Here is a 40577-nt window from a genome sequence, read left to right on the forward strand (position 1 = left end):
GCCATGCCTACACTTTTTTCAAACGTGACCTTGCCATTCTCAATGATGCCAACAACCGCACCAGGCGTATGATTATTATCGTATTCAGCCAATAACTGAGTTACACGAACTTCAGGCTTCTTTGCGACGGGTTCAAGACTCAATAACTCTAAAGTAAATGGCGTTTGAGATTCTTCCTCCACTAAGGAAATTTCAATCACGTAAACACCAGCTTGCTTAGTATCAAACGAAAAATATTCTGGCCCTATTTGGGTGGTATCAACATGAAACAAATCATCGCCAGACGGACCGCTCACATTTATTTTTAGGTTTGCGTCGACCTGATCAACTTGACCAAAAACGAAGTGATCTTCACTCGCATTGAGCGTAAAAGTAAATTTTTGTTCGTTTTCCAAACTGCCCTTAAAGCCCTGAGTCAAAGACAACGGATTGGCGCTAGTCATTGAAGCTAGTTTATATTCAGAGTGATTGATGAGGCGGTTTGAAGTGCAGGAGGAAATAAAAATGACAACTAATGGCAGTACTAGATATGTAAATTTATGCATTTGTTTGATCCGTCAAATTAATTCAATTTTAGTTTAGGACATATAAGCTCATATTTAGTTTAGGACATAAAAATGATTCTGCAAATTGAGTGGTTTGGCGATGATGACGTAGGGACGTTATCGCCTTTGCTTAGAGCTGCTCGCCTAAGAGTGCGGTATTCTTGCGAGGGCAATAATCTGCTTCTATTACTGCACAACGCCGTTTATTCTAGAGGATGTTTCAGGGGGTATTTGCCTACGCAAATATGACCGGGAGAGCAAATATGACCGGGAGAGCAGCTATGACCAGGATACAAATATGACCAGGATACAAATATGCCCGGAAGGGCAAATATGACCGAGAGACAAATACACCACCGCTATTGCAAATTATCTATTTCACCCAAAACCAGCTCACCGCGGTTTTCAATGTAATCATCTAAACTTGTATCCATTTGAATGGAGTGAACTTGCCATGTTTTATCTGCTTTATAGAATTCCATGTGCAGCAACACAGGCTGTCGTTTGAATCGGAGTAGATACCAGCGTGTAATAAAAACGTCTTCAATACCTTGCTGTAATAACAGGTCGCTTCCGAAGAATTCGCCCATTATTTTAAAGTTTCCAGAAAATTGGCTGTCTGTTTGCTGTAAATCAGACTTACTTAAATAATCAGCAACAGAACTTTTCGAAAGAGCGGTAGTAACAATGTTATCTAATTCACCTTTATCAAATAAAGCCAATATAGGTGCTGCTAACTTATCAATTTTTTCGTTATTGTTTGCTGACGCAGTGCCAAAGAATAAAACGAGTACGAGAATGAGTGAGGTTTTCAATTTATCTTCCTTATATTTTAGATTCGATTTTAATAAAAATTATTAATTCAGTTCGAACGCATGTCTTCCATTACAACCAACAGCAAGGTCGCTATAGGCCCTAATAACAATGATATGAGAAACCAATTTAACCCTGCACGGCCTTTACCTTGAGCTAAACCAGCATTAATTAAGGCTAAGGTTCCCCAACCTACGAAGTAGGAGCCAGATTCTGCAACATATTCCATTTTTGTTTTTCCTTTTTTATATTATGAATGATTGATGGTAAACGCGCTTGAGTTTGCCGAAATATCCAAGGTCATTCCATCGAAGGATGGAACCCCCAAAATCTAATAGTAAATTCAAAACACCCTTTATATAACTCAGAGTCAAAACAGTACCTAAATACGGTGTTTCTATTGTGTTTTCCATGCTTTTTAGGAGATTCCATCCTGCGATGGAATGACGCATGTTATTATTGAGTTTGCCGAAACATCCTAGGTCATTCCATCGAAGGATGGAACCCCCAAAATCTAATAGTAAATTCAAAACATCCTTTATATAACTCAGAGTCAAAACAGTACCTAAACACGTTGTTTTTATTGCGTTTTCCATGCTTTTTAGGAGATTCCATCCTGCGATGGAATGACGTATGTAATTATTCCGTTTGCCAAAACATCCCAGGTCATTCCATCGAAGGATGAAATGACGCGTGTTATTTACTCCACTTCTCCGTCAAATGCCCTACAAAATTACAAGGCTTGTAAGTACTGTTAATTTGCTTCTCTATAATGTTACTCCAAGCCGTTTTGCAGGCGCCGGTTGAGCCTGGTACACAAAAGATCACTGTGTTGTTCGCTAAACCTGCTAGTGCGCGAGATTGGATCGTCGACACCCCAATTTCTTGCAAAGATATTGCCCTAAACACTTCGCCGAAGCCTTCAACATGCTTATCAAACAATACTGACATCGCTTCGGGCGTAGAGTCTCTGCCTGAAAAGCCAGTGCCGCCGGTTGTAATAATTGCATGTATGTCTTCGTTGGCAATCCAATCAGACGCAATAGCGCGAATTTGATAGACATCATCAATCACAATTTTCTTATCCGCTAAGTTATGACCTGCACTTGTGACAGCTTCCACTAGGTATTGCCCTGAAGTATCGCTTGCTTCATCTCGCGTATCGGAGATAGTCAAAACCGCAATGTTTAAATAGGTTTGTTCGCTCATTCTTTTATTCGATATACTATTTGCTATGTAATATGTATAGCCTAAATGCCAGCGTCACTTTCTACAACGATTTATTCTTAAAGAAGGCGCCTCTTTCTCAACAGCAGTGGTGTCAACAATAATGATGTCAACAAAAGTGGTGTTCACAAAAGCGACTTCAACGAAAGGAAACTGAAGCAACGATGTCGACTAAAGCAGCATCAAAAAGAGCAGTTTGCGACAACTGCCATTACCCTTTGAAAACCTGCGTCTGCTCTGCGTTGGGTAAGGTACACAACAATACAAGAATATTAATTCTTCAAGATAAAAATGAGCTTAAGAATGCGAAGAATACCGCACGATTAGCGGCCTTGAGCTTAAGCAATGTAGATATTATCCAAAGTGATGATGAGCAAAAAATGGCAGTCTTGCGCAAGCTTTGTACCACCGAGCCTGCGTCTATTGCCTTAATTTTCCCTTCAGGCGACAGCTTAGGATTTGAAACCGAGTATCCAAACTATATAGCCAACAGAGACAGTCCTCAGCATGAGGTGCGCACTCTATTGTTTATTGATGGCACCTGGCGCAAAGCTAAACGGATTTACTTGAGTAATGAGTATTTACAAGGCATTCCAAGCTTTCACTTTGAGCATGCATTGCATGGCAATTACCGCATTCGCAAAACTAGTGTCGATAATGGTCTTTCAACCATAGAAGCTGTTGCTTATGCCTTAGGCAACATTGAGGATATTTCTATCGAACCTTTAGTTGACGTGTTTGAGAAAATGCAGTCATTTTGGCCTCACCCATAGCCACGAAGTCCTAGCTTAGTAGCTATTATAACTACTTATAGGGTAATCCTCTGCTTTGGAAACCTCTTCAAACTTACTGACCATTTCTTGATACATCATGGGCCATTTTAATTTCAAGCGATGCAGGCGACGATAATGCATATCTTGCAGTGGTGTAGAACTTAACAATTGCTCGAGCAACATATTTTTCTGCTCAATATTCACATCACTCTGACTTAAAATGTGATCGAGTAATAATGCAAGCGCATCGCGACCATGTTCAAAGCCATGGCTTGGATAGTTGAACTCCATCAACTCAGCAGCTTTGCTATATTCGAACCTCGACACCGCTTTATAGATGCGACTTAGAGTGCCATCGTTTGACTTCATATGCCGCCTTAATTCTGCATTCGCTGCTGTATCCGCCTTCTCAAAAAAACAGGTAGTGAACGCTGATACATACTTATCAACAAACAATTCCAACTGAATGATTTTTTCCACGCTAAGACTCCCCATGACCTCGCACAGAGCAATGGATAAATGATGTTGCTGATGAGGGCCTAATTCCGCAGTGGTGGACTGAATACTTTCTGCGCTACCATTTTCTTGTATTGCAGACAAGGCTGATTCAACAAACGCTTTATCTGCTTCTGGTAATTTAGTCATCGCATTTTTGTAGTATAAATCGACCATCACAGGCGATATGACTTTCAATCGTGCTATCGCCTCTTGATGGGGCAAGCCTTCTTGAATTACTTCATCTACTTCACTGGCCTCGGCGAATGCAGGTATCAACTGGCTTTGCTGCTTTTTAAGTTTGATGCACCTATCACCTGTTTCAATATTAACAGCTTTCAAATCGACGATACGGTTTGCTAATTCTGGCATTTCATAACGCGCTGTATTAGGTAGCTCAGATTCATCGGCGTACTTTGACTTTGACAGCATTCTGGCAACGATATTATTCTTTCGAAGTTGTTCAACGACGTCTTCAACAACGTTGAGATAAGGAAAACCGAGTAATCTACGCTTGCCGAGTTGGTCGCGAACAAATACCAATGGTCGCTGATAATTTGAGAACAATTGCAGTATGCTTATCTGTTCCTGACTCAGTTGATTTTCTGTTTCCGGGGACTGTAGGCGAAGTAGTGCTTTGGCTAAGTATCTATTGTTAGGTGGAATCGCCAACACTGGTTGATTAAACTTGTTCGCCTGCAGGAGGTGCTCAAGCAAAACTATTCTGTCGTTCATTGCAGCACTTAGAAGGGGTGTCGATACCGACCTTTGGTGATTAGCGACTGCTAAGCTTTTATCACGTGAATTATTCATCATATTAATGATAAGTTCATCAGGCAGCTTTTGCTCAATTGCAACAACAATGGCTGAAGCGTCCAATGAGATATTTTCTGCAATCCACTGGCTAAACTCAAGATCTGGATAATGTGAAATATAAGCTGAAACGAGTGAGTCGATGGTGGAAGTGCTTCTGATGATAGTAGCCCTTGAACCCAATTTATGCGGTTTGTCAGTGCCATTTCTCAAGCCTCTAAAGTCACTGTTATTGAGCTTTTCCCAGAATGCTTGTAATCCAGCTTTGTCAGTCGACTTTAAAAGTGAATGTAGTTCAAGAAACATCGATTTTATTGGGTGCTCAGGCGACATACTTTTCAATTCATTTCCCGTAAATGCGGGTAATTTCTCTGCCGAAGACTGAATATAAAAGTAATCCATCGCTGTAGCTGCGTCGTGAAAATTGATAAGCCCGGCATCGACCAAATACTTCAGAACGCGCTGGAGTTCACTGGTACTAAACTTATTTCGGTTGAGTAAATCGTTTAGTTTTGCTCTAGCTACTTTTTCTTCTTCATACAATGAGCGCGCTTCAGCTAAACATAATTCGTGCTCGCGACTGATATCGGAAATTGCCGACAGATCTTCCTGCGATAAGGATGTATCGGCCGATGAAACATTGGTTGGCTTTATTGGAATTGAAGTATCAATTAACTCATCTGTACTTGCAATTGTGCTAGTTGAGGCTCCTATTGGGCGGACCTTATCTTGCCCATCGTACAAACTGATTAATGCAAAAGTGACGATGGCAATAACAGCAATAGAAAAAAGCAAAACAGTGAGATTGGTTTTCAGTTTTCCCATAAAAAAGTGTGTTTATACCATTTTTACTTTGTAGCAATTGCCTGATTGGATATTTCCATAGACCTTCATTAACAATCCTTGTAAGTTTTCGCAGTTTTGCAGTGATTTAAGCTTGGGTTCGCATTATAACTTAGGGTTTTGCTCAGACCAAACGGCTAACTCATTGCCACTAGGCTCTTTGAAGTGAAAGCGTCTGCCGCCTGGGAAGTCAAAGATATCTTTACAAACCTTACCACCAGCAGCGGTTACTTTTTGCATGGTCGATTCTAAATCACGAGAGTAGAGTACAAGCAACGCTGCTCCGTCCTCTACTCTCGTATTCATGTCAGCCTTGTAAAACCCACCGTCGAGGCCCTGATTACTGAAGGACGCATAGTCCTCGCCGTACCAAATAAAATCCCAAGCGAAAGCGGCATGGAAGAAGCCGCAAGTCGCTTTTAGATCATGGGCTGCGAACTCGACATAGTTGAGTTTCTCATGATTGACGTTGTCAGTGGAATTGCTCAAGCCATTGGTTGCCAAGCTGAGCACCAACCTTTAGCTGCAACCAGTTTGCCGCCAAACAATTTACATGGACGCCAATCGTTACCTTCGCCACCGTTAACATATAGGCAATTTGCGCAATTTTTACCTTCTATTTTTGACTCATGAACGTATTTAAGTGCAATTACTGTCGGGTCATCCATACTCACCTTTTCTGCAGCATTAGCACGCAATGCAACGCCGCCAATAGTTAAACCAATGAGTGTTGAGCCAGATAATTTTAAAAAGTCACGACGGTTAACATTGTTCATTTTGAATATCCTAATTTAAAGACGAAAATAATAATGATTCTCTTTTACACTAGCCTGAAAAAAAGAAAGCTCGCCGAATAGGCGAGCTCATAAGACCAGAGAGGTTGTGTGTACCTCTATGTATACTTATACACAAAGGAAGTGGATCTATCTAGTAAAATAAAAATGAATGACTGAGTTATTGTCCTAAATCAAAGCCAAAAAGACAGTCGTCTAAAGTTTCCTTACAGCAATGTTAGTCAACTTTTCATTAGTCTTAGCATAGCCAAATCGAGCTAAACGATTCGTAGAATGGTAAGAGTCTAAACCAGACACTGCGATTGATTCTGCTCCTTCAATATCTACATAACCATCGTTGCCAACCCACCGCGGTTCAATAATGACTTCCACGACCTGCCCAATCACCAATTCTGTTTGATTTATTGCCAATAATTGAATGTCCTGCACCTGCATGCCCAATTTAATGTGCGCTTCCAACACGTAGGGTGCGTTCACTTGTTCAGTGCGTTGCGGCGTTAATCCGATTTGTTCAAACTCACTGAGCTCACTATCGTATCGTGCAGAAGTTTGATGTGCCATTTCGATGATGGACGCGCAAATATGGTTAATGGTGTATTCGCCAGTATCTTTGATGTTTTGCAAGGTGTCACGGGGAACTGAATGCGGGCGCATGATCATTCCCAACAAGGGAGGGTGTGCACCAACGTGAAAAACCGAACTCACGACAGCTAAATTATCAATCCCTGTCTCGCCCGCTTTGGATTTTGGGGAACGTGTTCCAATCAAATTACCGCTCTTGAAGCCTGACAGAGAGTTGATGAAATTCGCTCTAAAGCGCTCAGGCATCTGCTCAATATCACTAGCATTGAAATGCTTAGGCATGTCTTGTTTCGGATTAGTGTTCATTTTAATCATCATCTCGTTTTGCAATTATCTCGATACCAAAGCCATTATCGATAACGCTCAGTTCAATAGGCGAACAACAAATCTGGCAATCGACTATTTGCTCTTGGCCAAGATCGTTGGCCTCGTCAATTTCCAAATCGTTGTATGCCATACAGTAGGGACATTCAAATTTTGCAGCACTGCTCAAACTCATTTATTTGCCTTTAATCAAAAGATTACGAGAAGGTCCGAATTTTATATATGTTTGTACGAGCCGAATGCAAAGTTGGACGTACTAATTCCAAAAAAATAATGCCGAAAATATTGCTACGAAAAATAAGTTTGAGAAATATTATCAGACGCCATTGCCACAAAGAGACTGCCAATAAGAGATAAGCAATAAAAAATACCAATAAGCGAATGATAATAAAAATATTCAACATGCGCCTTCTTAGTAACTAAGCATAACAAAACACTGTATATGCAACCAGTTATTTAGTATGCTTAATTAAGAGAGTAAGCAAAGCTACTTTTCTTTTAGATAACAGACTTAGGCTAGCTACCAATAATATTCATGCAAAAAAAGGGCAAAACACTTTGCGCGATTTACCAACATTCTATTATTTGAGCCATTTTCATGAGTTTTTAAAATTCGTGACTGGTCCTTGTGAAAGCTTGTTAGACGATGAAGATAAACAGTTCATTCAAAACTTTATGTCACTGTCGAAGCCTCAGCAATGTTTGTTAGTTCGCTTTATCAATCGTAAATCCGATTTTGTAAAGCCGACAGTATATGAGTATGAGGAAATTGAAGACATTCCAAGTAATTTTGATTACTTATATTACAGCGGCTGGTTTTCGGAACTTAATGTTCAGAGTATTCCTGCGTTTATCGAGCAAGTAACGAAAGACGAAATCATTCAAATAATGGACGAGCTGAATGCTGCTTACTTAAAAGAAGCCCCCGTATTTTCTTACAAAAAATCTCAGCCTAAAGCCAAACTTCTCAATATGCTCATGTCAGGCGCTAGTTGCAAACAAATCGCCAGTACTAAACTTGCGAAGTCATACTGGCAAAGCACGTTTGAATCACACACAACCTATTTCCTGTATTTATATTTTGGCAATCTGAAAGCGAAATTGAATCAGTTTTCCATGCGTGATCTCGGCGTGATGCGCACTCGCAAAGAGCAGGCTCAGGTGATGGCGAGGTTTAGCGATATTGATAGCGCTAAGTCTGCATTTTCGTTGCACTCTTTGCTCAATGATATTCGTTTGCAGCTACCCTTATTTGATGATGTGTCGGAATTATCAAAGCAAGAGAGACAGAATTTTATCCTATCTCAATTAGAAAAAATGCCAGATCCACTTGGTCATAAAGCCGAAGAGCTGCATGCAAAACTTCAATATTTGTTGGCCAGTGAATTACTCAAACACGATGCAGTTCATGCCACTACGCTACTAAAAACCATTAATACTGATAAAGCCCAAGAAAAATGGGCGCGTGAGGCCTATAAACTAGGTCTGATAGAGGAAGTCGAAGCAGAGTTAGAGCGTATAATCGAAGTGCCACTTTCAGAAGATCTGTTAGCGTTCGCAGAGGATTTTTTAGCTCGGAAGTACCATAAAAAACGCACCAGTGTACTTACCGACATGTTACGAGAAAATAGCCAAACCGTACTAATAGATGAAATGCATAAGGGGGCAGTTGAAAAAGGCGTTGTGGCGTATTACGAACAGCGGAACTGCCAAGCGTTTCGCACCGAGAACGAACTTTGGCGTGCGCTGTTTGGTTTGTACTTTTGGCACGAAATATTTGAATTGGAAGGCTTAGGTTTAACTAACGAATTCGATCATGTACCCGTTTCGCTTCGCTCCAATCAATTTTATGAACTGGCAGCGGAGCAGATTGACGGTCGACTAGGGAGTACGACAAGTAAAGCCAAGTTGATCCAACAGCTCTCTATCAATGCAGCGAAGTACTATGGTCACAGCAACATTGTGTTTCGTTGGCGCAAAAACATATTGGAACGCCTCACTCTATTGATTCAACATAGCGAGCTTGAGGCAATCTTATCTTTGCTAAAAGCGATGTGCCAAGACTGGAAAAATCTAAGTGATGGCTTTCCCGATCTCATGCTCATAGAAGACACCAAACTGCGCTTCGAAGAAGTAAAATCTGAAGGCGATCAATTGCGTCGCAACCAGCTTCTCAGTATTCAAAAACTACAAAGTTTAGGCTTTGATGTGCGCATCACCAATGTGCATTGGACCATAGACCCAATGCAGCCTTATGCCGTCATCGATATCGAAACCACCGGTGGACGTGCTCAGCATCATCGTATTACCGAAGTGGGCATAGTGAAGATGGTTGGCGGCGTTGTCGTCGCAGAATGGCAATCTTTGGTTAACCCACAACGACGCATCCCACAGAACATTACTTCTTTAACTGGGATCGACAATGACATGGTCGCCGATGCGCCTCTGTTTGCGGAAGTCGCCGATGACATCGATGAGTTCACTCAAGGCTGCGTATTCGTCGCTCACAACGTCAATTTTGATTATGGTTTTATTAAAGAAGAATTTAATCGCTTAGAACGCCAGTACCGCAGACCAAAGCTATGCACCGTTCAACAAATGCGAAAACACTTTAAAGGCTTACCTTCATACTCACTCGCAAATTTAACAAGACATTTTAATATCGACATGCAACGCCATCACCGCGCAATGTCCGACGCTATCGCCGCCGCTGAGTTGTTGAATATGGTGAATGAGAAACGCTTGGAATATAAACCTTAAACCTAACTCGTCATCCACCGCTTATCTTCCCTGCGAATACGATGGGGTGTTAATCCAAAAAGGCTTAAAACCAGTAAATACTTTCATGAATACTCTTTTTAAACGAAAAATGAATCAATTTAATGAAGAAGAAACCTCGCGCATTATCGAGATGGCGTGGGAGGATCGTACGCCTTTCGAAGCGATTGAGCGTTTGTTTGGTGTGACTGAACCCGAGGTAATCGAGTTAATGCGCAGGAGCATTAAGCGCAAAACCTTTAATAACTGGCGAGCGAGAGTGTCAGGGCGAAAAACAAAACACCTGAAGTTGCGCAGTCCTGATGTGAGTCGAGGTTATTGTTCAACGCAGTATAAGCCGGTTCGTAAGCGTTGAGATAAGCTCTGAATGAGTTTTTAAACTCTACAGCCAAATATCCACATCTTGACCACCTAGGATCGCCATGATATCTATCCAGTTCTGATTAATACGGTAGTAGATAACATCAGCGCGATGGGGAAATCTTCTATAGCCTTGCCTGAAGTGATCAACCGATTGATAAGATAAGGGAGATGCTGCTATCTTTTCGAAGGCCTCAAAGAAACTGTTGAAATATTCATCCGCGAACCGTTCTCCAAATTCTTTAAAACCGTATACGTATATCCGTCGGAGGTCTTCTTTAGCCTCTGCAGTTAGACGATAGTTAGTCACTCTCTCTGATGCCCTGTTTAAACTCCTTTAGCATTTCTTCAGATGATTGGTAAACAAAACCACTTTCTTCTGCTCGGTCAAATTTTTGATTAATATATTCTGAGCGTCTTGCGCGTCTGACCAAATCATTGATTAATTCACTTTTATTAGCGTAATCGCCAGCACTAGTAACTTGAAGCTTTAACCACTCATCATTTTTTTCAGTTAAGGTAACACTTTGTCGAGGCATATTTTTACTCCAAGCCGTTTGGTGCAATATTACACCAACCAATCTAGGTCTTTCAACTGGACCTCAGACTTCATGTTGTGCGTCACATAAACAAATTTGTCTATTGCGCTTCCTGTAATTCCCTTAAGGCTTTGCTTCGTTGCTCTACCAATGCTTGGACTTTTGGCATTAAATTTTGAGCGGCACGCTGAGCAACCTGCATAGACTCCTGCATAACCACTGGCATTGTTCTTAATACAGATTGGCCTGCAGGTGAGCGATAAAAGGCAAGGATCTCTTCAATTTCTTGTTCAGTGAAGTTCTGACGATAAATTCTCTTAAATTCTTCTCTCATTATTTCAAAGCTTAGTTCGGCCTTGAACAAGTCGCTAAGTTTAGCTAGGTAATCCTTATGAACTGCAGATTCTTCAGCTGACATGTCTTGGCCTTTAAGCATGTCTGTTTGCATATCTCGCATTTGAGTAAACATGAGATCCATTGTCTCATCCAGTTTCATGATATCTAAAAGCTCATCGAGCTTGTCTTTTTCAGTCGTAACAACTTGCGCGTTTGCAGTTAAAGAAAAAAGCAGTATTAAAGTAAGTAGTAAAATTTTCATGAATCAACATCCTTATTATGTATCTTAACTATAGCAACATGCTATAGAGACATCGTAATCGATAAAGAGGTCAAACAGCAAATTTACTAACCGCTGCCTGACTCCTCAAATGTGTAAGATTTACACTGAAGTGCAATATTTTCTGTTTTTTGTTGCGGGTAGTGAGTCGCCGCAATGCTTATCACTAAGGTATTTTAGTGACCCTTAATTTTTTCAAGTTGCTCATGGCCTACTGTTTTTATCTTTTTGGCTTGGTGGTTTTGTAATTTTTCTCGTACGTTTTTCTGCTCTTGCTTGGAGCATTCAACACATAACAATACGCCACCTTTTTCGAGCTCATCGATGATGGCCTGTTGCTCCGTGTCCGGCATGGCAACACCTAACACTGCACCTAAGATCCCGCCGCCAGCTGCGCCAAAGCCACCAGCTGTAAACGCGGCAACGACTGGGCCGGACGCTAATAGTCCTAAGCCACCTGTGGCAACGCTACCAACGGCTGCTAGTCCACCTACTACTAAACCTAGTGAGCCGCCTGCTGCTGCACCTATACCCGCAGCTTCGGGCGTTTTGGTGTTTGAAGTGATTTCAAACGAGTCCTTATCAATCTTGTCTGATGTGATCATACTCAAGTGCTGAGCATTTACACCACTACGCTCTAAATCCTGAATACATGAACTGGCTTGTTTGGCCTGACTAAAAAGTCCAATTAATGTGGTTTTCATCTTTGTACCTCCAATTTGGATTAATGGAACATTGCTCAATTGAGCAGATACCGTTGAAAATGCAATACACATGCCAAGCCATTTGTGAGTAAATCAAAACTGGCGATACAGTCAGTCGCAAATCACGTCTATATTTTGCCATACTTAACTGCGCACTATTCAAGAATGTAAATTTGTACCAAAACGCAAACTCATTGACCTACGTATCGATACGCGATACGATTCGCATATGAGAAGGACTATTCGTTGTGATAAAATCATTCAAACATAAAGGTTTGGAGTCGTTTTTTAAAACTGGTAACACCAAGGGCGTCAACCAAGATCACGTAAAAAAGCTCAGAAACTTATTGGCAAAACTTGACTCTGCGACTGAGATTGACGACATGATGTATCCTGGGTCTAAGTTACATCCACTGAAAGGTAAGCTCATAGGAAATCACGCAGTGGCGGTAAGTGGTAATTGGCGAGTTACTTTTAAGTTTAAAAACGGCAATGCGGAAGTAATTGATTACCTTGATTATCATTAGAGGAGAATAATTATGCAAATGTTTAATCCGCCTCACCCAGGCGAGACACTAAAAGAACTTTATCTTGAGCCGCTAGAGTTAAGCATTAAAAATACTGCTGAAAAGTTGAGTATGACAAGAACCGCGCTAAGCGAAATCGTAAACGGGCGCCGTAGTATTAGTCCTAAGGTTGCTATAAAATTAGCCAAAGCATTTGGTGGAAGTGCTCAGTCTTGGATAAACCAGCAAGCGAACTATGATTTGTGGCAAGCTCAACAAGAGTACAAAGCTGATGACGTTGAGAAAATTTATCATGCCGCTTGAGCTTCTATAACGACATCTTAAAAGCACCCAGAAAATGTGATGTCAGCCACCATAAAGTGTGTTGACGACACCTAATCTTTTATCTACGACTCTCAATATCATCAAAAATGCCACGCCTAAACTGCGCGGTCACATCAAAGTACCAAGTCGATTCTTGCTTGCTTTGAGGATCCTCTACTTTGATAGCTTCGATAGGACGTTGTTCGAAATAGACAATCGATTGACCCGTTGCCATCATTCCATTCAGTTGAACAAATGCGTACAGATCATTGGTGCTGGTGATGTAAAAAGCTGTTGCTGGTGTTTGGCCATCACCAGAGCGCCAAATCGCCCCCATAAAGCCATCTAACATAGCGTTGTGATAATCTGCTTGGGTATTCTGTCCAAGCTCGGTATAACAGACCATAGCGCCATAGTGACCTGTCAGGCTGGTGTAGTTTTCCTCAAGTATGCGAGCTGTTGCTTGCAAGCATGCTTCCCAATTGCTCTGTTCCATGCTTTCAAAGGCAATTAGTTTCTGCGCTTGCTCCACATTGGCATAAGGTCGGTACTTAGTGGTGAGAGGATAAACACGAATAATGGTGTCAAAGTCACGTTCTGTTGCGTCGCCTTGTTCTAACTGCGCTACCAAAGCTTGGTAGTCAGCATCGGCTTTGGCGTAATTAAGTATTTGCTGTTTAGCTTTGCGCTGTTGCTCTTTGGCGAGCTCGGCATTTCGTTCTTCTATCGATGATTGACGAGTGTCACTGACTGAAGGGCTTGTACCCGCTCTATTAGCCATTGAACCACAGCCTGCCAAAATTGAAATGCCTACGAACAAAATAGCAATGTTGAAATGTTTCAAAACGTCACTCACCAGTTGGCTCCTTTTTAAACGCAAGTCATTTCCTAAATGATATCAATATGATTCTGGGCGGTACTTTTTATGAAAGGTTTTTAAGTACAAGCGCTCTACTTTTTCTCTTGCCCAAGGCGTTCTGCGTAGAAATTTTAAGCTGCTTTTAACAGAAGGATCCGATTTGAAGCATTTAATATTGATGCGATAGGCTAAACCATCCCAGCCATATTTTTCATGCAACTGCTCAACAATCATCTGCAATTTAACGCCATGGAGTGGATTATTTGCTTGAGTCACTTTAGGCTGAGGCGCAATATTTTGCATGCCGCTGTCTTGATTATCGCTAGTGTGATTATCTTCTAGGTCTTTAATATCAGCGCTTTCGGGTGAGTTGGCTGGAGTACTGTTCGCTTCAGATGGTGTGGAAAAGGTTGAAGCTTCACCGGCTTCAACCTTTGATTTTTGGTCACTTTCTTTATTGCTCATTTCTGCTCACAACCTAGCGTTAATTAAAAAGGTAAGAAATTGAACGCGTATTCTAACTCAGTTGTGGTGACATTTTGAGCCCCGAAGTTAATTAGTCTAATTCGACCTATTAATTTCTCGACCAATTCAGGCGCTTCCAGCTCACTATTCACTAGTTTTACTGATGATAAAGAACCATCTGGCTCAATAATCAATCGCACCGTTAATTTACCTTCAATTGACGGATCTTGACGTAAAGCTCTGCGATACAGTGAATACACAGCGCCTTTGTTTGCATCAAGGGTTTGCCTGATGCTGTCTAAGTCTCGACTACCAATCACTTCTTGGGTCTCTTCGATGCGTTGTTGGGTTGCTATTGAAGCATCACCCATCTCAGCAGCTACGAACTCTGTATTTCTGCGGCCTTCCAACTCACCCGCTGCACCCACATCTGAACTCAAACTGCCCAGTTGAATACCGCCACTGGTCTTATTGGTTTCTCTTCCCAAAATTTTACGTTGAGAAGTGTCGGTCTGGCCACCACCTTGCGTTTGCTGAGTATTAGCTAAGTTATTTAAATTAGCCGCTTCTCGCATGCTCGCAAGCTGATCTTGTAAGGCTAGCACACCTTTACTTTTCGCCGTTTCGCGCGCTTTCTTGGTTTTCTCTTCCAAAGTCGGCTCTTTCGGCTTGGGCTTAGGTTTTGGCTTAGGCTCAGGTTTTGGTTCTGGCTTAGGTTCAGGCTTAGGTTCAGGCTTTGGTTCTTCCTTCGGTTTTTCTGGCTCTGGCTCTGGAATCGGCTCTGGCTCAATCACTTTCGGCGGCGGAGGTGGCTCCTTCGCTTTAATTACCTTGGCCAATTGTGGGGGCAATTTCTCACGCTCCGCTCTTGGTACTTCCGGTAATTCAGTCATTTGCACATAAACCGCTACAGCAAGCGTGAATACCAACACCACAATAGTAATAATGGTGAAAGTCGAGTTTTCTTTATCACTGCTTTCCCAAGGAAGCTGTGAATGAAAATAAGGTGAAGACATGTTTGAAGTACTCATGTGCCGTCACCTTCAACACTCGCTTCTGCATCGGCTGGAGCAATGTTGCTATTCGCTTCTAATTGGTTTTCCACAGCTAAGGCTATATTGGTATATCCCGCCTCGGCACTGGTTTGCATGATTTTCTTCAAGATTTGATACGGCACCGATTTATCACCCATGATGGTGATCGACAAACCCGGATCTTCATCTTCAGCATTAGCTTCATCAGCCTCCACCGGCGTTCTAACAGAACGCGAAGCTTGATACAGCAACTCTTCTTTTAGTGCTGCAATCGTATATTCCTGTTGCTCGTAAAGGTCTGCCGTTTTCGCTATTGGCTTACCTTGCAACAAAATATCGTTTCCATTAATCATCAGCAACAAGGTTTCTTTTGCGGGTGTTTTCACAGTCGATTTCGGCAATTCAACCGAGTCGTCACGCTGCAACACTTGCACATCTGATGCGTTCAACATCAAGAAGAAAACCAAGATGGTAAAAATATCCATCAAAGACACAAGGCTTAACTTAGTTGTGCCGCGCTTGTGGTTTCGATTCATACGTTTTGCTCGGGATGACATCTTCATTGTGCACCCTCCGCGCTTTTCAATTCATATCTGGCTGGCGCTTCTGCTAGCGAGACTTCTGGGAAAAGTTCAGCATCAACAACTGATGTCGCAATCACGTCTTTGTATGAACGGGTCGCATCAATCAAGCTGATAATAGTTTGATAATCGGTGTTATCGGGCAGCATTAAGATAATGTCTTTTTTATCCACTGCCTTGGCTAATAGTGTTGCTTTCACTAACTTCAAGGTTTCTTGCAAGCCTTTGAAGTCGTGTTGCAAAACGGCTTCTGCGCCATTCGAAACAAGTGGGTCACCGTCTTCAACCTCAGCAGGTACTTTGGCAATGGTTTTTACCAAGTAACCTTGTGGGAAGAAGATATTTAATGAGTCATCGGAAACTAAAACTTCCAAGCGCTGATCCTCTACAGGTTCATCCGCGCTGAGTGCTTCAATACCGGGAAGCCTAAGCTCCACAACAGTAATTCTTGAAAACACCATCATCATTAACAAAACAGGCACCAACACAATCATCAGGTTCATGAAAGAGGTGATGTCTAATTCAGCGTCTTCTTTCTTGGCGTTACGCCCATGGCGTCGTCCAATCATGAGAATGCTTCCTACTGATCTGACTGACGCGATTTAGGACCCAAATTCTCTTTGGCAATGAGGGTGTTCAAACATTTAACGCCTGCCATTTCCATGCTATCCACGATTTCAGCTGTTTTAGTATTTAATAGTGAGTGCAATAGTAATAATGGAATAGCAGCAATCAGGCCGAATGCTGTGGTGTTCATGGCAACTGAAATACTCTGTGATAACAAGCTAGCCTTTTCAGAAGGGTCTGCGTTAGCTACTGCAGAGAATGCCGCGATCAAACCGATAATCGTACCGAGAAGACCTAGTAGAGTAGAAATATTCGCTAACATGCCTAAGTACTGAGTGCGTTTTTCAAGGCGAGGGATCGTTTCCATCAAACCTTCTTCCATCGCATATTCGATATCTTCACGACGCGGGCTTACACCTAAACGAGTAATACCTGCACCGATAACGCGCGCAATAGGAGCGGCGCTATTTTGTGTAATTTGGATGATTTTATCGAAATTCTGACTTGCTAATAATGGCTCAATTTCACGAAAGGCTTTTTTGTTAGTGCGTCTTGCCGATCCTAAAAACCAATAACGTTCAAGTGCAATTGCTAAGCCGATAGCCAATACAATTGAGATAGGGAACATAAATGAGCCCCCTTCTTGGAAAAAGCGAACGATGGTATCCATGATATCCTCTCTAATATAGTGATCATTTGTTTATCAAGTCTCAATAGTTCGGGATGAACACTACGGTTGAGCACTTGCTGCATTAGTACATGCTAAGGTTGCTGACAGTCTATTCGAATACGTTTTAATGTTATGTATTGTGAACCATCAACCTGTTGCTGTATTTATACCCAATCAGCGACTTGGCGTCTCGCCAGAATCACTAGATTAGCCATTACTAATTCCTTCTAGAAGTTTTATTTTCTTCAAAAAACTGTTACGTTCCAAAGGTTTAAGCTTTGTTTTGATAGGTGCCCAGCGCTGTTCATTGCGATCAATTCGCTGATGCAGGGGAAGCTGCCAAGGTACAATTGACAATACCTTTGGTTGCTCTTTATTTCCGCGAATGGTTTCCTCAAGTCGCAAAACATCATCATTATTATTCGTTGATTCTGATTGAACGACTGCGGGTAACTCACTTGGCTTGTCATTCGTTTCGGTTTCTTGCGCCATCAACGCAGAAGTCGTTCCGACAAAAAGGATACTGAAAGAAAGGCTTTTGCAAAGAAGGCTATTGAAAGAAAGGCTTCTGAATAAAAGTTCACGTAGTTGATTACCCATTCGCTTTCTCCCGTTGCAATCTCTTTATTTGGCGTTCGATGTCCAATATCCACTGCCGCGCTAATTTCTGTTCTTTAAGTAAGGATTTGGCCGGCGATTCAACACTTTTTATTTGAAAGTCGAGCAAAGCCTTGTAGATTTTGTAATCCTCTAAAGCGGCCGTTTTATCACCTACATACAAGTCGAATAGTATGCCGCGGTTTCGATAGCTATCTGCATTACCGGGCCAGGCTTCGATAGCTTGAGTATAGTGAGATTTAGCTAAGTCAAACTTACCCTTATCACGATAAATGAGACCTAAGCGGTTATGCGCTTGATAGTTGCTAGCAACAATTTTTAGGGCTGTTTGATAATTACTTATCGCCTTATCATTCTCTTTGCTTGCACGGTAGATGTCACCGCGCAAAACCCATACTGCGGAGTTGGGTGAGGCAATGAAATCAGGATCGTTGATGACGCGTTGTACCGCTTCTAAAGCTTTATCTGGCGCTTCGTTAGTTAGCTCATCTAATGCCGTTTGCACATCCCTTAGCTGGCTTGAATTGAGTTTAGTTTGCTGTTGTTTATCTAGTTTAAAAGCATTCAAGGTGCCCATTAAGTTTTGTGCTTTAGCAGCCAATGCCTGTTCTTCTAACTGCTCTGGCGTTAATGGCTCTGGGGTTGGTTCACCTTCATTGGTATCTGCACTCTCAACACCATCGCTTGCTTCAGCCGATGACGTTTTAGTAGTTTCTGCATCTTCAGTCTTAGCCTTATCATCGCCTGAAAAGCTTGGCAGTGATGGCAAGCTCGAACACGCGCTTAAGGTGCTTGAAAGCACTAGCACTAAGGCAAGTAGACGAAGTTTACTGTTATTCAAAATCATCAGCTCTCAACTCCTGAATTTGCTCTGGCTTGCGGTATCTTACTGGCAATAAATTCTCTAGCTTTTTCAAACTCTCCTTCACCCATTCATCATATAAACCACCGTGCGCGCGTTTGGCATTGTTTTCATGCAAGGTAATAGAGGTTTCTTCGAACGGGAATGCTTGCTCTTCTAGTAACATTTCATATTGATCAAGCTCTAAGGCTGACAAACCGTTTGGACGACTTGAATCCATTAGATCTTTGGCTAGAACCGAGTACAAATTTGCAAGTGAGTAATTGGCTTGTGTCGTAAATTCTGCAATGCCATAAGCCATCACGCCATCATATCGAGCAATCGCATTCTTAAGCGCATTTTGCTTGCGCTGTAAGCTCTTGTTCAGTGGTAATGTTAACTTTATTTTTTGATAGGCATAGTCTGCATCTTTGGCGAAAACCATTGAAGCCATCGCAGCTAAGTAGCGAGTGCGAGCTGAACGCTCATTACCGGCTTTTCTGTCTGCTTCAATCAGTTTGTTCAGCCAAAAACGGCGCTTAGATTCTTCACCACTTTGTTCATAGAATTCCGTCATCTTAAGTCGCGCTTCGTTTGCATCGGCAACAGGATTTGGATAACGGTGTGCGTATGTTCGATATGCATCTAATGAAGTTTCTCGATCGCCCGCTTTTAAGTAATACTCAGCGGCTACATACAAAGATTCTCTACCTAAGCGTGAATCGGGATCGGCTTGATGCTGTGCCATGAGTAATTTGGCTGCAGGCACCCACTGTTCAGACTTTTCATAAGCCACTAACAACTTACCTGGAATAGTCGATACCAGCTCGTTTTTAGGGAAGCGAGTTTGGAAGTCGAGTAATAGAGGAAGCGCTTGTGTATAGCTTTTCAGTGCAAGTAGGTACGTAGCTGCATCGTACTGCGCCGCCGCTCGGAACGTGGAGTTTGGCGTTTGTTGCATTATTCGCTGCAGCAATGCCACACTGTCTTGCAAGGCTAAACGCTGGGTTTCACTTAGTTGTGCGAAGTCTCGGCCTTCAGGCAGAGGCGCCGCTAAGGTTTGTTTTACCTGTGCTGAAGTCAGTATTTGCTCTGATTGCTGGAAGAAGGTAGCTGCTAGTCGGTTGCTTAGCTCCTTCACACGCTCATCGTCGGCTGGCAGAATCGATAACAAGGTTTCGTAACCTGCCTGTGCAATTTTGTAGTTTTCCATGGCGAAATGACCATGCGCCAATACCAAGCGTGCTGATATTAAGCTTTCACTTTCAATGTTGTGAACGGCAATGTGTTTATCTGCCAAAGTCGCTTCCGGTAAATTCGCTTTCGCGTATGCCATTCCGCTGTTTTTGTCGCTCGCCAACAACCAATCAGCCCAGCGCATTGCGTCTAAGTATTGCTGTTGTTCAAACAGTTTTTGCATCAAGGATTGTGCGATATTCACCGTGCGCGGATCATCAGCAAATGAGTCAACAAACAGGTCTTGGCTGATCATCTTGCGTGCTTCAAGTTTTTGCTTAAATTCAATATCGCGTGATACTGCATTTTCACTTAGCTTTTCAAACAATAACAATGCAGCATAAGCGGCTTCACTCGCCAAAGGATTCGGTGAATCTTGATACGCGTATATTTCAAAACTTTCGATAGCTGAGTTGAGTTTGTTCGCTGAACTTAAGGCTTCGGCCATGTAGAAACGCATTTGCGGCACTTCATCATCGGGTGAGAAAGTGCGAATGAACTGATCGTAATATCCCGCAGCGGCAATAAATGCGGATTGTTTAATGTCTTTCAAATCGTTAGCTGAGGCATTGCTCCACGCGGTATTTTGAGCTTCCGACGTGGCACTGCCAACAAATGAACCTTCTGCGCTTTCACCCTCTGTCGCCTGTGTTTTAGAAGCCAACATGCTCTCAAGGGTTTGGGCAATGCTATGCTCGCTTTGCGCCAATTCCTTAAGATATTGTCGTAAATAACTATTCGTTTGACGACCGATAATACTGTTCAAGCCTGAAAAGTGAGGCCCATCAACACCATAAGCCGCAACGAAGCCACGCTTTGCTTCTAGCACTAAAGTCGGGAAGTTACCGAGGATATAGGCATCGATGTGTCTAACGTAAAACTCGACTGCGCGCTCATGTAAAGGGTAGGTGTTAGCGAACACCAATAAGGTATCCGCGCTGTCTTTAAAGCGGCTGTCGTTTAAGTGTTGCTGTGCAAGCTCTTCATAGATGAGGTTTTCATAAGCTCGCTCTCCATTTGTAAGGAAGAAGTCTTTAATTGCTTCACCGTTACCCTGATAAGAGAACAGCAATGCCATAATTCGCAATGTGTCATTTACTAGTTTTTGCTGACCTAAAGGTAAACTATCAATTTTGATATGAGTTTGCGTGTAGCTATTTTGCTCAAGCGCTTCATCTAGCATTTTCGAAAATGAAATAAGTGCTTTCGCATGCTCTTCTTGTTTAAAGTAGCTCCAGCCCTGCATGTAAGCAGAAATACCATAGAAGTTGTTGGTTGCGATTTTTGATGTTTGCTCTGATAAGGCAAGAACCTGACCATAGTTTGTTACCGCCGGCTCGTATCTCTGGCGGTTGAAATAGTATTCACCCATACGGAAGTAAAGCTCGATATGGTAATTGGTAACTGAATATCTATCTGTTGGAAAAGTCGTTAAAAAGCGTTGTGCAATTTCAACGGATTCATCTGGTTTGCCATCCAAATCAAGGGCGCGAGACAACTGATACATCGCGTCCATATATTTAGTTTCTGTGCGTCTTGCTTCTGCCGCTTTCGCTGGATCTTGTGACTGCAAATCAGCTTGAGCTAACAGTTGCTCCTGCTGATCAAGCACTTCGCGATATCTTGAGATAGCTTGGTTGAAATAGCTTGCTGGTTGCAGTTGGCCTGCGCGGCTATCTGCATTAGCACCTGTACCAGCACTTGTATTAGCACCTGTATTAGCATCAGAGCCAGCGTTGCTGCGCTGTGCATTCGATTGACTAGCCTGCAAAGTCTCTAATGGAATGCCTTCTTCTTGCGCTTTCTCAGCCAATTGCATTTCAATATCAGCAAGACGAAATGCAACTTGCTGACGTTGTTTTTCATCTTTAAGTAAGGGAAGTAGTGCCGCATATTCGTCACGGGTTTCTTGCAAAGAAAGTCTTGGTGCAATTGATGGTTCCACTTTCAGTGGCTGTAAATCAAGCTCAGCAAGCGTCGGGCGGTTACTCACGCCTTCACTAATAACGGATTCTTCTTCATCAGAGCTGAACATACTGCAACTTGCTAACAGCAAGGTAAGAGAGAGTATTATCGTCTTTTGCATCTTAACGACCTCTCGCAGGTTGGGCTAAATCTTGAATACGAATAATGGCGAGCCTGGTTGCCACTTGTTGGTCCGACAACTCCTGCATTCTCAAGGCCATATTAGCGCGTAAAAATTGAGTCAAACGCTGTGTTAATGAATCAACGAGCGCCTTAGTTCGAACATAATCGCTTTGCGCGCTAGCGGCCATTAGCTCAACACGTTCACGTTGTGCGGCAATAATACTCGTATCGTTTTGTAGGTTTTTGAGCTGCTGGTATTGCTTGTTCGCGGCAGCATAGGCTTTCTTCAACTTGTTTAATTGTTTTTGATGTTGCCAGTGTGAATTTGGAAAAGCTTCTGACAACTCCCATTCAAGCACGCCTTTCAAGCGGGCTACTCGTTGTGCATATTTCTTTGATAATGGACGCTTACGCTCTGAATTAATACGCACAATCCTCGCTTCCGCTTTCTCCAACCTCTCTATTGCAGCTACCTGATCATTACTTGCTAAGAGTGTTTGTTGCGATAAGGACACACCTTCAGCAGCCGGGGCTTTAGTTGCCATCAAAGCCGCTTCCATGGCCTCTATTCGTAATAAAGTACTATCGAGAATGTCTTGAGAATCGCTTAAAGATAAAGCTTCACTACGTCGAGCAAAGGCTTGCTCACGTTCATCTAGCAAACGATGCATGCCCTCAATTTGAGCGATATTGTCTTCCAGCGTGTTCTGTAATTGTTTGGCCTGACGACGCACATCCAATAAGTAAGCTGTGTCCATGTCACCATCACCACTTAACAATAAGACTTGCAGGTCGCGATGCTCTATCGGCCAACTACCATTAGCTACCGTATCGAAAAAATCAGCTTGTTGAACTTGTTCATCAAACTCGCTTAGTGAGTGCATTGCTGCATCTAACTGACGTGATGAATCTCGTAAAGCCGTGAATGCTTCGCCTAAGGCACCTTGCTGCTCATAACCATAAGCTAAACCATGACTCGCTTGTAAAGCATAAATGCCTTTGCTGGTGTCACGTAAGTGTTGCCATGCAGCCATCGCTAATGGCCAGCGGTTTTCTTGCGCCAGCGTCCATCCGTAGGTCAACAGAGCTTGTTCCGCTTGCAACGATTCACGACCAATAAGCTTTAATGCAATCAAGGCATTGGCATAATCTTTTTGCTCAAGTAAATTAACACCTAAACCGTAATTCAAGGTATCGAACAAGGCGTTGCGCTCTTGGTAGGCGCGACTTTCTTCAGCTTCACTTAAACCATTGCCAAACCAATTGAACCAAGACAACCAACTAAAGTGCTCATTACCTTCTTTAACTGCATTTTCAAGAGGCGTGTCGTCCAGTGTTAATTTAGCTTTTATAAACGCGTTATTGGCGGTTTCGTAATCTTGCTGGTTATGCGCTAACACAGCGGAATTGGCAATTAAGTAAGTTTGATAAATTGAATCGCTCGGTAAGTCCTCAGCTAAAGTCTCCCAGTCACCACCCGTCTTCATGCGATCGTGACTGACTTGGTAAATCAACTCTTCCCACAAGTCCTCACTCAATTCATCTTCAAGATCATTTTCAATAATGGCGGCATAAGCACGCTCACTCACACCAGTGCGCTTTTGCACAAAGCTCGATTTCGCTAACCAAAACCACGTATTGGCCTGAATGTAGGGGTCTGCCGATTGCGATAATAGTCGGTTGAGGATGCTTTCGGCTTGCTGAGTCATACCCAATTGCAGGCTCACCGCCCCCTTCATTAAATCGAGTCTGTCTTTATCATCGATAGAATAAGGCGTTTGCGCAATTTGTTCATTTAAGCGAGTTAAGGCCCCTTGTAGAAGAGTCTGGTCAGGCGCGTCTTGAAAGTAGCTGTAGGCCACTTGCCCAAAAGCGAGATCTTGACGTTTTTGCGCTAATATTTGCTCGGCACTGCGAGTATCGACTGCTGGAGCAGGCTGTTCTGGCGTAGAAAAACATGCAGAAAGTGTCGCCGATAATAGGGCAACACATGCAAATTTAGTAGCCTTGAACTGAGTCATAAACAAGTGCAATCCGACCTAAAGTAATATTGCGGAGAAAGTAGGTTGCTGCTTAGACGTTGAATCGACAATTTTAAGTTCTACCGTTGCCGCCTCATCGTCTTTATCAAATTCTAAGGTCACGGCTCTCTTGTAAGGTCGGTTTTCAGGTCCTGTGCCGATAAAGAAAGCAGATATCTCTCTAGTGCCTTGATTTACATTGCCAACGAATAAGCGCTGAACACCACCTTTGTACAAGGCATTCACTTGGCGATCGGTGTATAAATAATGAGTGGCCAACTTGCCATCTATTTTCAGCTCAACCGAATCCAGCTTGAAGTATTCGCCCACGTCCATCGACAAATAAACGGCCACTTGCGTACTTGACGGGAAGAGTAAATCTTCTTCTAGGATGAACAAATCACGGTTCAAATTCACCAAGGCTTGTTTGAGTGTTTCCATTTCAGCCGCTAAATCGCTATCTGGCACTGGTGACTCTTTCTTCACATCAGCAAGTACGGGCGTTTGTGTCTCTGTCGCTGGCTCTTGAGCCTTCGCACTGCTTGTCCACAACGCAGTTGCTATCAGCAGAGTGCTAAGAAGACATACTTGCATCAAAGCACGCTTGAGTTTTGGTAAAGCATTTACTTGCTCGAATACTCGCGTTTCAGAAGAATTTCTTGTTGTCATAACTAGTACCAAATTGATGCAAAAATGCGTAACACATTTGCTGAGAATCCAAACAATGGCTCTTCACCCACTGGCGCTTCCGCTGTGGCATCCCTGAAGTCATCATAATCAAATTTCATGTAATCCCATTCAAAATGCACGGCGCTCTTTTTGAACATCGCGGTTTGAGAGAATTGCCATTCGTATGAAACACTTATACCAGCAGTTAAGCCTGTGTAAGTGCTCATTTCTTTGTCGCGCGCCATGAAGTTAAACTCATCTGGGCGACTAAATAAATCTTGGTAAAAATCGGCTTTGTCTTGTTGATAGTGACGCACAAAGACTTCAAAAACCCAATCATCTTTTACCGGGTGAATGTAGCCTATTTTAAAGTTGCGCGCTTTGATGCCCCAAGTATCGCTATATGTTCTCGCGTCGCCATAAATCGCAGCGCGGTAAGGTAAATAGTAATTGGCATTAATTGAAAAAGCGGTACTTGAACGTGTATTGGGGTACTTCTCTGTCGCGAAGTTAAAGCCTCTTTCAGCGCTAGAGTCTAAGAAGCGAACTGAGCGATATGGATTATTCAAATAACCTTCGTCAGAAATATGCTCTACATTAAAACCAACAATCAAACTCTTAGTCGCGACTTGGCTGAATCCTAAACCAAATTTGTTTCTATCCGCTTCTTCTTCAAAGCCTTCATCACCGCGGCGTCCAACAACGTCCCAGCCTTTGGCGTAACTTAGAGAGATTGTACTTAAGTCACCAAAGAAGTCTTGGCTAACACCGACATAAACAGAGTTTGCTTCAAAATCGTTTTCACTACTGTTAGTGAAACTGGTGCTCAGTAAGGTTTTGTTATTCAGAAAATCGAAACCTACCGTTTTTTCTTTACGTACTTCTTCGTACGGACTTGCGGTGGCACGCACATCAATGCTTGCGCCCGACACAGTATCGACATAGTAGTTTGCCGAAACGGAAACCTTACCAGCGATATTCTTACGCAATAAAACCGAGGGCCCATCAATAGATACACCATCGCCTTCATAGGAATGGTAGAGCACGTCAGCGCGTTCTGTAGGTAAAACCGCACTGTGAGCAGTACCTATGAAAAAAGTGCTCAAAATGAGCCCCAAGGCGCATAAAACCACCTTGAAAGTATTTAATCTTTTGCGTATGGCTTTGGCAGCCTTTTCGTTAGTTACAACCACAACCGCCACCTGCACCACCATCAGCACCACGCGCACCTTCACGCGATTCAAAAACGTGTTTCGCATAAGCTAACGCAATTGGATTGCGATTCATGCTCATAATCGGGTCTGCTAAATTACTGCGCTCATATGGCTTCACCCACGGCTCTAGATTGGCCAAAGGATTGATATCTTGAATGGTACTCGCACAACCACTGCCAAGTATTGCGACACAAGCCACAACTAACAATTGCAGCGATTTCTTGCTCAGTGATTTCTTGCTAAGCAATTTTTGGTTCGGCGATTTCATGGACACTACTCCCTCATCAACATTTTTATAGCTTTCTCATATTTCTTTTCGTCACCTTTACGGTAACCAGGGTGCAACAAGCGCACGTTGCCATCACGATCAATTAACACCGTCGTTGGCATTGCGCTTACATCATAAAGCTCACTTACTTCACCTGATGTGTCATATAACACAGGAAAACTGACTTCAATATCTTGCAACAACACGTTAGCCTTTTCGGCTTCGTCATCAACATTCACGGCGAGTATTTCAACGCCCATGTCTTGATATTCTTGATAAAGCTCTTCAAAAGCTGGTAATTCTTCACGACACGGACCACACCAAGATGCCCAGAAATTTACCATCACGATATTGCCACGTTGCTCTGATAACTTAATATTGCCACCGTCACGGCTTTTTAGCGTGAAGTCAGGTGAAAGCTCGCCCGATGCTGGTTTCGCCATCGCGCTGACACTAGCAACACTTAATGCTAATAGAGTTGCGCCTGCCAGCAGCAAATTACCTAATTTCATGCCTGCGGTAGTGGTTGATAAAGCTCTATTCATATTTTTCATATTTGGTCCTGTCGATTAAAAGAAAAAGGTCGTTCCTAGCGTTAACGCTAAGTTATGAACGTCCTTTTCTACGCCGATGATGTCACTCGTAAATACGTGATCGCGCACGTCTACCTTTAGTGCCCACCAATCGGTTAACAGCAGTCGGTAGCCTGCCCCAACACTCACTGTAAAACGCTCGTCACCACCAAATTCTGTGCTGCCCGCGCCTACGGTGAAATAAAAGTCCGAGTTGAAGACTAAGTTATCTGTGAAGAAGGTTTCACCATTGATGTTGTAACCTAGTGATAAGTTATAATACGTATAGTCACGTTCTTCTTCGGTCAGGAAGGGTGCTCCGCCGGATAGTTTTTCGAAGCTAGTTTGCCCCGCAGTCGCCTGTGCGTAGCGGGCTTCAAGAAATAAATTCTCATTAATGTGATAAGAAATTGAAGCGCCAATAAGCTCACTTGACTCAAAATCTTCAATGCCAATAAATCCGCCAAATATACCTATCTCAAAGTCCTCAGTATCAATATCTGATTCATTAATTTCTCTGCGATCAATATTTGGGTCGATTAATGCGGGGGCTTTTTCGTCATTTGCTTGCATCATTCGCGGCGTAGTTTGCGCAAACGCTTGCCCTTGAAACAAGCAGACAGACAAAACGAAAGCTGCGCTTATTATTAGCCTATTGTTAATTATTAGCTTATTGTTAAATTTCATTCATTTTCACCATGGTACGGGTTTCATGCTTAGGCGACTGTTACTGCGTTCGCCTGTCTCACTAAAAATTCATTCTGCTACGCTAGAAGAAAACGGAAAAGCCTAGTTTAAATTCTTCAATGCGTTCTTGTTCATCGCGGTCAGTTAGCGCAATAATTTTACGATACTCAAACTTCACTACCATATTGCGAGCGAAGTAATAACGCAGTCCTGCGCCCACCTCATAAAAATCGCTTTTGCGAACTTCATCACCACTTTGTACTAAGTTAGAGCGTGGACGCGTGTTGATGCCACCTGCGCCTATTGTTAAGTAAGGACTTACTTTCCATTCAGGGAATGTATGATGCTGCAGTCTAACTGCCCAAAGTTTGTTTTCAGAAAAATCACCCAGTGCTTGGGTATAACTTGCTTCAGCAACTAAATTACCAGTCATGTTCCAAGCAGTGGCAACCGACATCGCCGCGACATTTTCTAAAATACCGCCAAAAGCACTGAATTCAAAAGTACGATTCGTATAGTCTTCGAAGCTACCTGTGGGAACGTAAAGCTGTTCACCACTTGGCTTGATAGTTTTACCGAGTTGCTCAGCCGATACCCAACCCGATTGCCCTTTGGCATTGATCGCTTTGTACCAACCGGTTTTCTTTTTCAATATGGTGATGGCTTCACCCTGCTCAGCAACGTGAAAGATAGGATACTCGCTTGCAGGGCCGGTTCTAAAGTCGACATAAGGTTCGACGATGGTAACGACCAAGTCATCGGCGTTCGCGAAAGAACTAAAAAGGGCCGTGACCGTGACTAATATTAATAATAAGTACGCGTTTAATTTCATTAATTTGTAGGTGCATCAAATGGGTTGTTATAGTTTTGGCCACCGACATCGAGCCATTCGCTTATCAATTTCAATTCAGCTGGACTCAGCCAACCTTGGTGACTACCGGTTTCAAATGGCGCAAAAAATCTAGCACTGTTGCGCGCGCCATTAACACTCATCGAACTACCCACACCAACTTGCGTCGTTACCTGAATTGGGTTGCCTTCACCATCAAGGATAGGCTCACCTTCTTCATCGAGCTCATAAACCGGGTCGCCATTATTATCAAAAACAAGTAACAAACGCGGTAAAAGTGCGCCATCAACCAACTCTAGTTCAACATCATTAAACATGAGTTCGCGGTAACTGGTCAATAAGTCTGCATCGGCTGGCGACGGATTACCAGTTAATTCTAGTTGAGCAATCGGAACTTGTAATTGGTTATCGGCATCAAAGCGATTATGGCAAGCGACACAGGTATTGTCTGTTACAACTTCACCTGTTTCATCTAAAACTGAGCGGTCTAATTCAAACAAAGGTTGAATATGATCTGGAAAGTTAATTACGGCGCGGCAAATAGCGGTCCACGTTTGCGCGCAACTCTGTGTTACTGGCAACGTTGTTTGTAAGTCTGCGTAACGGTATTCGAAGGCTTCTGCAGGAACTTGCACTGCGGGATCAGTCCACACATCTTCAAAAATAATATCTGGCGTTAAGTTTGGCACACCATTAATACGGGTAAATGTTTCTGCCATCGTTTCGCCTAAATCAGCGTATAAGGCAGGATTTGTATTTGGGAAAGGAACGCCAGTGCTTGGTGCTCCATTGTTAATGGATGGTGATTCAGCGTCATTTCTTCCGTGCGGAAGTAAGCTTATGTCAGAGTTATTGCTACCATCATGACAGCCATTGCAGGTTTTTGTTTCGCCTGCCGCTACTTGCAACCAGTTTTGATGGCGAGCAGTAACACGCTTTCCTTGCTCATCAACAATACTGATAGCAAAGGGCACTTTTGCAGGTACAGCAACTTTAACCGAGCCGTCTGGTTGAATTGGCGTGTAACCTAAAACCTCTCGCATCAATTGGTTTCTTGAGCGACCAAAAGCACTGTTATCTAAATCGAGCGTATCATCATCAGGAATAGACACACTTTTGACGATACGCAAAAATCGCGCTGGTCTTTCATCAGGGTTTACAACACTTGGGTCTGCCATATTCACAATACCCTGTGGGCTTAAATCATTCCCAGCAAAATCATACACACTGCGAATATGAATAATTCCCATGTTGGCATCAATGAGAGCCGTTTCACTTGTATCAATGGTTGAAGAAGGATCTGCAGGGAATGGGCGACTCTCAATCGCAACCACTTCCGAATAGGACACATCTTCTTGAGGCACAACTAAAGGTAATTGCGTTCCCTCTACTGGGTCATACATCCATAAACCATAAAGTGGCGGTGCTTTCTCATAGGCTGGGTCAAGCAACGTTTCTTCGCTACATGCGACCACAGAGCGCTCGGCATCTTCTGCAGCACCTTCCGGCAATGGCGCTAACAAACGGCATTGGCTCCAACTAAATAGTTGACGACCGCTGCCATCGAACAAGGGATATAAAGCAGCAATGTAACCACCAGGAGAAATGTCCGCTTCAATGTCGATATTCTCAAATAGCGCTTTCTCTTGAGCTGGGCCACTTAAGGAGCTAGCCGAAGCAATTGGCATATAATTATCGATATAATTGGCCACATCTATGGCAACAAAATCGGTACCGAGCTCTTCTTTTTCGAATGGGGTTAAGGCCACAAGAATGCGATCATCGGGTGTAACGCGTGTTTGTGTAAAATGAATATCAGCAGCATTACCTTCTGAATCAAGGTGGCTATGACGGCCATAAAGAATTTCTAAATCGCTGCCGTCTGGGTTCATTTGATAGAGGTGAACACCTTTACTGCCGTTTATTTGATCCCAACGGCTAAAGATGATTTTTCCGTTAGGCATGACTAAGGGGTCTAAATCATGGCTCTGGTTATAGGAGATTTGCTCAATGTTTTCGCCATTCGCGTCCATAATGTGCAATACGGAAGCATGCACATCACGACCTTCTTCCAAACCTGCATACTGTGGTTTTCCTTCATCAAGCAGTCTTGCCTGATTACCGCGCTGACGAGTTGAACTGAAGAGTATACGGCCATCCGCTAAATAAACAGGACCTGTATCTTCGCCAGATTCTGCAACAATATCAGAACTGATGACACGGCGTAATTCTTTCGTTGCAACAAGGTATTCCCAAATATTCCAAGTAGGTTGCTCGTTATCATCGGCATCTTCATCTTCTGGAGCGCGCATACTGAAAATAAGGCGCGAACCGTCATATGAACTTTCTAAATCTTTAATATCAATTGGAAGGCGATTACCTTCTTCATCTGTACGGTCTTCAAATACACTCGCCGTAATATCTACTTCAAGTGCCGAAGCGTTGGCTCTCGCTTTTACTATTAATGATGCGCCGGGAATGAAAAGGGCGGGTTGTGTAATTGAACGTTGTAAATCTGCATCTTCAATACTGAGGTCACGCTTGATGACAGCAATTGGCACATCAACTACCACTGGATCAGGGTCTTGCTCTTCATTTGTAATATCTTCACCGCCACAGGCTGCGAGTAAAAACACGCATGAACATAAGATCACGTTTTTCAGTGATTTTGTTAACAAATAGTCTGTGGCTAGTTTACGAGTCATCATATTACTCTGCTCATTTTGAAGATAAATTGGCACCATTTATATACTGCTACGATACTGATCTACCTTTCACATTTATAGTGTCACTAAAGTGCAACGCCTTTACTTACGGGCTTCGAAAGGTATATTTATTTGCACCTTCACGACACGCACTTTTACTTTAGTTTCCCAGACTGACACCTTGCGCCCTATACAACAATCTAGTTTTCTATATGTAAGGATAAAAACCTATACCGTCTTGTTAGGTATATTTTTCAACCCCGCAATCGCGACAATTAATAACCAAAAAAACCTAATTGGCGATTCGTAATGCATATTCGATATATGTGATTTTTCGAAAACTCCGTGCTTGTCGGCAAATATAAAACAGCCATTATTTTTAGAACTCTGCGATCACCTTGGCGTAAAGCCACTGTTTATGGGGATGGCATTTTTTGAGGAGGGCACGAGGCTGTTTAGTAATAGAATAAAATACTTATTAACTGTCACGTATCGGTAACAACTTGAAGGTCATTTTTGCTACCAAGTGAAGCTGGAATAGTAAACAGAGCACAATAAATTCATAGTAAACAATTAACTACAAACATCGGCACGGTTATTGAGTATGACTATATTCAGGCCTTTTCACTCCGCTTACTTATTGTACTGCCACCGTTTAAGTGATTAATCGGTATACAGGCGAACACTTATTGTTTGCAGAGAATAACTAACGATACCTAAAAGGCGGGTATAACATACGTCACATTCAAAAGAGGAGTTGATTCGATGTATTTGTTAGCAAAAGAATCAAGTAGTCCAATGACCAACATATCAATAACGATAAAGCAGACGATAAAAATACTCTGCTTATCTGCGCCGCTCATATTAGCGGCCGCTATGGTTTCTGCGGGACCATTAGAGCAAGCTAAACGCATGCACGATAGACTAGCTGGTGTGCCAGGCACTTCAGCTGTGATTGAGCAAATGGCCGATCTTATAGAAGCAGGCGATGCCCAAGGGGCAGCACAAATTGCCATGCAATCTCCTAACTTTTATAACGTGACGATTAAAAACTGGGTAACACCATGGACGAATGAAGAGTTTGACGTCTTTGCTCCTTTAAATGATTACACTGCCACTGTCATCGGTATGGTCAGAGATGATGTTGATTTTCGCCAAGTACTCACCGGCGATATTCTATATATAGCAAACAGCAGTGCCAATGCTCCTTCTTATAGCACGAACAATAATGCACACTACGAAGCACTTGAAAGCCAAGGCGCGGATTTATCTACCGTCTTAGTGGCAACGACTCAATCTTCAGTCACCGGCATTCCAGCAGAAGCAACTGCAGGTGTTATGACTACAAGAGGCGCAGCTAAGTCTTTCTTCAAAGACGGTACAAATCGCGCCATGTTCCGCTTTACGCTGATGAATCACATGTGTGCCGATCTTGAAGCGTTCAAAGACACAAGCCGTCCACCAGATAGAGTACGTCAAGACGTTACTCGCAGCCCAGGTGGCGATAGCCGTATATTCACCAACTCGTGCTCTGGTTGTCATTCAGGAATGGACCCACTAGCTCAAGCTTTCGCTTACTACAATTATGAATATGATGTGGAATCCGACCCAGACGGCGAAAATGGTCGCATTGTATATAACGCTCAAGGTCAACTCGATCCAGAAACACAATTACGAGTGCAAGCCAAATACTGGATAAACTCTAATAACTTCCCATACGGTTATGTGACGAATAGTGACACTTGGGATAACTACTGGCGAGAAGGCCAAAATCAAACCATTGGTTGGTCGGCAGATCTTCCAGGTACTGGCAGCGGTGCTAAGTCGATGGGTGAAGAATTAGCCAATAGCCAAACCTTCGCTAGTTGTCAGGTTAAGAAAGTTTTCAAGAATGTTTGTTTACGTGCACCTCAAGACGAAGCAGACAGAACCGCGATTGCTCAAATTCAGTCTGAATTTATGGGTAATAACTACAATATCAAAAATGTGTTTGCCGCTACTGCAGACTACTGCAAGGGGGAATAGAACATGTTTAACTTAAACTCTCTTCAATTACGCAAACCTCAAATGCTAGCACCTCAAATGCAAGCACTAAGCACACGAGCGGCACGCCAAATTGGCGCTGCTAGCATTGCTGTACTTCTTCTTGCCAGCTGTGGCGGCGGAAGCGATGCGGTAGTTGAGCCAACGCCTTTACCACCGCCAGTGCAACAGCCCGTTGTGAATTATTCAGGCCCTGCACCAGCAACTACCGATGTGCAAAACTTCAAACTTGCCGTTTGGGATAATATAGCGAAGCCGGATCGTTGTGGCGCATGTCATGTGCAAGATCAACAATCGCCACCTTTTGCGCGATTCGATGACATCAACTTAGCTTATGCTGAAGTGAATCAGCTTATAAATACTTCAAGAATCAGTGAGTCAGCGCTAGTGACGAAAGTCGCTGGCGGCCACAACTGCTGGGAAAGCGATCCTTCAGCCTGTGCTGATATCCTAACAACTTGGATAAGTAACTGGATAAGCACAGAAGAAGAAGCGACCACAATTGAATTAAATGCGCCGGTAGTGAAAATACCGGGTGCGAATAAAAACTTCCCAGCGGATCCAGGCCTGTTTGAATCAACGGTTTATCCTGAGCTACGCGCTCATTGTGCCGGATGTCACCAATCCAGTGCTTCGATACCAATTTCGCCATATCTAGCCTCTTCAGATGTGGCTGAAGCCTACGCTTCCGCTACTTCAAAAATGAATTTAGATTTGCCGGAAGACTCGCGACTCGTAGCAAGACTTCGCGATGAATTCCACAACTGTTGGACAGAAAACTGCCAAGCAGATGGTCAAACGCTAGCTGATGCAATCCGCACCATGTCAGATGCTATCGAAGTGACAGAATTAGATGCAAACCTTGTCAGCTCGCATGCCCTCACCTTATTTGATGGCACACTCGCGACTGGCGGCGGTCGTTTTGAAAATAACCTCATTGCAAAATGGGAATTTAAAACGGCATCTGGCAATACGGCTTTCGATACCAGTGGTGTTGAACCTGCACTCAACCTTACCCTTAGTGGTGGTTACGAATGGGTTGGCGGTAATGGTATTCAATTAACCAATGGTAAAGCGCAAGGCTCAACCACCGACAGTAAAAAAATTCACGACTTAATTGTGGCGACGGGCGAATTTGCTATTGAAGCATGGGTTGCGCCAGCTAACGTTACCCAGGAAGGCCCTGCACGTATTGTTAGTTATTCGGGTGGTCGTGACAGAAGAAACTTCACGTTAGGTCAAACCTTATATAACTATGACATGCTATTGCGTCATAGCAACACCGACACTAATGGAATGCCTGCTTTAAGCACGCGTGATGCCGATGAAGATCTGCAAGCAGCTCAGCAACATGTTGTGGTTAACTATGATGGTGTTGGCGGTCGTCAAATATACGTGAATGGCGAATTTACTGATGACGTAGATGAAATTGAAGCCGCGGGTTTAAGTGACTGGGATGCTAGCTTTGCTTTTGTTCTTGGTAACGAAGTATCTGGTGATGTGCCTTGGGCTGGAACTATTAGAATGGCAGCCATACATAATCGCGTACTAACACCAGAACAAATTCTTAAAAACTTCGATGCAGGTGTGGGTGAGAAATTCTTCCTACTATTTGGTATTTCTGAAATTATAAATGTACCGCAAAGCTATGTTGTGTTTGAAGTTAGCCAGTTCGATTCATACAGCTACTTGTTTACCGAACCTTCAATGCTAAGCCTTGACGACAACGCCAACTTAGATGGCATCACACTTACTGGTATACGAATTGGTGTGAATGGTCGTGAATCAAAAGGCGGGCAAGTGTTTGCAACCTTAAACCTGACTGTTGATGGCGTTGAAGCTGCCAACAATGAATTAGGCATGTCACTTTCTACTCAGGGCACCATTATTCCTTTACAAAAAGGTCCTCTGCAAGACGAGTTCTTCCTGACTTTTGAAGTGCTTGGTGATGCGCTATCAACACGCCCTGCCGCAGAAGTACCTGTAGCCGCGCCGCCCGTTGATTTAGAGCCACAAGCAGATATAGGCATTAGAAACTTTGCTGAAGTGAATGCGAGTATGTCGGTATTAACGACCGTACCTTCTTCGCAATCAGCCGTGAGCAGCACTTATCTGCAGCTTCGTCAGCAACTACCTAGCGTAACTGAGATGCAAAGCTTTTTAGCCTCGAATCAAATGGCGATTACACAAATGGCGATCCGTTACTGTGATGTGCTTATTGAAGATAACAGCTTACGCGCTAGTTACTTCCCTGATTTTGATTTTGCTAAGTCAGCAAATTCAGGTTTTAACAGTGATGACCGAGCTGCATTAATCAATCCATTGATAGACCGGATGATAGGCAGTGGCTTAAGTAGCCAACCAGCCTCAGCTGATGTCTCGACAGAACTGAATAATTTAATCGACCGCTTAACAACTTGTTCAAACAACAACACTTGTTCAGCGCAAACTACACCCACAGTAGCAAAAGCAACTTGCGCAGCCGTGCTCGGCAGCGCTGCTGTTGTTATGCAATAGCAGATGCGAATAGGTGATTAAGATGAAAAAAACAACACATACATTTTCAAAGAAATACTCAGTAGGCGCTAGTGCTAAGACTGATCACGGTGGAATGGGTGGAAAGAATGGCGCTGATGCAGATGCGCCTCTGTTTCACCAAGATCATGGCCGCCCCGTCACTCGTCGCGACTTCCTAGCTCAAGGCTTCACCGCTGGCATGGGTGCCGTCGTTGGCGGTTCAGTATTAAGCATGCTAGCAAGTTCTGGCAAAGCACATGCTGGCTTGTCTGCCGATTTAGAAGCATTGAAAGCAGGTTGCGGCATTGCCACTCAAGGCGCGGGTAAAATTCCCTTTATCGTATTTGATTTGGCAGGCGGAGCTAATGTAGCGGGTTCAAACGTATTAATTGGTGGTCGTGGCGGTCAAATGGACTTCCTCAGTACGCAAGGTTATAGCCGTCAAGGTTTGCCAGGCGACATGATACCTAGTATCGCTAACCCAGCCACCGGCTTATCAGACTTTATAAATACTGAACTAGGTTTAGCGTTTCATGCTGACAGTGCATTTTTGCGCGGCATCCAAGATAAATTCGCGGTAGGTAACCGAGCCAATGTGAATGGCGCCGTTATCCCAGCTCGTTCAGAAAATGACACTGGAAACAACCCTCACAACCCAATGTACGGAATCAACCGTGCGGGTTCAGACGGTTCACTACTAACGCTTATCGGTTCAAGAAACTCCGACAGCGGCGGCAGCTCAATGGCACCGGCAGCACTTATCGACCCAGGTAAACGCCCAACAAAAGTTGACCGTCCTTCCGACGTAACTGGTTTAGTTGATACAGGTGACTTAGTTGGCTTGTTAAACCAAGAAGACGCTGTTTCAGTAATGGAGTCGGTGCAACGTATCAGTGACATGAAGCTGGATCGCGTAAGCACAAGAATCAGTGAAGATGAAAACGTGAAAGAACTGGTTCGTTGCGGCTATGTAAAGAGCGCAGATATTGCAGACAGATTTGGCGATCCAACAACACTAAACCCTGAACTCGACCCAGATATCGTGGGCGAAAACGGCATCTTCACACAAGAAGAATTTGATGGTGATCGCGAATTCCAAAAAACAGCCTCCGTCATGAAATTAGTGATAAATGGTTTTGCTGGCGCAGGCACTATTGCTATGGGTGGGTACGATTATCACACCGGCAATCGTTCCGCTGGCGAAGTACGTGATTTACGTGCGGGTCGCTGCATGGGCGCAGTACTAGAATATGCCGCGCGAGTTGGCGTTCCATTAATGATGTACGTAGTCAGTGATGGTTCGGTAGCAAGTAACGGTATGATAGACGACTCCGAAAATGGTCGCGGTAAAGGTGTGTGGACGGGTGATAACTCGTCTACCGCCGCTTCCTTTTTCATGGTGTATAACCCAAATGGTACGCCACAGTTAATTGGTGGAACGCCAGAAGAGCAGGCGGTAAGCCAGCAAATTGGTTATATGCGTCGTGATGGTTCAGTTGAAACATCGGCAACACCAGCGGCCAACAATGTGAACTTATTAGTTGAGACGGTTATCTTGAATTATCTAGCCTTGCATGGTGAGCAAGGTCAAATGCGTACCTTATTCCCACAAACAGGTTTAGGTAACGCCGCCTTGATGGATTCATTGACTGCATTTGAACCCATTGTGAATGGTGTGATTGGGGCTTAAAGCTTGTTCGACAATTTATTGCCGAACGATTTTTAGTGTCACTTTCAAATAGTTAGAATAGTAGTGCTTATTTTTTGATTTTTCGATGTGGATTGCCCAAGCAAGGAAAGCGGGCGAACAAGGATGTTAATTTCACTTTCGATTATTAGTTCCCTTCAAGCTCTTCCACAAGAGGCTCTTTAGACTCAATCTCGAAGTAGTAGCTATTCAGTAAATCGCTTTCTATCATTTTTTTCAAACCAGTGAAGAACGCTTTTCCGTTATTCGCAACTTCCTCAGTATAGTTCTTTCCTTGCTCGAATAAAGATAAGCGTTGCTTAAACGACTCAACTAAACCGGGCTCTGTTTGTCCTTCGCTATTCTCTGCGACCAACAAATCGATGGCGGATTGTTGTGTCTTCACGGCATTAGTATAATCGCCATTCGCGGCATAGGCTGCCGCTAGGGTATCAACATAAACATAACGATCTGTGTAGCCCTTCGCATTGGTAACCTTAAGCGCGATGTCTAATGCGGTGGAGGAATCGGCCAAACCGGAAATTGTGCTAGTTGCCATCAACCATGCAATGTTATTTGCATGGAAAGGAAAGTTGTACTTAACCGCTTCGCGTAATACTTTTTGAGCTTTCTCAGGCTGCTTTTCTCCCAAAAATCCTTCGGCATAAATGATAGCGAAATCGGTTGGCAGCAACCAAGTTTTGTCTTTCTTATATGACCTTTCTAGCAACCAATCTATGCGTTCTCGCTTAGGTAGAGTATTCAACTCTAAATAATACAAGGTGGCTAAATAGGCACTTGCTATGGGTCTATTAATTGATGCCAGTTGGCGAATACCCTTTTCACCCATGAGTTTTAAGTCAGGCGTTTGCCCTTTGGTGAATAACAAGATTTGACTGAACACTTCGGAATATTCGTCGTATAGGCTTAACTCATTCAGCCAATATTGCATGCGTTCCACATCGTAGAACTCACCCTCTCGACTATATGCCCAAACGAGACGATGCATAGGATCAAGCCAACCCTCTCCAGCCATTTCCAAACACGTTGTGAAATCTTCTGTTGGTGAAGCATCTTGTACCTTATTACAGGCCAGCACGCGTGAATCCCAAGGATCTGCTACTGCTACTGCCACCGGCGCCACTTCATGATCACGATTGCCACCATAAATAGCAATAAGCACCAAGACCAACACTATTCCAAGCCAGATAAGACCTGTGCGCTTACCTCGCGATTTGTTTACTTGATTTGGAAGAGAGGGCGTTTCTAATGTCATGAAAAATTTCCGAGAAAGTTAATTAATACAAACCGCAATGAAACCGGCTATCGCAGAGCATAATATCTATAGACACCTTATGCAATCGATAAACCCCTCTCGCCCATCCTTCAACATATCGTCATTACTGCGAAGGCAGTAATCTCCGTCTATTCACACCCTCTCGTCATTACTGCGAAGGCAGTAATCTCCGTCTATTCACACCCTCTCGTCATTACTGCGAAGGCAGTAACCTCCGTCTATTCACACCCTCTCGTCATTACTGCGAAGGCAGTAATCTCCCACACCACCCATCAATCCCTAAAAGATCCCGTCCTTCGACGGGATGACGAAATAACACCCGCCACCTTTTACCCCTACCGTCTTTACTGCGAAGGCAGTAATCTCCCACACCACCCATCAATCCCAAAAAGATCCCGTCCTTCGACGGGATGACGGTATTGGGTTGTCAGGATTCGGCGTTCGACGTTCGGATGGATGATACAACGAACTCACTAAGCCAAACTAAGCTCACTATTACTAGAAAAACACCTTACCTGCTGCGTAATGGGATCAATAAACTCAAGCTTTTGAGCTAATAACTGCAAAGGTTGGCTAAACTCACCAGGCTGACTCACTTGCAGTTCAGGATAGTAATTATCATTTAATAAGGGCCAACCTAAACTTTGCATATGCAGGCGCAGTTGATGGGTTTTACCCGTTACTGGATTCAATTCAAATAGAGCTTTGTCATCACCCGCCTTCAAGCAGCGAATGCGGGAGTGACTATTAGCCTCGCCATCCACTATTTTCATCAAAAATCTTGGCTCGCTTTTCACTAAGCGGTTCTTAACTTCCCACTGCTCATGCTCATTTACTGGTTTGTTAATAGTGCTTGCAATGGCTTGATAGGTCTTGCTCACCTGATGGGTTTCAAACAAATGATGGTAATGCTTTCGTGAATCTGAGTTCAGTGAAAACAAGACTAAGCCAGCAGTTGCCTTATCAATTCGATGCACAGCTTGAATTTGCTGGTTAGAGAAGCGTTTGCGTAAGCGATTTTGTAAACATTCCTCAACATGCTGGCCGCCCGGCGTTACCGGCAAAAAGTGAGGTTTAAAAGCGACCAAAATCAATTCATCCTGAAAAATCACTTCTTCAGTAAATGGGACTAATGGTTCATCTTTAACTTCGCGATAATAGTAAACGCGTTGCTGAGCTGCAAAAAGTGAATGAGCTGTGATCAAACTACCATCATGCCAATGCACTTTGCCATCAGACATGCGCTGCAGCCAAATACTACGTGTAATAGAAGGGAATTTGAGAACAAGGAATTCTAAAACAGTCTTCACCCCAGGATTTACCTGGGGAAGACTTAGCTTAGACGGTGAAACCGAAATCGCCATAATTACGTTCGCTAACTAACAGCCTTCGGTGCTTTCACCCAATTTCTTTTTAGCTGCAATACAAGCTTCTTTCAGTTTAGCCGCTGCTGCTTTTTTCGCTGCGGCAGCTTTTTCTTTTGTTGCTTCCATTGCTTCAGCCGTCGCATCTTTAGCATCATCGTAAGCGTCAGCAGCATCTTCTTTCAACGCTTCGGCTTTCACTTTTCCTTCTTCAATCACTTCACTGGTTTTTTCAGCAGCTTCAGAGTACATTTCGGCCGCTTCATCTTTCATATCTTCAGCCTTTTCTTCTTGTTTTTCTGAACATCCGGCTAGGCCTATGCTTGCTGCGAATAGCGCCATCAGTAATTTATTTTTTAATAACATTCTTACGTTTCCTTGTATTGGTGGGAGTTGCGAGCCTTGAAGATAGCCTGAATGGGGGGATAAAGCGAATTATGTTTCAAGGTTTTTAAAGCGCACTTGATGGTATGGTGAGATTGCTTGCAATTTGTCGGTAAAAGGGCATTAGGAGACATTGTTGTTTAGATGAATTTAGTCTCCTTAGAGCCCAGCCTGTGTGAAAACTCCGTTTTGATCACCTTTTGAACTAAGTAGGCTGTTCTTATGATCAAACAGTCTTAGCAGCCGATCCAAGTTCACCATGGTATTTAGTATAATAAAGCGGTAAGCCAAAGCAGGAGATTAC

The 40577-nt window shown here is 43.3% G+C and carries 41 protein-coding genes (1 of these 41 cut by a window edge); 8 read left to right on the plus strand and 33 right to left on the minus strand.

Annotated elements, in window-relative coordinates; genetic code table 11:
* From ACKLNX_RS09270 to moaB, 4 genes are all read right to left on the minus strand, one after another.
* Positions 1-545: the 5' portion of a serine hydrolase domain-containing protein gene (locus ACKLNX_RS09270; protein ID WP_412972148.1), read on the minus strand. It extends 1471 nt beyond the left edge of the window; the window shows 545 of its 2016 coding nt (coding positions 1-545); it begins with the start codon at positions 543-545; the stop codon falls past the left edge of the window.
* A 359-nt stretch (positions 546-904) separates the two neighbouring features.
* Positions 905-1360: a hypothetical protein gene (locus ACKLNX_RS09275; RefSeq protein WP_411695614.1), complete on the minus strand. Its 456-nt coding sequence runs from the start codon at positions 1358-1360 to the stop codon at positions 905-907.
* 47 nt (positions 1361-1407) lie between these two features.
* Complete coding sequence (locus ACKLNX_RS09280; protein WP_411695613.1) at positions 1408-1587, minus strand: antitermination protein NusB; 180 nt, start codon at positions 1585-1587, stop codon at positions 1408-1410.
* Between the two features lie 467 nt (positions 1588-2054).
* Positions 2055-2567 (minus strand): molybdenum cofactor biosynthesis protein B, encoded by a 513-nt coding sequence (moaB, locus tag ACKLNX_RS09285; RefSeq protein ID WP_412972149.1) that lies wholly within the window; start codon positions 2565-2567, stop codon positions 2055-2057.
* Between the two features lie 182 nt (positions 2568-2749).
* Here moaB and ACKLNX_RS09290 point away from each other — a divergent pair, with 182 nt between their 5' ends.
* Complete coding sequence (locus ACKLNX_RS09290) at positions 2750-3358, plus strand: tRNA-uridine aminocarboxypropyltransferase (RefSeq protein WP_412972150.1); 609 nt, start codon at positions 2750-2752, stop codon at positions 3356-3358.
* A gap of 15 nt (positions 3359-3373) precedes the next feature.
* Here ACKLNX_RS09290 and ACKLNX_RS09295 read toward each other — a convergent pair whose 3' ends face one another.
* The 5 genes from ACKLNX_RS09295 to ACKLNX_RS09315 form a co-directional block, all read right to left on the minus strand.
* Positions 3374-5491 (minus strand): hypothetical protein, encoded by a 2118-nt coding sequence (locus ACKLNX_RS09295; RefSeq protein ID WP_412972151.1) that lies wholly within the window; start codon positions 5489-5491, stop codon positions 3374-3376.
* A 123-nt stretch (positions 5492-5614) separates the two neighbouring features.
* Positions 5615-5998, minus strand: coding sequence for a VOC family protein (locus ACKLNX_RS09300; protein ID WP_412972152.1), 384 nt, complete (start codon positions 5996-5998; stop codon positions 5615-5617).
* Positions 5995-6285, minus strand: a complete 291-nt coding sequence (locus ACKLNX_RS09305) for a high-potential iron-sulfur protein (RefSeq protein WP_411695607.1) — start codon at positions 6283-6285, stop codon at positions 5995-5997. Before ACKLNX_RS09305 ends, ACKLNX_RS09300 begins: the two co-directional genes overlap by 4 nt.
* A gap of 213 nt (positions 6286-6498) precedes the next feature.
* Complete coding sequence (locus ACKLNX_RS09310) at positions 6499-7191, minus strand: flavin reductase family protein (RefSeq protein ID WP_412972153.1); 693 nt, start codon at positions 7189-7191, stop codon at positions 6499-6501.
* A gap of 1 nt (position 7192) precedes the next feature.
* Complete coding sequence (locus tag ACKLNX_RS09315) at positions 7193-7384, minus strand: CPXCG motif-containing cysteine-rich protein (RefSeq protein ID WP_411695605.1); 192 nt, start codon at positions 7382-7384, stop codon at positions 7193-7195.
* Positions 7385-7767: 383 nt separating this feature from the next.
* On the opposite strand from ACKLNX_RS09315, the gene ACKLNX_RS09320 reads away from it, so the two are divergent.
* Together ACKLNX_RS09320 and ACKLNX_RS09325 are read left to right on the plus strand one after the other, a co-directional pair.
* On the plus strand, positions 7768-9969 hold the full coding sequence (locus ACKLNX_RS09320) for an exonuclease domain-containing protein (protein ID WP_412972154.1): 2202 nt from the start codon (positions 7768-7770) through the stop codon (positions 9967-9969).
* Positions 9970-10078: 109 nt separating this feature from the next.
* Positions 10079-10342: a TIGR03643 family protein gene (locus tag ACKLNX_RS09325; protein WP_412972155.1), complete on the plus strand. Its 264-nt coding sequence runs from the start codon at positions 10079-10081 to the stop codon at positions 10340-10342.
* Between the two features lie 27 nt (positions 10343-10369).
* On the opposite strand, the gene ACKLNX_RS09330 is transcribed toward ACKLNX_RS09325, so the two are convergent.
* The 4 genes from ACKLNX_RS09330 to ACKLNX_RS09345 form a co-directional block, all read right to left on the minus strand.
* On the minus strand, positions 10370-10657 hold the full coding sequence (locus ACKLNX_RS09330) for a type II toxin-antitoxin system RelE/ParE family toxin (protein WP_412972156.1): 288 nt from the start codon (positions 10655-10657) through the stop codon (positions 10370-10372).
* Positions 10650-10886 (minus strand): type II toxin-antitoxin system ParD family antitoxin, encoded by a 237-nt coding sequence (locus ACKLNX_RS09335; protein WP_412972157.1) that lies wholly within the window; start codon positions 10884-10886, stop codon positions 10650-10652. The genes ACKLNX_RS09330 and ACKLNX_RS09335 overlap by 8 nt, the downstream gene beginning before the upstream one ends.
* Before the next feature lie 100 nt (positions 10887-10986).
* Entirely contained in the window at positions 10987-11484 is a 498-nt protein-coding gene (locus ACKLNX_RS09340) for a DUF2059 domain-containing protein (RefSeq protein ID WP_412972158.1), read from the minus strand.
* 194 nt (positions 11485-11678) lie between these two features.
* Positions 11679-12206 carry a general stress protein gene (locus ACKLNX_RS09345; protein ID WP_412972159.1) on the minus strand — a complete coding sequence of 176 codons (528 nt, stop codon included), beginning with the start codon at positions 12204-12206 and terminating at the stop codon, positions 11679-11681.
* 248 nt (positions 12207-12454) lie between these two features.
* On the opposite strand from ACKLNX_RS09345, the gene ACKLNX_RS09350 reads away from it, so the two are divergent.
* Entirely contained in the window at positions 12455-12733 is a 279-nt protein-coding gene (locus ACKLNX_RS09350; RefSeq protein WP_412972160.1) for a type II toxin-antitoxin system RelE/ParE family toxin, read from the plus strand.
* A gap of 12 nt (positions 12734-12745) precedes the next feature.
* On the plus strand, positions 12746-13036 hold the full coding sequence (locus ACKLNX_RS09355) for a HigA family addiction module antitoxin (protein ID WP_412972161.1): 291 nt from the start codon (positions 12746-12748) through the stop codon (positions 13034-13036).
* Positions 13037-13115: 79 nt separating this feature from the next.
* On the opposite strand, the gene ACKLNX_RS09360 is transcribed toward ACKLNX_RS09355, so the two are convergent.
* The 17 genes from ACKLNX_RS09360 to ACKLNX_RS09440 form a co-directional block, all read right to left on the minus strand.
* Positions 13116-13892, minus strand: a complete 777-nt coding sequence (locus ACKLNX_RS09360; protein ID WP_412972162.1) for a DUF4919 domain-containing protein — start codon at positions 13890-13892, stop codon at positions 13116-13118.
* A 42-nt stretch (positions 13893-13934) separates the two neighbouring features.
* Entirely contained in the window at positions 13935-14198 is a 264-nt protein-coding gene (locus ACKLNX_RS09365; RefSeq protein WP_411695541.1) for a VF530 family DNA-binding protein, read from the minus strand.
* 185 nt (positions 14199-14383) lie between these two features.
* On the minus strand, positions 14384-15391 hold the full coding sequence (locus ACKLNX_RS09370; protein WP_411695479.1) for an AgmX/PglI C-terminal domain-containing protein: 1008 nt from the start codon (positions 15389-15391) through the stop codon (positions 14384-14386).
* A complete protein-coding gene (locus tag ACKLNX_RS09375; protein ID WP_412972163.1) occupies positions 15388-15957 on the minus strand; it encodes an ExbD/TolR family protein in 570 nt (189 codons plus the stop codon). Before ACKLNX_RS09375 ends, ACKLNX_RS09370 begins: the two co-directional genes overlap by 4 nt.
* Positions 15954-16544 carry an ExbD/TolR family protein gene (locus tag ACKLNX_RS09380; protein ID WP_412972164.1) on the minus strand — a complete coding sequence of 197 codons (591 nt, stop codon included), beginning with the start codon at positions 16542-16544 and terminating at the stop codon, positions 15954-15956. Before ACKLNX_RS09380 ends, ACKLNX_RS09375 begins: the two co-directional genes overlap by 4 nt.
* A gap of 11 nt (positions 16545-16555) precedes the next feature.
* On the minus strand, positions 16556-17212 hold the full coding sequence (locus tag ACKLNX_RS09385; protein ID WP_411695482.1) for a MotA/TolQ/ExbB proton channel family protein: 657 nt from the start codon (positions 17210-17212) through the stop codon (positions 16556-16558).
* Positions 17213-17419: 207 nt separating this feature from the next.
* A complete protein-coding gene (locus ACKLNX_RS09390; protein ID WP_412972165.1) occupies positions 17420-17812 on the minus strand; it encodes a hypothetical protein in 393 nt (130 codons plus the stop codon).
* Positions 17805-18677 carry a tetratricopeptide repeat protein gene (locus tag ACKLNX_RS09395; RefSeq protein WP_412972166.1) on the minus strand — a complete coding sequence of 291 codons (873 nt, stop codon included), beginning with the start codon at positions 18675-18677 and terminating at the stop codon, positions 17805-17807. The genes ACKLNX_RS09390 and ACKLNX_RS09395 overlap by 8 nt, the downstream gene beginning before the upstream one ends.
* Positions 18664-21993: a tetratricopeptide repeat protein gene (locus ACKLNX_RS09400; RefSeq protein WP_412972167.1), complete on the minus strand. Its 3330-nt coding sequence runs from the start codon at positions 21991-21993 to the stop codon at positions 18664-18666. The genes ACKLNX_RS09395 and ACKLNX_RS09400 overlap by 14 nt, the downstream gene beginning before the upstream one ends.
* 1 nt (position 21994) lies before the next feature.
* Positions 21995-24016: a hypothetical protein gene (locus ACKLNX_RS09405; protein WP_412972168.1), complete on the minus strand. Its 2022-nt coding sequence runs from the start codon at positions 24014-24016 to the stop codon at positions 21995-21997.
* 18 nt (positions 24017-24034) lie between these two features.
* Complete coding sequence (locus ACKLNX_RS09410) at positions 24035-24685, minus strand: hypothetical protein (RefSeq protein ID WP_412972169.1); 651 nt, start codon at positions 24683-24685, stop codon at positions 24035-24037.
* Between the two features lie 2 nt (positions 24686-24687).
* Positions 24688-25791: a DUF3570 domain-containing protein gene (locus tag ACKLNX_RS09415; protein ID WP_412972170.1), complete on the minus strand. Its 1104-nt coding sequence runs from the start codon at positions 25789-25791 to the stop codon at positions 24688-24690.
* A gap of 73 nt (positions 25792-25864) precedes the next feature.
* Positions 25865-26167 (minus strand): DUF4266 domain-containing protein, encoded by a 303-nt coding sequence (locus ACKLNX_RS09420; RefSeq protein WP_411695489.1) that lies wholly within the window; start codon positions 26165-26167, stop codon positions 25865-25867.
* Positions 26168-26172: 5 nt separating this feature from the next.
* The gene (locus tag ACKLNX_RS09425; protein ID WP_411695490.1) at positions 26173-26721 is read right to left on the minus strand and encodes a TlpA disulfide reductase family protein; all 549 of its coding nucleotides are present in this window, start codon (positions 26719-26721) and stop codon (positions 26173-26175) included.
* 15 nt (positions 26722-26736) lie between these two features.
* Positions 26737-27426, minus strand: a complete 690-nt coding sequence (locus ACKLNX_RS09430) for an outer membrane beta-barrel domain-containing protein (protein ID WP_412972171.1) — start codon at positions 27424-27426, stop codon at positions 26737-26739.
* An 82-nt stretch (positions 27427-27508) separates the two neighbouring features.
* Positions 27509-28258: an SH3 domain-containing protein gene (locus tag ACKLNX_RS09435; protein WP_412972172.1), complete on the minus strand. Its 750-nt coding sequence runs from the start codon at positions 28256-28258 to the stop codon at positions 27509-27511.
* A complete protein-coding gene (locus tag ACKLNX_RS09440; RefSeq protein ID WP_412972173.1) occupies positions 28258-30984 on the minus strand; it encodes a hypothetical protein in 2727 nt (908 codons plus the stop codon). Before ACKLNX_RS09440 ends, ACKLNX_RS09435 begins: the two co-directional genes overlap by 1 nt.
* Positions 30985-31746: 762 nt before the next feature.
* On the opposite strand from ACKLNX_RS09440, the gene ACKLNX_RS09445 reads away from it, so the two are divergent.
* The 3 genes from ACKLNX_RS09445 to ACKLNX_RS09455 are packed head-to-tail and all read left to right on the plus strand — an operon-like array spanning position 31747 to position 37231.
* Positions 31747-33006, plus strand: coding sequence for a hypothetical protein (locus ACKLNX_RS09445; protein WP_412972174.1), 1260 nt, complete (start codon positions 31747-31749; stop codon positions 33004-33006).
* A gap of 57 nt (positions 33007-33063) precedes the next feature.
* Positions 33064-35541 carry a LamG domain-containing protein gene (locus tag ACKLNX_RS09450; RefSeq protein WP_412972183.1) on the plus strand — a complete coding sequence of 826 codons (2478 nt, stop codon included), beginning with the start codon at positions 33064-33066 and terminating at the stop codon, positions 35539-35541.
* Between the two features lie 22 nt (positions 35542-35563).
* Complete coding sequence (locus ACKLNX_RS09455) at positions 35564-37231, plus strand: hypothetical protein (RefSeq protein ID WP_412972175.1); 1668 nt, start codon at positions 35564-35566, stop codon at positions 37229-37231.
* 145 nt (positions 37232-37376) lie between these two features.
* Here ACKLNX_RS09455 and ACKLNX_RS09460 read toward each other — a convergent pair whose 3' ends face one another.
* The 3 genes from ACKLNX_RS09460 to ACKLNX_RS09470 form a co-directional block, all read right to left on the minus strand.
* The gene (locus ACKLNX_RS09460; RefSeq protein WP_412972176.1) at positions 37377-38504 is read right to left on the minus strand and encodes a hypothetical protein; all 1128 of its coding nucleotides are present in this window, start codon (positions 38502-38504) and stop codon (positions 37377-37379) included.
* Positions 38505-38998: 494 nt separating this feature from the next.
* Positions 38999-39889 carry a pseudouridine synthase gene (locus tag ACKLNX_RS09465; RefSeq protein ID WP_412972177.1) on the minus strand — a complete coding sequence of 297 codons (891 nt, stop codon included), beginning with the start codon at positions 39887-39889 and terminating at the stop codon, positions 38999-39001.
* A gap of 15 nt (positions 39890-39904) precedes the next feature.
* Positions 39905-40255: a hypothetical protein gene (locus ACKLNX_RS09470; protein ID WP_412972178.1), complete on the minus strand. Its 351-nt coding sequence runs from the start codon at positions 40253-40255 to the stop codon at positions 39905-39907.
* Positions 40256-40577 lie beyond the last annotated feature (322 nt).

Source organism: Glaciecola sp. MF2-115 (assembly GCF_047250385.1).
Classification (GTDB): Bacteria; Pseudomonadota; Gammaproteobacteria; order Enterobacterales; family Alteromonadaceae; genus Glaciecola.

What these genes read in the sequence shown, in the direction of transcription:
- ACKLNX_RS09425 (WP_411695490.1), bottom strand. Translation starts at nt 26,721, where the DNA reads ATGAAAAATATGAATAGAGCTTTATCAACCACTACCGCAGGCATGAAA.
- ACKLNX_RS09280 (WP_411695613.1), bottom strand. Translation starts at nt 1,587, where the DNA reads ATGGAATATGTTGCAGAATCTGGCTCCTACTTCGTAGGTTGGGGAACC.
- ACKLNX_RS09375 (WP_412972163.1), bottom strand. Translation starts at nt 15,957, where the DNA reads ATGAAGATGTCATCCCGAGCAAAACGTATGAATCGAAACCACAAGCGC.
- ACKLNX_RS09445 (WP_412972174.1), top strand. Translation starts at nt 31,747, where the DNA reads ATGTATTTGTTAGCAAAAGAATCAAGTAGTCCAATGACCAACATATCA.
- ACKLNX_RS09440 (WP_412972173.1), bottom strand. Translation starts at nt 30,984, where the DNA reads ATGATGACTCGTAAACTAGCCACAGACTATTTGTTAACAAAATCACTG.
- ACKLNX_RS09365 (WP_411695541.1), bottom strand. Translation starts at nt 14,198, where the DNA reads ATGCAAAATATTGCGCCTCAGCCTAAAGTGACTCAAGCAAATAATCCA.
- ACKLNX_RS09400 (WP_412972167.1), bottom strand. Translation starts at nt 21,993, where the DNA reads ATGCAAAAGACGATAATACTCTCTCTTACCTTGCTGTTAGCAAGTTGC.
- ACKLNX_RS09470 (WP_412972178.1), bottom strand. Translation starts at nt 40,255, where the DNA reads ATGTTATTAAAAAATAAATTACTGATGGCGCTATTCGCAGCAAGCATA.
- ACKLNX_RS09295 (WP_412972151.1), bottom strand. Translation starts at nt 5,491, where the DNA reads ATGGGAAAACTGAAAACCAATCTCACTGTTTTGCTTTTTTCTATTGCT.
- ACKLNX_RS09370 (WP_411695479.1), bottom strand. Translation starts at nt 15,391, where the DNA reads ATGAGTACTTCAAACATGTCTTCACCTTATTTTCATTCACAGCTTCCT.
- ACKLNX_RS09290 (WP_412972150.1), top strand. Translation starts at nt 2,750, where the DNA reads ATGTCGACTAAAGCAGCATCAAAAAGAGCAGTTTGCGACAACTGCCAT.
- ACKLNX_RS09315 (WP_411695605.1), bottom strand. Translation starts at nt 7,384, where the DNA reads ATGAGTTTGAGCAGTGCTGCAAAATTTGAATGTCCCTACTGTATGGCA.
- ACKLNX_RS09410 (WP_412972169.1), bottom strand. Translation starts at nt 24,685, where the DNA reads ATGACAACAAGAAATTCTTCTGAAACGCGAGTATTCGAGCAAGTAAAT.
- ACKLNX_RS09405 (WP_412972168.1), bottom strand. Translation starts at nt 24,016, where the DNA reads ATGACTCAGTTCAAGGCTACTAAATTTGCATGTGTTGCCCTATTATCG.
- ACKLNX_RS09385 (WP_411695482.1), bottom strand. Translation starts at nt 17,212, where the DNA reads ATGGATACCATCGTTCGCTTTTTCCAAGAAGGGGGCTCATTTATGTTC.
- ACKLNX_RS09430 (WP_412972171.1), bottom strand. Translation starts at nt 27,426, where the DNA reads ATGAAATTTAACAATAAGCTAATAATTAACAATAGGCTAATAATAAGC.
- ACKLNX_RS09420 (WP_411695489.1), bottom strand. Translation starts at nt 26,167, where the DNA reads ATGAAATCGCCGAACCAAAAATTGCTTAGCAAGAAATCACTGAGCAAG.
- ACKLNX_RS09345 (WP_412972159.1), bottom strand. Translation starts at nt 12,206, where the DNA reads ATGAAAACCACATTAATTGGACTTTTTAGTCAGGCCAAACAAGCCAGT.
- ACKLNX_RS09340 (WP_412972158.1), bottom strand. Translation starts at nt 11,484, where the DNA reads ATGAAAATTTTACTACTTACTTTAATACTGCTTTTTTCTTTAACTGCA.
- ACKLNX_RS09465 (WP_412972177.1), bottom strand. Translation starts at nt 39,889, where the DNA reads ATGGCGATTTCGGTTTCACCGTCTAAGCTAAGTCTTCCCCAGGTAAAT.
- moaB (WP_412972149.1), bottom strand. Translation starts at nt 2,567, where the DNA reads ATGAGCGAACAAACCTATTTAAACATTGCGGTTTTGACTATCTCCGAT.
- ACKLNX_RS09390 (WP_412972165.1), bottom strand. Translation starts at nt 17,812, where the DNA reads ATGGGTAATCAACTACGTGAACTTTTATTCAGAAGCCTTTCTTTCAAT.
- ACKLNX_RS09325 (WP_412972155.1), top strand. Translation starts at nt 10,079, where the DNA reads ATGAATCAATTTAATGAAGAAGAAACCTCGCGCATTATCGAGATGGCG.
- ACKLNX_RS09310 (WP_412972153.1), bottom strand. Translation starts at nt 7,191, where the DNA reads ATGAACACTAATCCGAAACAAGACATGCCTAAGCATTTCAATGCTAGT.
- ACKLNX_RS09450 (WP_412972183.1), top strand. Translation starts at nt 33,064, where the DNA reads ATGCAAGCACTAAGCACACGAGCGGCACGCCAAATTGGCGCTGCTAGC.
- ACKLNX_RS09380 (WP_412972164.1), bottom strand. Translation starts at nt 16,544, where the DNA reads ATGATTGGACGACGCCATGGGCGTAACGCCAAGAAAGAAGACGCTGAA.
- ACKLNX_RS09435 (WP_412972172.1), bottom strand. Translation starts at nt 28,258, where the DNA reads ATGAAATTAAACGCGTACTTATTATTAATATTAGTCACGGTCACGGCC.
- ACKLNX_RS09335 (WP_412972157.1), bottom strand. Translation starts at nt 10,886, where the DNA reads ATGCCTCGACAAAGTGTTACCTTAACTGAAAAAAATGATGAGTGGTTA.
- ACKLNX_RS09395 (WP_412972166.1), bottom strand. Translation starts at nt 18,677, where the DNA reads ATGATTTTGAATAACAGTAAACTTCGTCTACTTGCCTTAGTGCTAGTG.
- ACKLNX_RS09355 (WP_412972161.1), top strand. Translation starts at nt 12,746, where the DNA reads ATGCAAATGTTTAATCCGCCTCACCCAGGCGAGACACTAAAAGAACTT.
- ACKLNX_RS09455 (WP_412972175.1), top strand. Translation starts at nt 35,564, where the DNA reads ATGAAAAAAACAACACATACATTTTCAAAGAAATACTCAGTAGGCGCT.
- ACKLNX_RS09305 (WP_411695607.1), bottom strand. Translation starts at nt 6,285, where the DNA reads ATGAACAATGTTAACCGTCGTGACTTTTTAAAATTATCTGGCTCAACA.
- ACKLNX_RS09460 (WP_412972176.1), bottom strand. Translation starts at nt 38,504, where the DNA reads ATGACATTAGAAACGCCCTCTCTTCCAAATCAAGTAAACAAATCGCGA.